Here is a 55,821-nt window from a genome sequence, read left to right on the forward strand (position 1 = left end):
GGGTTGTGACACTGCGATGTCGCGGTTCGCGCCAACCTAACCCTCAGGCGCGGACCGCTTGTTTCGTCGAGCGCCGCGCGCGGCGCTCCATTGTGTTCAGCGCGCGGCCGAAATCCCGAACCCGTGCAACTTGCCCGCGCTGACCTGTTTCGGCAGCCCGACGCTCGTCACGAGCTTGCCCGGCGGCATCGCGATGGTCTGCCCCACACCGCCACCGCGTTATCGAGCGGGCCGCCAGACAAGACGCAGCTCGCGCCGCCGAAGGAGAACGGTTTGCCCGGCGCCGCGCCCGCCGCCGTCAAGGCCTGCGACGAGTAGCTGAACAGCGAGCCGTCGAAGTCGGGACCCTGACCATCGGTATCGGTGCTGCCGTCGCTGCCGATGCAGTGGTTGTTTGTACTGCCCGGCATTGCCTTCGACATAGTTGTCGGTGCTGCTCTGCGTCTGCGCAATTCAGCTTCCGTCCGAGTTGCGCGCGGCGATCAGAGACGGCGGCAGCGACGTGTTGAGCAGGTTCTGCCAACAGGCCGAGCGGCTCAGCAGCATCTTCTGGATCGTTGAATTGCCCAGTTGGCCGGCAAACTGCGAAATGGCGAAATCGCTGCTCGCGTATTCGAGCGTCGACGATGCCTGCCCCCATTCGCCATTCGTGATGTAGCCGAACTGCAGATAACTGGCGCGGCCGCCGTTCGTCGTCACGCCATTGCACGCCGTTCCGGGAACGTTGGCCATCTTGATCATGTGCTTCAGCGCGCCCGAGGTATCGAACGCTCGCGCGCCGAATGCATAGGCGCCCGCCACGATCAGCGAGCCGGCGTCGCCGGGCATCACGCCATCCTCGACGTTGTCGTTGACCCAATACGGAATCGCGCCGCACTGATCCGCATCGTTGACTAGCGACTGCGCCATATCGCTGGTTTCCTGAGGAAACAGCGTGGCTTTGAGCGCAATCAGCGAGCGATAGATGTCCCAGCCCGAAAAGCTGGTGTACTGCGCCGCGTGGCCCGCGCTAACCGTATGGACCTGCTGGTCGAAGCCGATATATTGGCCGTTGGAATCGCTGAATACGCTCGGCGCCCACAGCGCGTGATAGAACGCCGTATAAAACTTGGTCAGCGCAGCGGTGTCCTGATTACTTACCTGAATCGTATTGAGGGCCCGCTCAGCTTCACGGCTTACCCGTGGCCGCTGCCGCTGCCGCCGCCGCTTCAGGCTCGACGATATCGCCACCGAGCAGATGCACCCCCTCTCGCAGCTTCACGAACGCCGCGGCGACGGCTTCCGGTTCACCCTTCACACCCAGATCGATGTGATGCCGCGCATACACGCCGCCGCGCTCCGCATCCCCGACGCTCGGCAGGCTGAACACCCGCACGCCCGGAAAATCGCGCTCGATTTTCTCCATCAGCGGTGTCACGCGCGACTCCGGCAACTCGAACACCAGCAGCGATTTTTCAGCGTGCGGCGTCGTGTGATGCAGATGCGCGTACCGCGTGTCGAGCACCCACTCGATCATCGGCCAGGCCATCACCGGGAAACCCGGCACGAAATGATGTTGGCGGATCGAAAAGCCCGGAATCTTGTTGTAGCCGTTCGGAATGATGTCGGCGCCCTGCGGGTACGTGCCCATATTCAGGCGATGCCGGTTCTCGGGCGAGTTCAGATCGAGCGGCGCCGGCGAGTTCGCCGGATACATGTCGCGGATACGCTCCTGAATCAGCTTCGCGGCTTCCGGATGCAGCTCGAGCGGCACGCCGAGCGCGGCCGCCGCGCACTGGCGCGTGTGGTCGTCCGGTGTCGCGCCGATACCGCCCGTCGAGAACACGATGTCGCCCGACGCGAACGTGCGCCGCAGCGTCGCCGTGATGCGCTCCGGATCGTCGCCGATGTACTCCGCCCAGCCGAGCGACAGCCCGCGCCCGCGGAGCAACTCGATGACCTTCGGCAGATGCTTGTCGACGCGTCTGCCCGAGAGGATTTCATCGCCGATGATGATGACGCCAAATGCCATTGCCGCCTCTTTAGTTTGATCAATAGGGAACCGGCGCGACCTCGCGCGCGCCACCAGGCGCTTCCGCCCGCATGCGCTGCAGCGCGCGCAGGCAGTAGTTGCCGAACCATAGCGCCGAGAACACGAGGATGAACGCGTAAATCCAGATCGTCACCGTCGTGATCACCGGGAACAGCACAATCAGCCATACCGACGACGCCCACAACAGCGTCGGCAGCGAACCTAGCAGGCCGCTCACGATACCGATCAGCAGCAACGGCAGCCGGTGGCGCCGCACCAGTTCGCGCCGCTCGTCGCGCGTCGCATGCAACGAGAGCGCATCGTAGGTCATCACGCGATACGTGAGCCATCCCCACAGCAGCGGCGGAATCAACGCGAAGAACGGCGGCACGAGCCACAGCGGCAACGTGACGATCAGCAGCGCCAGACACAGCAGCGTGGTCCAGAGCGCTTGACCGAGGCTACCGTACCACGTTCCGCCGCGGCGCATCTCCAGCCCGGCGAAGTGGCGGGCCGCGAGAAAGCGGATCACGGCCGGCATCGACAGCATGGCGATCAGCAGCAGCACCGTGACGACGATCAGCGGGATCGCCATCGCAATCACGATGAACGGCGCGATGACCGAGTGCAGCGTCGAAAAACCGAGCACGTCGAACAGATGATAAAGCGTGGCGGTGAAAGACCAGTCGTCGAGCCAGGTGCGGGTCGCGCCGGTCAGCGTCTGCCAGAAGAACCACAGGAGTACGCCCCAGCCGACCGTCGCGACGATAAACGGTTTGAAGGTCAGCCAGAGCATGCGCGGATGCAACGCGCTTGCGAGTGCGCGCCCAAACGAGCGCAACAGATCATTCATGCGAGCCAGTGCCTGCGAACGAAACGATGGACGGGAAAATCGCGCCGCGCCCGGGCCAGGCATGCAGGGGCACTGGAGGGTGCGCTCGAACGTGCACAGCATAAACCAAGGGACGCGCCGCCGGCGGAAGTGAGCAGCGCGGCGGAGTGCGCGCTCGAATGGATCCGCAATGGACTCAGAACGGACTCTGAACCGACTCAAACGGCTGCGGTGTCGTTGCCGGGTGCGCGGCGCTTCGATACGAGGCGATGCGCGATGCGCACGAAGGCGAACCAGTGCTGCGCCCAGAATCCATCGCCATAGCGGCGGCCTTCGAGCTGATCGCTGATACCGGTCGGCTCCATATCGCGGCTCCACGACACGCTGCGGAACAACATGTCCCACCACGGGAACAGCACGCCGAAATTGCAACCGTAATTGAGCCCTTCATGACCGTACCCGATCGCGTGGTGACGGCGGTGGAACGCCGGGCTGACGAGCAGCCGCTCGCCGAGCCAGCCGTAATACAGGCGGATGTTCGCGTGCTGCACGCTTTGCGCGAGATTCGTGATCGCAACCAGCACGACGAACTGCGACGGCGGCACACCGATTGCGAGCGCGATCATCGCGAAGAACGACGCCTGCAGCAGATCGTCGAGCAGATGGTTGCGATCGTCGGACCACAGCGACATCTGCCGCTGACTATGGTGTACCGCATGCAGCTCCCACCACACGCCGAAGCGGTGCTGCCAGCGGTGATACCAGTAGCCGGCGAAATCGAGTACGAGCAGATACATGACGAACGTGACGAGCGGCTGCGTGGTCACGCCGGGCCACAGGTTGTCGAAGTTCAGGTTCGCGATGCCGTGCAGCCGCAGCCAGCCTTGCACGTTGTCGAAGAACGGTTGCAGCGCGAAGAAAAAGAACAGGTTCAGAATGCCGAGCTTGGCGATCCACGTGTACAGCACGTCGACGCGCACGGCCTTGCGGTTCTCCCATTGCTCGACCGGGCGCAGCGCCTCGAGCGGACGCAGGATCGCGTACATCGCGAGCACCTCGAGCACACCGACGATGACCCAGTACAGGCTGTCGTAGGTGTCCTCGTCGTAGTCCATCAGATTGAACCGGAACAGCAGTGGCTGCACCACGTCGACGTACAGCCACGTCTGCGCGGCTGAAACGAAGCTGTCGAGTGAGGAGAAAATCAGATGGAACATGATGCTGGCCTGTTACTTCATCGTTGGTGGCTCGTGGCGTCCTGGCTCTGCCCTGTTGCCCTCAGGCACTGTCGGGCGCCCTCAGGCCCCTCAAGCGCCGTTCGGCGCCGTCACCGGCGCGCGGTCGAAGAAATAGATGCCGTGCGGCGAGCGGCCCACCGAAATGGTCTGGATCAGCTTGCGCGTGCTGAGATCGATGATGCCAACGTGCTTCGCGAAGCGGAAGGTCACCCACAGATAGCGTTTGTCGGCGGACAGTTCCATATCGTCCGGTCCCGGCATCAGGCCGGTGATGTCGCCGACGTTGGTGAGCGTGTCTTCGTCGATGATGCTGATCGTGCTAGCGACGCGGTTCGACACCGCGACATGCTTGCCGTCGGCGAGCGAGCGGAAATTGTGAGCGCCCTTGCCCGTGTGAATCGTCTTGACGATCTTCTGGTTGCGCCAGTCCACCACGGCGACGCAGTCCTCGCCGGTCATGCCGACGAGCAGGTACTTTTCCCCCGGCGTCATCCACAGACCCGCGGGCACCTTGCCGACCTTCATCTTCCATTTGACGGTTTGCGTGGGCAGGTCGATGGCGGCGAGCTCGCCCGAGATCTGCAGCGAGACGAACACCGTCTTGCTGTCATTCGAGAACGCCATGTGGCTCGGCATCACCGCGAGCGGCAGCCGTGAAGCCAGCGTCATCTGGTTTTTCGGGTTGTCGTAGTGATAGATGTCGAGTCGATCGAGCCGCAGTCCCGTAGTGACGAGCCACTTGCGATCAGGCGAAAAACCGATCTGATAGGGATCTTCGATGTTCTCGACCCAGCGCTGTAACTGCCCCGTCTTCGGATCGACGAACATCAGGCTGTTCGACACCGAATTGGCGACGATCAGCGAGGAATTGTCCGGCGTGGCCATCAGGTGATGCGGTTCCTTGCCCGTGGGCACGGTGCCGATGACCTGGTGGCTGTTCTCGTCGATCAGGCTCAGCGTGGCCTCGCCGGAATTGAGCACGATCACGTTATTGGCGTGCGCCGCCGGAGAAAAAAAGCCTGCGGCGGCGACCAGCACCGCGGTCGCGGCGAACGTGGCACTCAAGCCGGGAAGAAAAAATTTACGCATGAAAACTCGCTTCGGAGAACAACGGTCATTGTAGAACGTTTGCCGGTCCGGGCGGTTGACGTAAGTCACTGGCGACGACCGAAAAATGACGGGTGCGATGAAGCGCGGCCGCGAGCGGGAGGTTTCGTCTGCCACGTCCGGTTTGATGCTCGCGCCGCGGGCTTTCGAGTGAGGAATCAATGTGCTCTCCCTGTCAGGGTCAATCATGCATCAGCCACACGTTAAAATCGCGCAAATGATTATCGGGAACAATAAGAATAATCCTCTTTCCTTATCAATAAAAACCTAGCCGTATTAATATATTTTTTAGCCCGATTGAATTTCGGAGTTTGCTGATATCTGGATTGCACGCGGACATCGGAGAATTCTCCATACGCGCCGCCCCGGTAACGCCTCCCCCATGAATCCCGAGCGTACATCGCCGGGCTGACGCGCGCTCGGCCAAATAACGCAAGCCTTACCAATGACCGGCGTTTTTGTATTTTCAATATTTTCAAACCCACCAGGCAATAACTTGACGTCAAAGTCGGAATACGCGCTGCGTGCCACCAACTACAATAATGCGGAGGATTTTTAATTGATGAACAAGAATATTTCGATAATTCGCCATACCACGTCTCAAATAAAAGTCGCAGCACGGCGAACTGCCTGCCTGCAAACACACCGTGCTTCCGCGCGCCAGAAAAGCATCGCCCGGGCGGTTCGAAGTACCGCGGGTGTTGCAATAGCGGCGGCGGCCCTTTACGTCACGGAAGCGACAGGCGCCGGCGTCGATTCCGTCGAGGTAGGCACGGCCAGCGCGCCCGGCGACATCGCGGTCGCGATAGGTGCACAAGCCACCGCAAGCGGCAACTCATCGCTGGCGGTCGGCTCGCAGGCGAACGCGCAAAACGACGGCGCGATCGCGGTAGGGGCGAACGCCACGGCACAGGGCGATAGCGCCGTCGCCATGGGCCTCTCCTCTTCGGCACAAGGCGAAGGCGCGAGCGCCTTCGGGCCTTATGCGAATGCGCAAGCGGAACGCGCGACCGCGGTCGGTCTGAACGCGTCGGCGCTTGGCGTCGACTCGGTCGCAGCGGGCTCCGGTTCAATGGCGGCGGACTCGGCCGCCTCCGCGTTTGGCTCCCTATCCACGGCAACCAGCATCGGATCGACCGCGCTCGGCTATGTCGCGCAGGCCGGAGGCGCCAACTCGCTCGCCGCCGGAGCATGGGCCTCGGCGCTCGCGGACTCGAGCGTCGCGCTTGGCAGTAATGCCGTCGTCAGCGGCGTCGGCGCCATCGCCCTCGGCGTTGCCGCGCAGGCACGCGGCGCCTACGCCAGCGCAATCGGCTTCGGCGCAACGGCCGCGGGAGCCGGCGCGATCGCGCTCGGCAGCAACGCAAACGCGAGCGCCGACAATAGCGTCGCGCTAGGCGCCAACGCCAGCACCACGACGGACCTGTCGCAAAGCGCGTTTGTGCCCGTGGGAACGGGCGCCACCCCGATCGCGGCCTCCAGCGCGACGGGCGAAGTCTCGCTCGGCTCGGCGAACAACGAGCGTCGCCTGACCAACGTCGCCGCGGGCGCCGCGCCCACCGACGCGGTCAACGTGAGCCAGTTGAGCGCGGTCGACAACAAGGTCGATGCACTCGCTCAAAGCAGCGCGCTGCATTACTTCAGCGCTGCTGACCCGGTCGACGGCTCCAACGAGGCGCTCGCAGACGGCACGCACGCGCTTGCCGCGGGCAGCAACGCCAGCGCTATGGGCAGCAACGCAACCGCATTCGGCACCAGCGCCAGCGCCAGCGCAACCGACTCGACCGCGATCGGCGCGGGCGCCGTCGCCGGCACGGCCGACGCGACCTCGCTGGGCGCGTCAGCGTCGGCCTACGGCTCCGGTGCGACGGCGCTCGGCTCCAACGCCACGGCGAGCGGCGCCGGCGCCCTCGCGCTCGGCTCCGGTGCCAGCGCAGCCGCCGACAACGCACTTTCGCTCGGATCTAACTCGAGCGCGCTAGTTGCAAACTCCGTCGCGCTCGGCCAGGGCTCGATCGCCGATCGCGCGGGTACCGTGTCGGTCGGCTCAACGGGCAACGAGCGCCAGATCACCAACGTCGCGGCTGGCACCGCCGACACCGATGCGGTCAACGTCGCCCAGCTGAAAGCGGTGAGCGACCAGAGCAGCGCGACCGCAGCGAAGCTCGACGGCGCGGTCATGTACGACACGAACGCCGACGGCAGCATCAACCGGAACAGCGTTACGCTCGGCGGCGATACCACGGAGGGCACCGTCATCCACAACGTCGCGGACGGCGTACAGGCGTCCGACGCGGTCAACCTCGGTCAGCTGAACGCGGCGCTCGAAGGCGCGATCAATAACGCGACGATCGGCTCGGCCGACGCGTTGTTCAGCGCGGCAGGCGATAGCGCGACTGAGAGCGCGCAGGCGTCCGGCGCGCACGCGATTGCGGCCGGGGCGAACGCGCGGGCGAGCGGCGTCAATACGGTCGCCGAGGGTGCGAACGCAGAGGCGGCCGGCACGAACGCGATTGCCGTCGGAGCGAATGCACAAGCAAGCGGCGCCAACGCGGCAAGCATCGGAGCGAACGCCATCGCCAGCGGCAACAACGCGACGGCGGTCGGTGCCGCAGCCAGCGCGAGCGCCGACAACTCGGTGGCGTTAGGCCAGGGCTCCGTCGCCGACCGAGCGAACACGGTATCGGTTGGCGCGGCGGGCCAGGAACGCCAGATCGCCAACGTCGCGGCCGGCGTACGAGGCACCGACGCGGTCAACGTCAATCAGTTGCAGCAAAGCGTGAGCGGCGCGATCAGCGCGTCGAATCGCTATACCGACGATCAGATCCGCTCCGCCCGTCGGGACAGCTACGGGGGCACGGCATCGGCGCTCGCAATGGCAGCTTTGCCGCAAGCGGTCCTGCCGGGACACGGCATGGTCGCCATGGCGGGTGGCACGTACGGCGGTCAATCTGCGCTCGCAATCAGCGTGTCGCAGTTGTCGGACACCGGCAAATGGATCTACAAGGTCCAAGGCAGCACCGACTCTCGCCGACAGTTCGGTGCATCGATCGGCGCGGGGATGCATTGGTGAAATCAGCTCGAACGAACGTATCGGACCGAGTCCGGCCGCGACGGCGCTCTGAGGACGCTCGGTGTACCCCGCGCGCACCGGTGCGCGGGCCCGCTCATCGGCCGCGGTGCACACCCAGTGTCCAGCGTCCGCGAGCGAGCGCCCTGGCTTTAGCGCTGCATCGACTCCCACACCTTGTGCAGGCGCTTCACCGAAACCGGCATCGGGGTGCGCAACTCCTGCGCAAACAGCGAGATGCGCAATTCTTCGAGCAGCCAGCGGAATTCCGCGAGCCGCGGATCCACGACGCCGCCGCGCTGCGACACCGCGCGCTGATAGTGCTGCAGCAGCGGCTGGAATTCGGCGAACTGGCGCGCGTCGCGTATGGCGTCCGCGCGCAGCTTGTCGATACGCAGCGCCATCCCCTTCAGATAACGCGGGAAATGTGCGAGTTGGGCATACGGCGTATCGACGACAAAACGCTTGCCGATCAGCGCATCGAGCTGATTCTGCAGATCGGTGTACGCGGCCGCGAATGGCTTCGCCTGCAGGAGCTTCTTCGTCAGGCTCGCGTATTCGCCAAGAATCTGACCGACCAGCCGCGAAATTTCCTGCGCGAGCAACGTGAGGCGGCTACGCCCTTCGTCGCGGCGGACATGGAAGCTCGCATCGTCGTCGGGCAGCGGATCCTGCAGACACGCGCGGTCGAGTGCGGTGTCGATCAGCTGATCGCGCAGTTCCTCCTGCGTGCCGCGCGGCATGAACTGCATGGCCATTTCGCGCAGGCCCGGCAGATTCTTCTCCAGATACTTGATCGGCTCCTTCAACTGCAGCGCGAAGAGCCGACGCAAGCCCGCCCGATGAATCCGCGCGGCTTCTTCCGGCGAATCGAACACCTCGACGTCGCAATGGGTGCCACGGTCCACGAGCGCCGGGTAGCCAAACAGCGTCTGACCACCACGGCGAATTTCGAGCAACTCGGGCAACTTGCCGAAATTCCACGTGGTCAGGTTTTCATACAGCGCGGTGGCTGGTGCGCCTTCGGGTGTCGCGGGTTGCGGCGCGGCCGCGCCCTTGCCGCGCGACGCGCCACTCTGAGCCAAATCTGGAGAGCGTGCAGGTGCCGCAACACCGCCGCCGCCCGCGTCGGCCAAGGCGGCGCCCGCCGCGCCCGAAACGAGCTTCTGGAAATGCTGCTGCGCCTGAGCGCCGAGTTCGGCGCGCAGTTGCGACAAATTTCGCCCCATCGCGAGCTGCCGGCCATGTTCGTCGATGACCTTGAAGTTCATGAACAGATGCGCGGGCAGCGTCTCGAGCTTGAAGTCGGACTGCTTCATCGCGACCTGGGTCTGCTCGCGCAGGTCGGCGATCAGCGCCTCGAGCAAGCCTCCTCCTCCGAAGCGCTGTGCGCCGTGCCGTTCGGCGAAGCCCGCCGCGTACTCGGGGAGCGGCACGCAATGCCGACGCAGCTTTTGCGGCAGCGACTTCAGCAGCAACTGCGCCTTTTCTTTCAGCATCCCGGGCACGAGCCACTCACAGCGGCGCGCGTCGACCTGGTTCAGCGCGTACAGCGGCACTGCGAGCGTCACGCCGTCGCGCGGCGTGCCCGGCTCGAAGTGGTAGGTCAGCGCCATCTCGATGCCCGCCATCGTCAGCCGCTTAGGGAACAGATCCGTCGTGACACCCGCCGCCTCGTGCCGCATCAGATCGTCTCGGGACAAATACAACAGCCGCAGCTTGTCCTCCGCCTGGCCGCTCTTTTCGACCTCGTCGCGATACCAGCGCTCGAACGCGGCGCCGGTATGGATGCCGTCCGGCAGCGCCTGATCGTAGAACGCGTAGATCAATTCGTCGTCGACCAGCACGTCCTGGCGGCGCGACTTGTGCTCGAGCTGCTCGATGTCGGCGAGCAGCTTGCGGTTGTGCGCGAAGAACGCAAGCTTCGTGTCGAACTCGCCTTCGACGAGCGCACCGCGAATGAACAGCTCGCGCGCCCGCGCCGGGTCCTGCTTGCCGAATGCGACGCGCCGCCGGTGATAGATCGGCAGGCCGTACAGCATCGCGCGCTCGAACGCGGACACCTGCGCCGCGCGCTTTTCCCAATGCGGCTCGGACAACGACTTCTTGAGCAGATGCGCGCCGACCTTCTCGACCCACTCCGGCTCGATTTTCGCGATACAGCGCGCGTACAGACGGCTCGTTTCGACGAGCTCGGCGGCCATCACCCACTTGCCTGCTTTTTTCACGAGCGCCGAGCCGGGCCACAAATAGAACTTGATGCCGCGCGCGCCGAGGTAGTACGGCTCGTCGTCGGCTTTCAGGCCGATGTTGCCGAGCAGACCGGTCAGCAGCGCCAGATGGATCTGCTCGAATGTTGCCTCCGCTTCGTTCAGCCGCCAGCCGTGCTCGCGCACCACCGTCAGCAGCTGCGAGTGAACGTCGCGCCATTCGCGCAGCCGCAGTTGCGACAGGAAGTTCTTGCGGCACTCGTCCTGCAGTTGCCGGTTCGATTTCTTGTGCGCGATCGCTTCGTCGAACCAGTTCCAGATCTTCAGCCACTGCAGGAATTCGGAGCGCTCGTCGGCGAACCGGCGATGCGCCTGGTCCGCCTGCTCCTGCGCTTCGATCGGGCGATCGCGCGGGTCCTGCACGGACAGCGCACTCGCGATGATCAGCACTTCCTTCAGCGCCTGCTGGTCGCGCGCGGCGAGGATCATGCGGCCAACGCGCGGATCGAGCGGCAGTCGCGCGAGTTCGCGGCCGAGCGGCGTCAGGTGGGTGTCGTCGTCGACGGCGCCGAGCTCGTTGAGCAACTGGTAGCCATCGGAAATCGCACGGCCCGGCGGCGGTTCGATAAACGGGAAGGTTTCGATCGCCGTCAGATGCAGCGACTTCATGCGCAGAATCACCGAAGCAAGCGACGAGCGCAGAATTTCCGGATCGGTGAAGCGCGCGCGGCCCTGGAAGTCGCTGTCCTCATACAGACGAATGCAGATGCCATCGGCGACCCGGCCGCAACGCCCCGCGCGCTGGTTCGCGGCGGCCTGCGAAATCGACTCGACCTGCAACTGCTCGACCTTGTTGCGATACGAGTAGCGCTTCACGCGCGCAAGGCCGGTGTCGACCACGTAGCGGATGCCGGGTACCGTCAGCGAAGTTTCGGCGACGTTGGTCGCGAGCACGATGCGGCGCGCGTTCGACGCGCGGAACACGCGCTCCTGCTCGGCGGCCGAGAGCCGCGCGAACAGCGGCAGGATCTCCGTGTGGGGCGGATGATGTTTGCGCAGCGCCTCGGCGGCGTCGCGAATCTCGCGCTCGCCGGGCAGGAACACCAGTACGTCGCCGGGGCCTTCGCGGCACAGTTCGTCGACGGCGTCGACGATCGCCTCCATCAGATCACGATCAGTCTCGCGCTGCGTCTTCGGGCGCTCGCGGCCAGACGAGGTTGCACCCGAGGTCCCTTGCGCCGCCTTGACCGCCGGGCTGTCCTCGACGACCGGACGGTAACGTACCTCGACCGGATACATCCGGCCGCTCACTTCGATCACCGGCGCGGGTTTGTCGTCGCTGCCGAAATGACGCGCAAAACGGTCGGCGTCGATCGTCGCCGAGGTGACGATCAGCTTCAGGTCGGGACGCTTGGGAAGAATCTCCTTCAGGTAGCCGAGCAGAAAATCGATGTTGAGGCTGCGCTCGTGTGCTTCGTCGATGATCAGCGTGTCGTAGGCATTCAGCAGCGGATCGGTCTGCGTTTCCGCAAGCAGAATGCCGTCGGTCATCAGCTTGACCGATGCGCCCGGCGCGAGGTTGTCGTTGAAGCGCACCTTGTATCCCACCACTTCGCCGAACGGCGTGCCGAGTTCCTCGGCGATACGGCGCCCGGTCGCCGACGCGGCGATCCGGCGCGGCTGCGTATGGCCGATCAGACCATTGCCGCCGGCACCGAGACCACGGCCAAGCGCGAGGCAGATTTTCGGCAACTGCGTGGTCTTGCCCGAGCCGGTTTCGCCCGACACGATCACGACCTGATTCTCCGCGATCGCCCGCGCGATCTCGTCGCGACGACCGGAGACAGGAAGCGCTTCGGGGAACGTGACCGGTGGAATCGGATTCGGCTCGACGACCCTCGACGGCCGCGCTTCGCGCGGCGCGCGAGGTTGTTCCTTGCGCGGCTCGCCCGATTGTTTGTCGCGCGATCCGTGACGTTGCTCGCCACGAGCCCCACCGCCCCGCTTCGCACCAGACGCGTCATCCGATTCATCGCGGGATTCACCGCGCCGTTCGTCACGCGCGCCAGCGTGCTCTTCGCGACCTTTTCGACCTGCACCGCCCCCTTCGGGCGGCACCTTTCGCGCAGACGCGCCCGCCCCCCGACGCGCGTCACGCGCCTGATCGGGTTTCGCATCCTGCGCTGGGCGGCGCATCGTATCGCCGGGGTTGGCCGGCTCGCCGGCCGACGCCGGTTTCTCGTTCGCCCCAGCGGGACTTTTGGGTACATTCGACATGGGGGCGCATTATAATCCCCGGCATGAATTCCCAAACCGACCTCGTCCCCGCGCCCGCGAGCGTCCCGGCCCCCGCCGACTCGCCGGAAACCCTCGCCCAGCACGCGCAATTCGTCGACTGGATGCGTTCCGTCGCCCCGTATATCCACGCGTTCCGAAACAAGACATTCGTCGTGGGTTTCGGCGGCGAAGTGGTGCATCAAGGGCTGCTGAATGCGCTCGTGTCCGACATCGCGCTGCTGCAGGCAATGGGCATCCAGATCGTGCTCGTGCATGGCTCGCGCCCGCAGGTCGAGGAGCAGATGAGCCTGCACGGCGTCGAATCGGAGTTTTCACACGGCATGCGCATCACCGACGCGCGCGCGCTCGAGTCCGCGAAGGAGGCGGCCGGCGAAGTGCGTCTCGACATCGAAGCCGCGATCAGCCAGGGTCTGCCGAACACGCCAATGGCGCACGCGCACATCAGCGTCGTATCGGGCAACTTCGTGACGGCGCGCCCCGTCGGCATTCTGGACGGCGTCGACTTCCAGCACACGGGCCTCGTGCGCAAGATCGACGCGGATTCGATCCGACACTCGCTTGCGAGCCGCAAGCTCGTGCTGCTGTCGCCGCTCGGCTTCTCGCCCACCGGTGAGGCATTCAATCTGTCGATGGAAGACGTGGCCTCGGCCGCGGCGATCGCGCTGCGCGCCGACAAGATCGTGTTCCTGACCGAAACGCCGGGCCTGATGGAAACCGGCGAAAGCGGCACCGAGCTGATCCGCGAACTGTCGCTCGACGACGCCTACAAGCTGCACGAAAGCGGCGAAGTGACCGGCGACGCCGCGTTCTACCTGAAGCATTCGATCCGCGGCTGCCGCGGTGGCGTGCCGCGTGCGCACATCATCCCGTACGCGCTCGACGGCAGCCTGTTGCTCGAACTGTTCCTGCACGATGGCGTCGGCACGATGATTTCGTACGAGAACCTCGAAAGCCTGCGCGAAGCAACGCCGGACGACGTCGGCGGCATTCTCGCGCTGATCGAGCCGCTCGAAACAGACGGCACGCTGGTACGGCGCGGCCGTCACCAGATCGAACGCGATATCGACCATTTCTCGGTGATCGAGCACGACGGCGTGCTGTTCGGCTGCGCGGCGCTGTATCCGTATCCGCAGGAGCGCATCGGCGAAATGGCGTGCCTGACCGTCGCGCCCGAAGCTCAAGGCACCGGCGACGGCGAGCGCCTGCTCAAGCGCATCGAACAGCGCGCGCGGGCACGCGGCCTCACGCGCATTTTCGTGCTCACCACGCGCACCGAACACTGGTTCCTGAAGCGCGGCTTCGTCAAGGTTACGGTCGACGACTTGCCCGAAGACCGCCGCCGACTCTATAACTGGCAGCGCAAATCGCTCGTGCTGATGAAACAGCTTTGAGTACTTCGTGATCGCCCCCATCTGATCCGAACCGGCGTCTGCCCGCCCCACATCGATTACAGGAGAAGCACAGCATGACTCGTATGGTTCAATGCGCGAAGCTCGGCAAGGAAGCCGAAGGCCTCGATTTCCCGCCGCTGCCGGGCGAACTCGGCAAGCGGATCTACGAAAGTATCTCGAAGGAAGCCTGGCAGAGCTGGTTGAAGCAGCAGACCATGTTGATCAACGAAAACCGCCTGAACATGGCCGATCCGCGCGCGCGGCAGTATCTGATGAAGCAGACCGAAAAGTTCTTCTTCGGCGAAGGCGCGGATACCGCGTCGGGCTACGTGCCGCCGTCGGCCTGAGCTTGCCTCGTCGAGGACGACACGAGACAACGCGTCGCCCAAACCACCGAGCCAACACACGCCTGAAAGTCCGCGCCGCAAGCGCGGATTTTTTTCGCACCAACATCGGCCGCGCATCGCGCCCGCCGCTCGCGTCGTCTTCGCCTCAAAAAGCGCTCGCCAATGTTCTAAGCGGTCCGTTTTTCAGGGCCGTTCCGACCCCGCCAGATCTCCCGTCCCGCAACGGATCGAGTCCCATTGGGGGCTCTGCCTCGCACCGCCGATTTGCATGATCCTCTGGCATCGTGCTAACATGTGCCCTCGTTTCAGCCGCAATTCACCTTCATTCGTGTTCTTTCAAGTTGGTTCATCGTGTGTTTTTCCGCGCACGCGCCATCCTGAATTGAACTGTTTTTAAACAAGAAGGCTCGTCGGTCGTTTCCCCGCCTAAAGCGGAAAATTCAAGACCGGCCTTTTTCGTTTCAAGCCTTCAGTGGCGCATGGGTCAGTTTCCCGCCAGCCCCGCGTCCCTCATGCATCTGCCCCCCTTCCACGGCCACGCAGGTGCAACAGTCAGCACAATCTAGTCGAGTGTTTTTTCGCGAACTTACCGCGAGGCACGGGCGTTTGCTTCTTTTCGCCATCCGTTGCGCCGCCCGATAACCGGTGCCGCGAATAGCCTCGCCTTGCTCACGAAATTACACTTCCCAGCAAAACCGTGGCGGAACGCATCACGAGTTTCGTCGCAGTCATTGGAGTTTCAACCTTGACCGCTTCCAGCAACGGCTTCTGGCGACATCACAAACCGGAGCAGCGTCTTTCCCTCGACGACATCACCGTCGTCGATCACTCCCTCCTGAAGCGGGCCGTCGGCGCCATGGCGCTCGGCAACGCGATGGAATGGTTCGATTTCGGCGTGTACAGCTACATCGCGGTCACGCTCGGCAAGGTGTTCTTCCCCTCGTCGAGCCCTTCGGCGCAACTCATTGCGACCTTCGGCACGTTTGCCGCGGCGTTTCTCGTGCGGCCGATCGGCGGCATGGTGTTCGGGCCGCTCGGTGACCGCATCGGCCGTCAGCGCGTGCTGGCAATGACGATGATCATGATGGCCGCGGGCACCTTCGCGATCGGCCTGATCCCCAACTACGCGACGATCGGCATTCTCGCGCCGGCGCTGTTGCTGCTTGCGCGCCTCGTGCAGGGCTTTTCGACCGGCGGCGAATACGGCGGCGCCGCGACCTTCATCGCCGAATTCTCGACCGACAAGCGCCGCGGCTTCATGGGCAGCTTTCTCGAGTTCGGCACGCTGATCGGCTACGTGCTCGGCGCGGGCACGGTCGCGCTGCTGACGGCGACGCTGTCGAACGACGCGCTGCTGTCCTGGGGCTGGCGCGTGCCGTTCCTGATCGCCGGACCGCTCGGCCTGGTGGGTCTCTACATCCGCATGAAGCTCGAGGAAACGCCCGCGTTCAAGAAACAGGCCGAAGAGCGCGAAGCCGAGGACCGCGCGCTGCCCAGCCAGTCGTTGCGCCAGCTGCTCGTGCAGCAGTGGAAGCCCCTGCTGCTGTGTGTCGGCCTCGTGCTGATTTTCAACGTGACCGACTATATGGCGCTGTCGTATCTGCCGAGCTATCTGTCCGCCACGCTGCACTTCAACGAAACGCACGGTCTGTTCCTCGTGCTGCTCGTGATGATCCTGATGATGCCGATGACGCTCGCCGCCGGCCGTCTGTCCGATGCGATCGGCCGCAAGCCCGTGATGCTGCTCGGCTGCGTCGGTCTGTTCGCGCTGTCGATTCCCGCGCTGCTGCTGATTCGGATGGGCACGGTGCTGCCGGTGTTCGGCGGTCTGATGATCCTCGGCGTGCTGCTGTCGTGCTTCACCGGGGTGATGCCGTCGGCGCTGCCGGCGCTGTTCCCGACCCGGATCCGCTACGGCGCGCTCGCGATCGGCTTCAATATCTCGGTATCGCTGTTCGGCGGCACGACGCCGCTCGTGACCGCATGGCTCGTCGACCGGACCGGCAATCTGATGATGCCCGCGTACTACTTGATGGGCGCATCGCTGATCGGCATCGTGTCGGTGCTCGCGCTGCGCGAAACCGCGCGCAAGCCGCTGCTCGGCTCGGGTCCGTGCGTCGCGACGCGCGCTGAAGCGCACGCGGTGCTGCGCGGTGAGCGCGAGGCCGAGGAGATGGATGAACGGTTCGCGGCGGCTGCGACCGCGCGTGCCTGACCTGCGCAGTCATCACGCCAGGCGTAGTTTCTGAAGCGGGCCGGCGACATTCGCCGGCCCGCTTTTTTACGTCAGCAGCGAATCGAACGTCGCGCCAACCTGCGCGCCTTCGACGGTCAGCGTGCCCGCGCACACCGGCAGCCTGAAGCGCCGCGGTCCCGCGCTGCCAGGATTGACGTACAGCACGCCGTCGCGCTCGGCGATCGACGGCTTGTGCGAGTGGCCGCTCACCACGACGCGAATGCCATCGTGCTGAGGCACGCAGCCCAGCTCGGCGATATCGTGCACGACCAGAATCGTCACCTGCTGGATCGTCAGCCGCGCATGCGTCGGTAGAGACGCGGCCCAGTCACCGGTATCGTTGTTGCCGCGCACCGCGATCAGCGGCGAGATCCGCGCGAGCGCGTCGAGCACGTCCGGGTTGCAGATATCGCCCGCGTGAATGATCGCGTCGCAGCCGTCGAGATAGCGCAACGCTTCGGGACGCACGAGGTTGTGCGTATCCGAGATGAGCCCGATGCGGGTAGCGGTCGAAGGTGAGCGATGTGAAGCCATGCGCAGTCTCACTTGGTCTGCGGCTGCGCCAACTCTCGCGCCACCGCCTGAGCACGGCGCTGCCCAGCCAGCATGCGCCGCGTCAACCCCTGCACGACGACCGACACCACCGCCGCGAACGCCGGCCCGCGCTCGACTGCGAGCAGCAGCATGATCGGTCCGGCGACGACCGGCAGTCCCGCGAGCCATCCCGCGACCGACGGCCCCCAGACGCGCGCGGCCGCCGTCAGCGCGGCGAGAAAGGCCGGCACCAGCACGAGCTTCAGCGCGAGCAGCATGCTCAGGCCTCCAGCACGTGTTCGATGCGACGGTCCGGTACGAACCACCACGCGGCGGCGAGCGCGTACAGCACGGCCGACGCCCACGGCACGACGAACGCGAGCCCGATGCCGGTCAGGTAAATGACGACGGAGACCTTGCCCTTGAAGTCGTTGCCGAGCGCTTTGGCCAGCGTCGAGTCGTGTCCATGCTGCGAAATCAGCGTGCGCGTCAGGATGAAATACGCGATCGCCGCCATGAACAGCACGATGCCGTACATCGCGGTCGGCCACGCGGCCAGATGGTTTTCGCCGACCCAGTGCGTCACGGCCGGCAAGAGGGATAGCCAGAACAGCAGATGCAGGTTCGCCCACAACACCTTGCCGTTGACCTTCTGCACCGCATGGAACATGTGATGGTGATTGTTCCAGTAAATGCCGACGTAGACGAAGCTCAGCACGTATGCGCAGAACACCGGTACGACCGGGCGCAGCGCCGCGAGATCGTGGCCATCGGGCACCTTCAGCTCGAGCACCATGATCGTGATGATGATGGCGATTACGCCATCGCTGAAGGCTTCGACGCGTCCCTTGCCCATGCGAGTCCCGAAGATCAATGCGGTGGGGCGCACAGCCCGCCTTCGCCTTGCGCGCGGGCCGCGCCGCTGCCGATTATCGGTGATGGTGTGAGGATTTGTCGATGCGCGAGAGCCGGCCGCGCGGATGGCTCGATCCGCCGCGGCTCACGGGTAATGGACGGCGAGCCACACGCTCGGCTCGGTGTCGCTCGTCCATGCGACGCGGTGCCGGCAATGCGCCTCGATCAGCACGTGATCGCCGGGCTTCATCCGATGCGGCTCGGGGTCGCCGTCGAATTCGAGCATCGCCGCGCCGGTGAGCAGCACGACCCATTCGGCGCGCGGGCTGTCGTACCAGAAACCGGGCGGACTCGCCTGCCCGGTCGAGACGATCCGCTCGATCGTCACGCCGCCCCGCTCGACGAGCGCGTCGACCTGCTCCTCGGGCGTCGTCCCCAACTGCGCGACGAGGTCGAACAGATTGCCGCTGTTACGTGCGGGTTTGAGCGGGCCTGTCATCAGCGTGTCGCGCCAGCGTCAAGGCAGTTCATTGCATCGGCTCGAGCCCATCGAGCAGCGTCGGCACCAGTTCGCTGATGGTCGGATGCACGTGCATCGCGTATTGCAAAGTCGGATACGGCGCGCCTGCCGTCATGATGTCGACGAACGTATGAATCGCCTCGTCGCCCTCGATGCCGTGAATTGCCGCGCCGAGTATCTGTTTGCTGTTCGCATCGACGAGCGCCTTCATGAAGCCGTCGGTCTCGCCACGCTCGCGCGCACGGCCCACGCGCGACATCGGCATCGTCGCGATCAGCGCTTCGCGGCCGCTGTTGCGCACCTCCTGCTCCGACATGCCGACGCGCGCGAGCGGCGGATCGACGAACACCGCATACGTCATGATCCGCGTGTCGACGCTGCGCGCGCCGCCGTCGAGCAGGTTCGCCGCGACGATCTGGTAGTCGTCGTAGGACGTGTGCGTGAACGCGCCGCGACCGTTCACGTCGCCGATCGCCCAAACGCCCGGCACGCTGGTGCGCAACTGGCCGTCGACGATGATCGTGCCGTGCCGGTCGGTCTCGATGCCGGCGACGTCGAGGCCGAGGTCGTCGGTATTCGGCCTGCGGCCGGTGGCCAACAGCAGGTGCGACGCCTCCATGGCCGGGATGTTCTGCTCGAAGCCGATGCACACGTCGTTCGCGTGATGCGCATGCGGCTCGACGCGCGTCGGCTGCACGCCGAAATGAAACTCGACGCCCTCGCGCGCGAGCACCTTCTGCACCGACTCCGCGAAATCGGCATCCTCGCGGTTCAACACGCGCTCGCCGCGCACCAGCACGCTGACGCGGCTCCCGAAGCGGCGAAACACCTGCGCGAATTCGAGCGCGATATAACTGCCGCCGACGATCACCAGATGATCCGGCAACGCGGTCAATTCGAGCAGCGTCGAGTTCGTGTAGTACGGAATCCGCTGGATGCCTTCGAGCGGCGGCACGACGGCGCGCGTGCCGGTGTTGATGAAGATTTCGAACGCGCTGAACTCGTTCAGCAAGTCCCCGTCGCGCCCGCAGATAGCGAGCGTGCGCGCGCCGGTGAAGCGCGCGTGGCCGTTGAACACCGTGATGTTTTCCGTGCCGCGCAGCCATTTTTCGACGCCGCTGCGCGACTCTCCGATGATCCTGTCCTTGCGCGCCTTCACGGCCGCCAGATCGACGCCGACCGAACCCACCTGCACGCCGAGCTCCGCCGCATGGTGCGCAACGTGCGCCGCGCGGGCGCTCGCCACATAGGATTTGGTCGGCGTGCAGCCGACGTTCACGCAAGTGCCGCCGAACTCCGCGCGTTCGATCACCGCGGTGCGGCGCCCGCTTTGAGCGAGGCGCACGGCGAGCGGCGAACCGCCTTGTCCGGTACCGATCACGACTGCGTCGAAGTGCTGTGGCATGGCAACTCTCCCCGGCTGGGTGCAGGTCGTAGCATCTTACGCTTAGCACCACGCGCTGCCATGTCATGTCTGATTGTGCGGGCGCTTTGGCGACGGCCCGTCTTCGCATGCGCCGCGCGCGAGGCGGCGCAAATCAGTTGGGATTACCGCGTATGCTGCGCGGGAAATCTCAGGCGTGGCAATGAACCGCGCAAATCAACTCGCGCGAACGTTGCAGTGCGGCCTGCGCGCCGCGCGCCGCGAACACCCAGCCGACCTGGCCGAGATTGAAGTCCTGCGACACCATCACCTGCATCAGCGCGACCATCGGCAGTACGACCGCTGGCCGGTAAAGCTGGTTTCTGATCAACTCTGACATCACGACCCCCAAACGCGGGGCGCCGCTTCGGCACCGCGCACCAATAATGTTTCGATGGGGGAATTTTAGGGAGTGCGTCGCCGCCGATAAATAGCGGCAACGCGAAGTCACTTGTTCGGCAATCTGAACAATCGCGTCAGGACGCCTTCGCCATGCCGATCAGCTGCGCGTCGTACAGCGTGCGCGCATACGCGCTCGCGCCGACCGGCCGGCTGTACAGGTAGCCCTGCTGCTTGTCGCAATCGATCGCGCGCAGGAACGCCGCCTGCTCGGCGGTCTCGACGCCCTCGGCGGTCACGTTCATGCCGAGCGAGTGCGCCATCGCGACGACCGCCTGGGTGATCGCGACCGAATCGCGATGATCGGGCAGCCCCGCGACGAACGAGCGGTCGATCTTCAGGTTATGCAGCGGAAAGCGCTTCAGGTATGACAGCGACGAATAACCGGTGCCGAAATCGTCGACCGAGACGCGCACGCCCATTGCGTTCAGCGCGCTCAGCATCGGCAGCACGGTATCGCTGTCGCTCATCAGCAATCGCTCGGTGATCTCGAGTTCGAGCGCGGCCGGTTCGAGCCCGGACTGCGCAAGACAACGTTCGATGCGCTCGAGCAGCCCGTCGTTGAACTGCCGCGGCGACAGATTGACCGCGACGATCAGATGCGGCGCGAGCGAGCGCCGCCACTGCGCGACCTGCTGGCAGGCGTGCTCGAGCACCCAGTCGCCGATCTCGACGATCAGCCCGGCATCCTCGGCGACCGGAATGAATTCGCCCGGCGACACGTTGCCGAGCTCGCTGTTGTACCAGCGCAGCAGCGCTTCCGCACCGATCGTGCGGCCGCTCTGGCTATCGACGATCGGCTGGTACACGAGGCTCAGCTCGTTGGCCGCGAGCGCGCGCCGCAGCGACTGTTCGATCGTGAAACGCCGCTGCAGATGCTGGTTCAGCTCGGCGGTGAAGAACTGGAAGTTGTTGCGGCCGCGCTGCTTCGCGTGATACATCGCCGAATCGGCGTTGCGCATCAGCGTCGCGACGTCCTGGCCGTCTTCGGGAAACAGGCTGATGCCGATCGACGCGCCCAGGTAGTACTCGTTGCCCGCCACCGCGAACGGCACCGCGATCATGTCCAGAATGCGGTGCGCGAGGCCGATCAGCTCGCCGGTATTGCCGTACGCACTGGCGACGATCACGAACTCGTCGCCGCCGACGCGCGCCAGCGTGTCGCCGCACCCGACGCAGGCCGACAGCCGTTCGGCGACGCTGCACAGCAAGGCGTCGCCAGCTTCATGACCGGCGGTGTCGTTGACCTTCTTGAAGCTGTCGAGATCGACGAACAGCACGGCGACGCTGGTGAGCTCGCCGTCATGGTCGCCGGCGGCGCACGGCGCGAACAGGTCGCGCATCCGCTCGGTCAGGTAGGCGCGGTTGTAGAGGCCGGTCAGCGAATCGCGCGTGGCGAGGTACTTCAACTGGCGCTGCGCCTCGCGCACCGGCCCGATGTCGGAAAACGAAATCAGCACGGAGTCCGGCTCGCTGTCGCCGGGCCGCAGGATCGGCACGACGTTCTGCGTGATCCACACGACCTCGCCGCCGATCAGTTCGAGGCCGACCGTCACGCCGAGCATCGGCTTGCCGGTCGCAAAGACCTGCGAGACCGGACGGTTGACTTCGCCGATGACCGAGCCGTCCTCGCCGAACGCGCGTGTCATCACGGTCCGCATGCTGCTGCCGACGACCTCCGGTGTCACGTGCAGCATGCGCTGCGCACTCGGATTACAGGCGAGCACGATGCCGGTGCGCGACTGCACGACGATGCCCTCGCTGAGATGATCGACGACCAGCCGGTGACGCTCCTCGCTATGCGCGAGGCGCTGCGCCATCGCGTCCTGATGGACCGCAAGGCCGACGCTGCTGCCGATGTCGCGCAGCATCGCCTCTTCCTCGGGGGTCGGACAGCGGGTGGCGCGGTAGTAGACGGCGAACGCGCCGAGCACGATGCCCGCGTCGTTTTCGAAGGGCACGGACCAGCATGCGCGCAAGCCGTGCGGCAACGCGAAATCGCGGAAGTTTTCCCACAGCGGGTCGGACTCGATGTCGTCGACGATCACCAGACGCCGCTCGAACATCGCCGTGCCGCACGAGCCGACGCGCGGACCGATCGCTGCGCCCTCGATCGCGGCGCTGTACGCGGGCGGCAGCGACGGCGCGCCGCCGACGCGCACATGCACGCCGTCCGGGTCGAGCAGCAGGATCGAGCAGCACGCGCCGTCGCCGAGCAGCGCCTCGGCGCGACGGCAGACTTCGTCGAGCAGCTCGGGCAGCGGCGTGTTGCGGGTGATCAGCCGCAATACGCCGCGCTCGGACGCGAGTACCTCCTCGGCCCGTTCCGGCCGGTAGCGGGCGCCCTCCGGCGCAGCTGTCGTCGTGCCACGTGATGTTGCTTCGCAAAGCATAGTTGCGCCCCCCAAACCCAACATCGGCAAGTTAGTGTACGCGGCACACCGGGGTTTACGCTAAGTCCAGCGTGAAAATCTGCCATGCATCGCGTGCGGACGGCTCCGGTGTGGCGTGCCAGCATCGGTTGATGCCGGTACCACGGGCGACGGCAGTGCGGGCGCCGTCTGTTCGTGGCCCGCAGGCGCCGGCAGCGGCTCGACGCTGGGCCGGCCGCGGCAGACTGCGACGGCCCATTTGGTTCGGCGGCGGATGCCCGGCGCCCGGTCGCGGCGGCGGGGCGGCGCATGACGCGCAATTGCGCGCCGGCGGCAGTTGCGCCGGGACGCTCAGCCGGCGGCCGACGGCTCGCCGCCCTCGCTCGTGCCGAACAGCTCCGCGCAAAGCTGCGCGCCGATTTCGCTCAGCGACGCGGCTCCGGTGCCATCGTCGTGGAACATCGTATCGACGAGACCGCTTCCTGAGAGCGCCGTCAATTGCCGCCGCAAGCTGCTCATCGGCACGCCGGCCTGCTTCGACAGCTTCGCGAGCGACCACGCGCGCCAGGGTGTCTCGCGATGCGCGCGCCATAGCTGCGCGAGTATCGCGGCGAGTTGCGGGTCGATGTCGTCGTCATCCATGTCGGTCTACCTGTCGTGATGTGTCGTTTTGCATCGCCGTGGCGCCTGTCACGCCATCGCCGTAGCCAGCTCACCGAGCGTCTTCAACGCCGCTTCGGCCTGCGCGGTCCACGGATAGCTGTAGTTGAGCCGGATGAAGTGCCGAAAATCGTTGCGCGTCGAAAACATCATCCCCGGCCCGACCGTGATCCCGCGTTCGAGCGCCGCCTGATAAAGCCGCATCGAATCGATCGCAACGGGCAACTCGACCCACAGTACGTAGCCGCCCCGCGGCGTCGACACGCGCGTGCCGACCGGGAAAAAGCGCAGCACCAGCGCGCTCATGATGCTCGCCTGCTGCCGGTACACGCGGCGCAGGTGCCGCAGATGACGGTCGTAGCCGTCCTGACGCAAATAATCGGCGACCGCGATCTGGGGCACCGACGGCGTCGTCAGCGTATTCAGGAACTTGAGCTTCTCGACCTGCGCGCGATAGCGCCCCGGCAGCGCCCAGCCGATCCGGTACGACGCCGTCAGGCTTTTCGAAAACGACGCACAGTGCAGCACGAGCCCCTGGGTGTCGAAGGTCTTCAGCGTCGACGGCCGCGTGTCGCCGAAATACAGCTCCTGGTAGACATCGTTCTCGATCGCCGGAATCTCGTGCGCGGCCAGCAGTTCGACCAGTTGCCGCTTGCGCTCGTCGGACATGCAGAAACCGAGCGGATTCTGGAAATTCGGCATCACCATGCACGCGGCGATCTTCTGCCGCGCGATCGCCTTCGCGAGCGCGTCGATATCGATGCCGTCGACCGGATGCGTCGCCACCTCGATCGCGCGCATGCCGAGGCGCTCGATGGCGTGCAGCATCGCGTAGTAGGTCGGCGACTCGACCGCGACGGTGTCGCCCGGCTTGGCGACCGCCTGCAGGCTCAGGTTGATCGCCTCGGTCGCGCCGAGCGTGATCACGATTTCACCCGGATCGACCGGCAGACCGTTTTCCGCATAGCGCCGCGCGATCTGCCGGATCAGCTCGGGGTTGCCCGGCGGCAGATCGTCGATCAGATTCCAGCTCGCGTGCCGCCGCGCGATCGCGTTGGCGTACTGGTTGATGCGCCGCCACGGGAACAGCGACGGATCGGGATACGGCGAGCCGAACGGCACGGCGTCGTGCGCGCGGATGCTGCGTAGCGTCGACAGCACGAGCCGGCTCACGTCGACCGTCGCGGGCACCGGCGGCGGCGCGGACTTGCGGCCCGCGCGGGCCGCGGCGGGCGCCGGCGCGAGCGCCCGCGCGGCCGCGTCGCGCACGAAATAGCCCGACTGCGGCCGGCTTTCGACGATGCCGCGGCTCTCCAGCAGCGCATACGCGTGCAGCACCGTCTTGATGCTGACGCCGTGCTGCTGGCTCGCCTGCCGCACCGACGCAACCCGCTCGCCGGCCGCGAACACGCCGCGGCGCACGGCTTCGGTGATTTCGTCGGCGAGTTTTTCGTAGAGCTTCATGCGATTCGGGTGGATTCGGGCGGCTTCAGGCATCGTCGCGCAACTGTACTCCTATTCTTTCCGATGTTCTGTACCCGACGCGGTTTGTGGAACACAGTACGCTCCTCGACATTGGTCTGCAAAGCCTGTTGAATCTATCCACTGCCACGTCATGAAGAAGAACGAAACACAAGCCGAAGCCCGCATCGAGCCGTACAAGCACCCCGCCGCTGGCTGGGGCGCGCTGAAGTATGTCGCCATCAACCTGCTCAAGGAAAAGGTCGCGGGCGGCAACTATCGCACGCTGCTCAAGCAGAACCAGCCTGACGGCTTCGACTGCCCCGGCTGCGCGTGGCCGGATCGCGAGCACGCGTCGACATTCGAGTTCTGCGAAAACGGCGTGAAGGCCGTGGCCGCCGAGGCCACCGGCAAGCGCGTGACGCCCGCGTTCTTCGAGCGGCACAGCGTCACGGAGCTGATGATGCAATCCGACTTCGAACTCGAGCAGCACGGCCGCCTGACCGATCCGCTCGTCTACGACGCCGCGCGCGACCGCTATGTGCCGATCGGCTGGGACGAGGCATTCGCGCTGATCGCGAGCCATCTGAAGCGTCTCGACGATCCTGACCGCGCCGCGTTCTATACCTCGGGCCGCGCGAGCAACGAAGCCGCGTTCCTGTACCAGCTGTTCGTGCGCATGTACGGCACCAACAATTTTCCCGATTGCTCGAACATGTGCCACGAGGCGACGAGCCGTGGCCTGCCGCACACGGTCGGCATCGGCAAGGGCACGGTCACGCTCGATGACTTCGAACACGCGGATACGCTGCTGATCTTCGGCCAGAATCCGGCCACCAACCATCCGCGCATGCTCGGCGAGCTGCGCGAATGCGCGAAGCGCGGCGCCACGATCGTGTCGATCAATCCGCTGAAGGAGCGCGGCCTCGAACGCTTCGCGAGCCCGCAGCATCCGGTCGAAATGCTGACGATGGGCAGCACGAAAATCAGCTCGGTATTCATCCGTCCGAAGGTCGGCGGCGATTTCGCGCTGATCAAGGGCGTCGCCAAACGCGTGCTCGAACTGGATGACGAAGCGCTCGTGTCGGGCCTCGAGCGCGTGCTCGACTTCGGCTTCATCGCCCAGCACACAGTCGGCTTCGCTGCCTTCGCCGACGATCTACGCGCCGAGCGCTGGGACACGATCGTCGCCGAGGCAGGCGTGCCGCTCGACGAGGTGCTGAAGCTCGCCGATATCTACGTGAAGGGCCGCGCGGTGATTTCGACCTGGGGCATGGGTCTCACGCAGCACAAGAACTCGGTCGCGACGGTACAGCTGCTGTCGAATCTGATGATGATGCGCGGCAATATCGGCCGGCGCGGCGCGGGGCTGTGCCCGGTGCGCGGCCACTCGAACGTGCAGGGCGACCGCACGGTCGGTATCGAAGAAAAGCCTACTGAAGCGTTTCTCGACAAGCTCGGCGCAGCCTACGACTTCGCGCCGCCGCGCGAGCACGGACTCGACGTCGTCAACACGATTCAGGCGATGCTCGACGGCAAGGTGAAGGTGTTCATCGGGCTGGGCGGCAATTTCTCGATCGCGACGCCGGACACGCCGCGCACGTGGGACGCGATGCGCGCATGCGATCTGACCGTGCACGTGACGACGAAGCTCAATCGCAGCCACCTCGTGCATGGCCGCGACGCGCTGATCCTGCCGACGCTCGGACGCACCGAGATCGATGTTCAGAACGGCGTGGCGCAAGGCGTCAGCGTCGAGGATTCGATGAGCATGGTGCACATCTCGTATGGGATGAACAAGCCGGCGTCGGACAATCTGCTTTCCGAAGTGGCGATCGTCGCGCGCATGGCGCATGCGACTTTGGGCAGCGGCAAGGTGGACTGGCTCGCCCATGCGGCCGACTACGCGCTGATTCGCGACGGCATCGCGAAGGTGATCGACGGTTTCGACGACTACAACGAGCGTCTGAAGAAGCCGGGCGGCTTCCATCTCGGCGTCGCATCGCGCGATCGCATCTGGAAAACGCCGAGCGGCAAGGCACAGTTCATCGTCCACGCGATCGCGCTCGACACGCCGATTCATCAGGCGAAGAAGCAACATGGCGAACGCCTGCTGACGCTGATGACCACCCGCTCACATGATCAGTACAACACGACGATTTACGGTCTCGACGATCGCTATCGCGGCGTGTACGGACAGCGGCGCGTGCTGTTCGCCAACAAGGACGATCTCGCGATGCTCGGGTTCGCGGCTGGTCAGCGCGTCGATATCACGAGCGTGTGGGCCGATGGCATCGAGCGACGCGTGGACGGTTTTCTGCTCGTCGAGTACGACATTCCGCGCGGCTGCCTCGGCGCTTATTATCCGGAGACGAATCCGCTGGTGCCGCTCTCCTCGGTCGCAGATGGCGCGGGTACGCCGACGTCGAAGTCGATTCCGGTGTTGTTGACGGCGTCGATGGTGGAGGATGCCGCGGAACTGGCGGCTTGAAGTCAGCTCCGTTTGTCGCGCCTGCCGCGCCTGCCGCGCCTGTCGCGCGGCGTACCTCACACGGTCTTCTTCGCCAGATCGCGATGCGTCAGATACAGACGTAGATCGAATTCGATCTGGTGGTAACCCGGCTGCATGAACTCGCACAGACGATAGAACGCTTTGTTGTGGTCGCTTTCTTTCAGATGAGCGAGTTCGTGCACGACGATCATCTTCAGAAACTCCGGCGCCGCGGCCTTGAATAACGACGCGATGCGGATTTCCTTCTTCGCTTTCAGCTTGCTGCCCTGCACCCGCGAAATGCTCGTGTGCAGGCCGAGCGCGTGACGCATCACGTCGAGTTTGCCGTCGTAAGTGACCTTGTCGATCTGCTCGGCGTTGCGCAGGTGTTCGCGTTTGAGTTCCGCGCAGTACTCGTAGAGCGCGCGGTCGGTTTGCACCTCGTGCGTGCTCGGGTACTTCTGCGCGACGTAGGAGCCGAGCTGATCGGCGGCGATCAGCTTTCTCACCTTGTCTTGCAACGGTGCGGGGTAGCCGGTGAGGTATTTGAGGGGGGACATGAAGGCGGAGTGAGGTTGGCGGGACCGATCTTACGCATAGTCGCGCTGATGGACAAGGTTGGGCATTTTCCGGATGCCGCTCCGTTCGAAGTACCGAAGATTCGTGAAGCGCTTTTTTCTGTTTCATCGAAAGCCGCGGAGATTTTGGGCTGTCGCCCATGTACGGACTGCCTGTCACAAGGTATTCATCTGACTGCTGTCAACCCCGGCAGCGACTTCAGATAGATCATCGACACACCTATGTCCCAGTCCGTATTTGAGATGCACTCCGTGGAGCTGTTCTGCCAGCGGCCACCGGGTGCCCGTTATGTCATCTGCGACGAATGGCACTACAAGGCGTGCCTCGGCAAGGCCGCAGACCTTCAGAGGGCCAAGGCAGAGACCAGGGAATTTCTTGACATTGCCCAACTGAATGGTAGGACGTGGCAGGAGGACCGGAAGCTGGTCAAGGATCTCATTGGCTGTCACTGGCTGTTTTTTCATGGTGTACGGGACCGGAACCCTGACACCGATGGCTGGTGGGTCATTCTTGCTCTTCTCGAAGAGGTTCGCCGGGGCAACTTGCTTGCCATTAAAGGCCCGCGTAATGGCCTGTTTCCGTCACCCTACAGCAGCACGCCGTTGAGGAATCCCGTAGCGAGGACCGGCAGTCACCCGGACGGCGAACGCATTCTGTCCGTCCAGTATGATCCGGCCACTTCGCAAGCCCGGTTGGCCGCTGCGCGCGCAACCAGGGCTGGCGATGGAGGCGCATCAACGCTGCCTGGCGATGCGCAGCCGTTCGACTATCAGCCGGACATGCCTAATGTGGACGCCATGCAGGTCGCGGGTAGTGAGGGAACACCTCGCAACAATCAGGCGCAAAACAAGCAGTTTAAGGCTGTTGTAAAGGCGCTGGGGCTGAATAAAAATCAGGCTAGGCAACTCCATGACGATATCAGTAAGCACGGCCTCGGGTATCACGAAATGTTGGAGCGGGGGCAGCACATGTTTGGAGGTGGTGATGATTGATACAAGGACAGAAATTGCGGGGCGGCTTGCTGTGCTCGTCGGGATTGATTTGAGCTGGGTTAGCCATGCGGGAGACATGGTCACTATGCAATTTGGCCCACAGCGACGGTACACACTTAGGGGAAGAAGTCGGGAGGATGGAGCGTGGGCGCTTCATGTGCAATGTGCCTGGCAGCTCGAACGAGAGGGCTTCACCGTAGCGACGAGAGAGGATCTGCGGGGCTCGGATGAAAAGGCGCACGCCACGGCCCGGCGCTTGCATGAAATACTCGTAGGGCAAGGGCCTATCAGGGTCGAGGATGCATCGGCAGACGACGCAGGCGGCATCGTCGTTTCGTTCTCGCGAGGGTATCGCCTTGTGGTGGTCCCGGACGGCGTTGAAGATGACGAGGACTGGCGCTTCTTCGCGCCGGGCAACGATGCCGCACATCTGGTAATTGAGGGGGGCGCGGTCGCCTCCGAGTCTTTCGACTGACACGCAAAGGCCGACTCTCGCGAGTCGGCTTTTTTGTGCGGGCCTGTAAGCCACAGCGTGAGTGCTATGGGCCGCACCTCTGAATCAACCCTCCGCCTTTCGCTGACATGCGCCGCCCACGCTTCCGTATCAGATGAATTTATCAATCATTCACCTTTGCAACGAGGCTGCGTCACGCGTCGAATGCCATGCCCTGCGCCGGGCGCCTGCACCTGTACCTGCAATTGCACGATTCCCCATAAAAATCGGCACATTCCTACCGCAACTCAAAATAAAGCCATATAAATAATCCTTTCCGCATTTTGTGTGACCCAGCAATGCAATATCACAATTGCGCGGCGTTCATCACCCACCCAAGAAAGAACATACGTGGCTTATCAAGGAAAGTTTCTAGCGAATAACGCACCCTTGTCGCCGCTGACCATTTTCGGCGTCGGCACTTTTAACGCGTTTTCAGGTAATGGCATTTATCGCGATCGAGGTGGATGCACAGCCATTCCCGATCCCGGCCGGGAAATACTGGATCGTGGACCGCCCTACAGGCGGCGTCCGCTCCCAGCTATTGCTGCCGCGAAAGACGTGTGGAATACGGCTAATGGTCGCCCATCTCATCACAATGAATGGTTCGCGCTCTATCGCGACGATGGAAACATTGATGACTTTGCATGGGTCAACGGCATCAAGCGCGGACAGTTCAGGCCGCATCCGGTCGGCGGTAGTGGACTTTCACTCGGCTGTATTAGCCTGCCGAGCTATAGTGACTTCGAAATAATCCGCCGCGCTCTTCAGCACACCGTCACTGTCCCGGTCCGCACTTCCGGGCTTGGCGCGTATGGAACTATAGAGGTCGTCACGTATGGCAACACTTGCCCGTAGGCTCTGCTAGGTCGCCCTGTTTATCGGCCTCTTCCTCGTTTCAGCTCGCTCTGTCCATACGTATCCGTGGCCTATGCCCGAAAGCCAGGCGCTTGCCTGGCTTTCCATCGCGAACGGGTTTGGTCTGGACGATCCTGACGATATTTATATCCCGGCAACGGTAGTTATCGAACTGCTCGTTACAGTTCTTGCCTATATGGGAATCGTGAGACTATGGCGCAAATATCGGAGGAGAAGTAAGCGCGTAGGTTGATGACGCGACGTAGGCTACGCATATCGTGCCCGAACCTGATGTGTTCGCGCTTCCATAGTGACGCGGATGCCTGATCCAGGGAATCGGCTCGCTCGCACGCGGGCCGCTCATTTGTGTGGAACGTCCACGCCCGTAATCCAATCAGGGCGCCGGCTTTGTGCTCACAAGCTTGTGAACTCTAGTGGTGCCGGGGACCGGACTTGAACCGGCAAGCCCGAAGGCGGCGGATTTTAAGTCCGCTATGTTTACCAATTTCATCACCCCGGCAGAGGTGGCAATCGCGCGTGGTCGCGAATTCTACCATCGCCTCGCGGCAGCCCCAAAAAAGCGCCCGACACCCGCATTCATCCCCAAGTCACAAACGTTGCCGATAATCCGCTCACGAAAACGATTACAGCGGGCCGAAAACCGATGACGCCGACGATCAAGGATGTCGCCGCCCACGCGGGCTTTTCCATCGCCACGGTATCGCGCGCGATCAACGCGCCGCACACCGTGAACCCCGTCACGCTCGACAAGGTACGTCAGTCGATCGACGCGCTGAACTTCCGCCCGAGCCCGCTCGGCCGGCAATTGCGCGGCGAGCGCACGCGCCTCGTGGGTGTCGTCCTGCCGACGCTAGCGAACCCGGTGTTCGCCGAATGCCTGCAAGGCATCGACGATCTCGCGTCAGCGCAAGGCTATCGGCTGATGCTGATGACCACGCAGTACGACGTGGACCGTGAACGTCACGCAATCGAAACGCTGCGCGAGCATCGCGTCGAAGGACTGATCCTGACCGTCGCCGATGCCGACACCCATCCGCTGCTCGACGAACTCGACCGCGACGGCCTGCTATACGTGCTGATGCACAACGACACGGTGCGCCGCCCGTCGGTGTCGGTCGACAATCGCCTCGCCGCCTACGACGGCGTGCGCCGGCTCATCGCGCACGGCCATCGCCGCATTCTGATGCTGGCCGGCTCGTTCGCGGCCTCGGATCGCGCGCGTCAGCGTCATCTCGGCTACACGCAGGCGATGCAGCAGGCCGGCCTCACGGCCGCGCCCGCGCTCGAAGTCGATTTCAACGCCGACGAACTCGCGCCGTCCGTGCTCGCGCATCTGACGCACGGCGCAAACCGTCCGACCGCCCTCTTCTGCAGCAACGATCTGCTCGCGATGGTCGTGATGCGCGGCCTGCGCCGCGCGCGTCTGAGGATTCCGCAGGACATGTCGATTCTCGGCTTCGACGGCCTCGCAATGGGCGAACTGCTGTCGCCGACGCTCGCGAGCATCTGCGCGCCGAATCGCGAAATCGGCTGTGCGGCGTGGCAGCGCTTGCTCGCACGCATCGGCGGCGCGCGCGACGAGCGCGCGTTCTGCGCAACCTCGCGCGCGTTGACGCTGCCGCACAGCTTGCGCGAAGGCGCGACGATCGCGGCGCTCGGCTCGCACGCGAATCTCGACGAAGCGTCGCCGACCCACGTCCCGAGCGCTGCGGCCGCCATCGAAAAGCCGCTCGCATAAGAAGCCCAATGAAGGCACGCGCATACGCGCGCCCTGGCTGTTATCCCCAACCCGCGCAACCCATCCGACACAGGGAGACCCGCAGTGCCCCGCTCAACCTCACGCTTCGCATCCTCGCTCATACCGCTGTGGCAGAAACTCGCGCGCGCCGCCGCGACCGCACTGCCGGCGAGCCTGCTCGTCGCCGGCGCGGCGCTCGTCGCGCTCGCGCCGCAAGCCGCGCGCGCCGACGAAACCGCGATCTGCTACAACTGCCCGCCCGAATGGGCCGACTGGGCGAGCCAGATCAAGGCGATCCAGCAAAAGACCGGCATTCGCGTGCCGTTCGACAACAAGAACTCGGGACAATCGATCGCGCAGCTGATGGCCGAGCAGAAAAGCCCGGTCGCCGACGTCGTGTATCTCGGCGTATCGTCGGCGTTCCAGGCCAAGGACAAGGGCGTGATCCAGCCGTACAAGCCCGCGCACTGGGACGACATTCCCGCCGGCCTGAAAGACCCGCAAGGCTACTGGTTCACGATCCACTCGGGCACGCTCGGCTTCTTCGTCAACAAGGACGCGCTCGAAGGCAAGCCGGTGCCGCGCTCGTGGGCCGATCTGCTGAAGCCCGAATACAAAGGCATGATCGGTTATCTCGATCCGTCGAGCGCGTTCGTCGGCTATGCGGGCGCGGTCGCGGTGAACCAGGCGCTCGGCGGCACGCTCGACAACTTCGAGCCGGGTCTCGACTGGTTCAGAAAGCTCAAGGCGAACGCGCCGATCGTGCCGAAGCAAACCGCGTACGCGCGCGTGCTGTCCGGCGAAATTCCGATCCTGCTCGACTACGACTTCGACGCGTACCGCGCGAAGTACAAGGATCACGCGAACGTCGAGTTCGTGATTCCGAAGGAAGGCACGATCTCGGTGCCGTACGTGATGAGCCTCGTGAAAGGCGCGCCGCACGAAGCGAACGGCAAGAAGGTGCTCGATTTCGTACTGTCCGACGAAGGCCAGAAGCTGTGGGCGCAGGCGTATCTGCGGCCGGTGCGCGCGAGCGCGATGAGCGCCGAGACGGCTGCGCAGTTCCTGCCCGCGAGCGAATACGCGCGCGCGAAGCCGGTCGACTTCGCGAAGATGGCCGACAAGCAGTCGAGCTTCGGCGAGCGCTATCTACAGGTGATGCATTGAACGAAGTCACGTTCCCGCTGCGCTGGCGCATCGCGTTGCTCGCGCCCGCGCTCGCGGTCTTCATCGCGTTCTGGCTGCTGCCGATGGTCGCGCTCGCGCAGCTCTCCGGCGGCGGCCATGCGTTCGCGACCTATCGCGCAATGCTGACGAATGCGCGTTACATGTCGAGCCTTGGCGCGACCGTCGTGCTGTCGGCGGCGGTCACGGCGGCCACGCTGGTGCTGTCGGTGATCGCTGGGCTGCTGCTCGCGCGTCGAGAGTTCGCCGGCAAGCGCCCACTGCTCGCGCTACTGACGTTTCCGCTCGCGTTTCCGGGTGTCGTCGTGGGCTTCATGGTGATCATGCTCGCGGGACGTCAAGGGTTGATCGGCGCGCTGTCGCTGAAACTCGCGGGCGATCGCTGGGTGTTCGCGTATTCGATGAGCGGCCTGTTTCTCGGCTATCTGTACTTCTCGATTCCGCGCGTGATCGTCACCGTGATGGCTTCGGCGACCAAGCTCGATGCATCGCTCGAAGAGGCCGCGCGCTCGCTCGGCGCATCGCCGTGGCGCATCATGCGCGACATCGTGTTGCCGGCGCTCTCGCCCGGACTGATCGCGGCGGGCGCCGTGTGCTTCGCGACCGCGATGGGCGCGTTCGGCACGGCGTTCACGCTCGCCACCGACATCGACGTGCTGCCGATGACGATCTATACCGAGTTCACGCTGAACGCGAACATGGTGACGGCCGCGGGCCTGTCGATCGTGCTGGGCATCGTCACGTGGGCGGTGCTGGCGATCGCGCGCAGCGCGAGCGGTTCGGGCGTGGCGGCGAGCGCGTGAACGGCGCGTCGCCGGAGCCGCGCGTTCGCGAACGCAACGACTACCTACCTATGAACTCAATCACCGCCCCTTCGCCGTCTTCGCAACCGGCAGCGGGACCGCGCGCGCGACGCGCGTGGCCTTCCACGCGAACATGGCTCGCCGCGGGTCAATGGTTCGTCACACTGCTGCTGTGCGCGTTCCTGATCGTGCCGGTCGTCATGTCGATCGTCGCCGGGCTGACGGTCAACTACTTCAAGGGCGTGTCGAGCGGACTCACGCTGCGCTGGCTCGTCGAAGTGTGGACCCAGTATCACGACTCGGTGTGGCTGTCGCTCGAAGTGGCCGCGGCGACGCTCGTCGTCACGCTGCTGACCGGCGTGCCCGCGGGCTATGTGCTCGCGCGCAGCAAGACGCGCTTCGCACGCATCGTCGAAGAGTTTCTGGTGCTGCCGATCGCGCTGCCCGGCCTCGCATCGGCACTCGCGCTGCTGGTGATCTACGGCGGCTTCACGGCGTTTCGGATGAGCGCGGCGTTCATCGTCGTCGGGCATGTGGTGTTCACGCTGCCGTTCATGGTGCGCGCGGTCGCGGCGGTCTGCGCGAGCAGCGATCTGCGCACGCTCGAAGAAGGCGCGGCGAGCCTCGGCGCGAGCTTCTTCACGCGCTTCGTCACCATCGTGCTGCCGAACGCGCGGCCAGGCATCGTCGCGGGCGCGCTCGCGGTGCTCACGCTGTCGATCGGCGAATTCAACCTCACGTGGATGCTGCACACGCCCGACACGAAGACGCTGCCGGTCGGCCTCGCCGACACCTACGCGTCGATGCGCATCGAGATCGGCAGCGCGTACACGATCCTGTTCTTCATCATGACGATGCCGCTGCTCGTCGCGATGCAATGGCTCGGCGTCGATGCGACCGGCCAGCGCAGCGCGTCGAAGAAGCGCGGCGCCGCCTCTTCCTCGAAGCCCATCGACACGCCATGAAACTGACCTCGGTTCCCATCACGCTCACGCAGTGCGCCAAAACGTTTCGCGGCACGCGCGTGCTCGAACCGCTCGACCTGACGATCGGCGCGGGCGAAACCCTCGTGCTGCTCGGACCGTCGGGCTGCGGCAAGACGACGACGCTGCGCCTGATCGCGGGCCTCGAAACACCTGACGCGGGCGGCCGGATCGCATTCGGCGACGACGACGTGACCACGCTGCCGATCGAAAAACGCGCGGTCGGCATGGTGTTCCAGAGCTACGCGCTGTTTCCGAATCTGACCGTGCGCGGCAACATCGGCTACGGCCTGAAGATCAAGCGCGTGCCGGCCGCAGTCGCGCGACGACGCGTCGACGAACTGCTCGGCATGATGCGGCTCAACGCGCACGCCGACAAACCGATCGATCAACTGTCGGGCGGCCAGCGTCAACGTGTGGCGCTCGCGCGCGCACTCGCGGTGCAGCCGCGCGTGCTGCTGCTCGACGAACCGCTGACCGCGCTCGACGCGCGTCTGCGCGACGCATTGCGCAGCGAGATGAACGCGCTGTTGCGCGAACTCGGCATCACGACCGTCTACGTGACGCACGATCAGGCCGAAGCGATGGAGCTCGGCGATCGCATCGTCGTGATGAGCGCGGGACGCATCGAGCAGATCGGTTCGCCGCGCGACATCTACTATCGTCCGGCCAATCGCACGGTCGCGCAGTTCGTCGGCACGATCAACCGTGTCGCGGGCGAGCCCCGCGACGGCATGCTGGCGACGAGCGGCGGCGCCGTGCCGTTGCCCGCGCATGCGTCGAACGCACGCGGCGCGCACGAAATCTTCTTTCGCCCCGAGGATGCCCGGCTCACCGACCCCGCGCTCGCGCAGCTGCGCGGCCAGATCGAAAGCACCGCGTTCCTCGGCGAACGCACGCGTCTGACGATTGGCGGTGCCGCGCCCGAGCCGCTCTTCGTCGACGTCGCGGGCCGCATCGAGCTTGCGCGCGGCACGCCGGTCGGCATCTCGATCGAGCCGGACGCACTGATTGCGCTATCGTAGGTAAAAACAGCGCCGCATCCTGGCGCCCGACACGAAGCAACCCGAAGGACCTCTGTCATGCTGCTGGCTCAAATTAGCGACCTGCATATCAAGCAACCCGGCGCACTCGCATATCGCCGCGTCGATACCGCCCACTACCTCGCGCGCTGCGTCGACGCGCTCAACGCGCTCACCCCGCGTCCCGACGCGGTGCTGATCACCGGCGACCTCGTCGATCAGGGCGACCCGCAGCAGTACGCACACCTGAAAACACTGCTCGCGCCGCTCGCGATTCCCTACTTCCTGATGGTCGGCAATCACGACGAACGCAACGCGCTGCGCGCGGCGTTTGCCGAGCGCGAGGAATTGCTGAGCGGCGGCGAGTTCGTGCAGTACGCGCTCGACGTCGGCCCGCTGCGCGTGATCGCGCTCGATTCGCTGGTGCCCGGTTCGAGCGCCGGCATGCTGTGCGACACGCGGCTCGCGTGGCTCGAGCGGCAGCTCGATGCGGCGCGCGGCAAGCCGGTCGTGGTCGCGCTGCATCACCCGCCGTTCGCGTGCGGCATCGGGCATATGGACGAGATCCGGCTCGACCGGGCGGCGTCGCACAAGCTCGCGGCGTTGATCGCACAGCATCCCAACGTCGAGCGCGTGCTCTGCGGGCACGTGCATCGGTCGATGTTCGTGCGCTTCGGCGGCACGATCGCGAGCGCGATTCCAGCGCCCGCGCACCAGGTGGCGCTCGATTTTCGCGAGGACGGACCGTCGGCGTTCGTGATGGAGCCGCCCGCGTATGCGCTCCATTACTACGATCCGGCGACGGGCATCGTCACGCATCATGCGTATGTCGACGCGGCCGACGGTCCGTATCCGTTCTACGACGCTGGCGCGTTGATCGACTGAACCGCCGGACACACTTCGCAACCGCCTGATACCGGCTGCGCGGGCGAGCCTCGCGCGGCCGTCAGCACGAACCCCGCCGCTCCGGTATGATCGGCACGCTTGAGGACCGCGCATGGGCCGGTCCGTCGATCCGCCCCTGTCATGTCCACTTCCGACGCTTCCACTTCCGCTTCCTCCGCCCGGTCGTTGCGCGGCGTGTTGCTGCTGCTCGCGACGATCGCCGGTGTCTCGGTCGCAAACATCTATTTCAACCAGCCGCTGCTCGATAACTTCCGCCAGTCGTTTCCGGACAGCGCGTCATGGGTCGGCGCGGTGCCGGCCGTCACGCAGCTCGGCTACGCCGCCGGCATGCTGTTGCTCGCGCCGCTCGGCGATCGCTTCGACCGGCGTCTGTTGATCCTGCTGCAGATCGCCGGCATGTGCGTCGCGCTCGTCATTGCGGCGTCGGCGCCGACGCTCGCGGTGCTGATCGTCACGAGTCTCGCGATCGGCGTGCTCGCGACGATCGCGCAACAGGCGGTGCCGTTTGCGGCCGAACTCGCGCCGCCGTCCGAGCGCGGCCACGCGGTCGGCACCGTGATGAGCGGCCTGCTGCTCGGCATCCTGCTCGCCCGGACCGCGGCGGGCATCGTCGCCGAATACTTCGGCTGGCGCGCGGTGTTTGGCGCATCCGTCGTCGCGCTGCTCGCACTCGCGGTCGTCATCGTTTTGCGTTTGCCGAAGAGTCAGCCCACCTCGACGTTGCCGTACGGCAAGCTGCTCGTGTCGATGTGGCACCTGGTAACCGAGCATCGCGCGCTGCGCGAGGCATCGCTGACCGGTGCGGCGTTGTTCGGCGCGTTCAGCATTTTCTGGTCGGTGCTCGCGCTGCTGCTCGCGGGCGCGCCGTTTCATCTCGGGCCGCAGGCGGCAGGGCTGTTCGGTATCGTCGGCGCGGCCGGCGCGCTGGCCGCGCCGCTCGCCGGCAAGTTCGCCGACCGGCGTGGACCGCGCGCGATCATCACCGTGTCGCTCGTGCTGGTCGTGATCGCGTTCGTGATTTTCGGTGCGTCGGCGAAGAGCATCGCGGGCCTCGTGGTCGGCGTGATCATTCTCGACATCGGCGTGCAGGCCGCGCAGATTTCGAATCAGTCGCGCATCTACGCATTGAAGCCCGATGCGCGCAGCCGCGTGAATACCGTGTACATGGTCGCGTATTTCATCGGCGGGGCGCTGGGCTCGGGTGTCGGCGCGATCGTGTGGCCGGTGTTCGGGTGGGTCGGCGTGACTATCGCGGGGATCGCGTTTGCCGGGCTCGGCGCGTGGAATCATTTGCGGTTGCCGGCGCGGGCTGGGCATTGATATCAGCCGGAGGATCGTCTGTAATGAACGACACGTGGCTCGATCTCGCTCGGTTCATCCGCGAAATGCGCACTCCCGCCGGGCTGCCTCTCGACGACAAGCTGACCCGTGACATGGATCTGTATCACGATCTGGATTGGGAGCCGGCGAAAATCGTCGAGGTGATGCAGGCATGGGCTGACCGCTTCCACGTGGACCTGCGCGATTTCGACGTCGCTTACCACGTTCCATCCGCCAACATGCGCAAGCGCGACATCGTCGTGGCCGCGTTGAAGTCCCCCTTCAGTGCCAGCGCGCGAGAATTGCTCGGCGGACGTTCGCTTACCCTCGGGATGCTCGAAGAAGCGATGACGCGCGGAGTGTGGAAACAGGACTAGAAACGCCAACTACGGTCGAGTCGTTACACCCCGCCACCCCGCCCCAACGCATACTCATGCAGCGCATCGAGCACGCGATCGAACTCGAACGATTTGTCGTAAAAGTGCCGCACGCCATACTGTTCGCAGCGCTCGCGGTACGCGGGCAACGCGTGATTGGTCAGCACCGCCGCGAACATCGAATCGATCAGCCCCTCGCGCTGCAGATACGCGAGCACCGGCACGCCCGAGCCCAGCTTCAGCTGCAAATCGACGATCACCGCGTCGAACGCTTCGTCGCCGAGCAGCGCGATCGCCTGATCGGCGGAATCGGCATAAGCGGCCACGCGCAGCAGGCCCGACGCATCGATCGCCTCCACGAGGCTGCGGCGGATCAGCGGCGAATCCTCGATCAGCAGCACGCGCAACGGCGCGCGGCTGGCTGACTCGGTAGCGGGGTTCGGTTCGCTGTTCATCGGGATATCTCGATCGTCCGTCAGTCGATCAGGCCATTCTTGATCGCGTAATACGTGAGGTCCGCGTTGTTCGCGAGACGCATCTTCTCGAGCACCCGCGCGCGATACGTGCTCACCGTTTTGACCGACAGATGCAGCTCTTCGGCAATCTCGGTCGGCAACTGGCCGGCCGCGAGCTTGCAGAAGATCTGGAATTCGCGCTCCGACAGCGCTTCATGCGGACGCCCGGCGGCAGGCTTGTCGAGATTGTCGGCGAGCGTATCGGCGACCGCCTCCGACAGATAGCGATGCCCGCGCGCGACCGAGCGGATCGCGCGCACGATTTCTTCCGGCTCGCAGTCCTTGTTCAGATAGCCGCTCGCGCCCGCGCGCAGCAGATTGATCGCGTACTGGCTCTCGGGATAGCCCGATAGAATCAGCACGCCCTGCTCGGGACGCACCTGCTTGATCACACGCAACGTATCGATGCCGTTCTTGTCAGGCATCGCGATGTCGAGCAGCACGACGTCGAATGCCTGCTCGCGCACGAGGCCGATCGCTTCCTCGCCGGTGGCCGCCTCGGCGGCGACGCACATGTCCGGCTCGTCGGCGACGAACTGTCTGAATCCACCTCGAACGATCGCATGATCGTCAGCTATCAGCACTCGAATCATCGGTTGGGTTCCGTGCAATGGGAGTCGCTCCGATGCGGACATGGTAATGATCCGGGGCCACGGCCGGACGCGCAATGCGAGGGCGGCTTCGCACCGCAGTTGCCGGCATTCCCGAGTTCGCCCGCGACCCGGTCCTTCGACGCCTCCCTGTCGCCTGGCGCGCTACTCGCGCCCCGCGAGCAGATCCGCCATATCGTCGGCATGCTCTTCTTCGACCGCGAGAATCTCCTCGAACAGCCGGCGCGTGGTCACGTCCTTCTCGCCGAGATACCGTGCGATCTCGCGGTACGTGTCGATCGCGATGCGCTCCGCGATCAGGTTCTCGCGAATCATGTCGGTCAGATCGGTGCCTTCCTTGTATTCCGAATGCGCGCGTGCCTTGATGCCGTCCGGTGCGAAATCCGGTTCGCCGCCAAGCTGCACGATGCGCTCGGCGATGCGATCGGCGTGCTCCTGCTCCTCGGTTGCGTGCTCGGCAAATTCCCTCGCGACCGCTTCGGAATTGATGCCCTTCGCCATGAAGTAATGGCGCTTGTAGCGCAGCGTGCAGACGATCTCGGTGGCGAGCGCGTCGTTGAGCAGCTTGAGCACCGTCTCGCGATTCGCGCCATAGCTCTGCGTGACCGGACCATCCGACATATGCTTGCGCGCGTCCTCGCGGATCTTCGTGATGTCCATCACGAACGTGTCGCCAGATTGCTTCGTCATCGAACTTCTCCTTTATCCGGTATTGGGTGAATCGCGCATCAGCACGAATCGCGCCTGATGCGCCCAGGGTGGAATGACGGCGCGCTTCGAACGCGGGCGCCTCATCGGGGATTCAAACGCCGCGCGTTCACGCGCCTTGTTGACTACCTGTTCCTACATTGCGTACTTCGCTGCCTACCTCATGTTGCGTTCATCCGGCTCGCGCGGCTAGGTTCGAAACACGCCGAGCAGCAACGTGACCACGAACACGACGAGGAAGATGTAGAACAGGATCTTCGCGATTTCGGCCGCGCCGGCCGCGATGCCGGTGAAGCCGAACACGGCTGCGATGATCGCAATCACGAAGAAGACGATGGCATAGTGAAGCATGGCATTTCTCCCTTTTGTTGGCCTTCCAATCGACTACCAGCAAATCGCTCGCCTGCTGTGAGGGCGCGGCTTGCCGCCACCGCGATGGCCGCGCTAATCGATCATTTTCTTCGTCACGACGAAGCCCAGCACGAGGAACACCACGCACAGCACGACAAAGACGAAGAACAGGAACTTCGCGATCGCCGCCGCGCCGGCCGCGATGCCGGTGAAGCCGAGAAGACCGGCGATCACCGCGACGATCGCGAAGAACAGTGCCCACTTCAACATGATGGATTCCTCCCGAAACATTGCATGAACGATCGGGTCCATGCTATCGATGCGCGGCGCCGCGCGCATTCCGACGCTCGCCGTTTTTCGTGTGAGAATCCGCTTACATTGGGTTACGACGACATTACGCGCGCGGCTTCGCGCGATGCCGGGGTCGATGCCGGTGTCGATGCCCTCTTTCTGGAGCCGAAAGTGTCGAATCTGCAGAACCCGCCGGAACAAGCTGGCGCGCGCGCCACGGCGCGGCTCGCCGAGTGGATGCGCAATCGCAGCTGGGCGATCGCGATGACGGTGGCGATCGTGATCACGGTGGGAGGCCTCGTGATTCTGGAGACCGCGCGTCAGCGCATCACCGCCGAGTATGAGACCGCGCTTGAAGCGCGCGACGTCACCGTGCGACTGAGCACACTCGCGAGCGAGCTGTCGCGCCTCACCGCGCAACAAAACCAGTTTCTTCTGACGAAGGACGACGCATCCGCCCACGCGTTCTGCGCGAGCGCCGCGCGCATCCGCGACACCACCCAGCAGTTGGACCACTTCTATCGCGGCGGCCGCGCGGACAGCGCGGAACTCGCGAGCTTCACGCAGATTCTCGCCCTGATCGACGCGCGCATCGGCGCGGGCGCCGCCGCCATGCAGCACGCCGCGCCGCATCCGCTCGATCTCGGCGCATGCGGGAGCGCGAGCGACATCAACCCGGCGGACGCGTCGTTGATCGACAGTACGCTCGCGCTGCTGCGCGACAACGAGGAGCGCCGCGCTCAGCACGCGCTGGCCGCGAGCCGCGCCGACCAGCGGCTGTCGACGCTGTGCGCGGCGGGTCTGTCGGCGCTGAACATCGTGCTGTTCATCCTGCTGTTTCGCAATCTCGGCATCCAGATCGACCGGCAGGCGCGCGCGCAGCGTCAGTTGATCACGCAGCAGGAGGAACTCGACCAGCTCGTCAACGAGCGCACGCGGCAGCTCGAAGCGCTCGGCTGGCATCTGCAGGCGGTCAGCGAAAACGAAAAGACCCAGCTCGCGCGCGAGTTGCACGACGAACTCGGCGCGATTCTGACCGCATGCCGGATGGACGTCGCATGGGCGCGCCGCAAGCTGAAGGACAGCGAGCCGGACATCGCCGACAAGCTGCAGCGCGCGCTCGCCAATCTCGACCAGGGCATCGCGTTGAAGCGGCGCATCATCGAGGACATGCGGCCGACCGTGCTGGCCAATTTCGGGCTCGTTACCGCGCTGCGCACGCTCGCCGACGAAGCCGCGCAGCGCAACAACTGGACGCTCGAGCTGCACCTTCCCGCCGACGATATCCAGCTCGACGAGCAGACCGAAATCGCGCTGTTTCGGGTCGCGCAGGAATCGCTGACGAACGCCGCCAAGTACGCGCGGGCCTCGAAGGTCGGAATCGCATTGCGGGTCGGCGACGGCGAGGTCGCGCTGCATATCGCGGACAACGGCGTCGGCATCATGCCGGCCGATCTGAAGCGCACACATACGCACGGCCTGCTCGGCATGCGTCAGCGCGTGGCCGCGCATGGCGGGCGCTTCGAGATCCGCCGTGGCGCGCAAAACGGCACCGACATCGACGTCGTGATGCCGAGCGCGAGCGCCGCGACGCCTTCGGTCGATCAGCCGCTGACGTCGCCGGCCACGCCGCCCACTTCGTCGCAAAGCCCCGTCTGACAGATGCTCGCCGCAGCGCCCCCAAGCCGTTGTAGGAGTGCGCCGACGCAAACACCGGAGCACGCCTACGACAAAATCGCGGCACGGCCGACAGCGCCGCCCCCGCCCTTTTTTTACCATGCAATCAGACCGGTTCGAAACCGGATCGAGATCTGATCGACTGGCATGGCCCCGGTCGGACGACATCAACCGATGCATTCTCGACAAGGAGAAGTTTCATGACTCGACTGATCGCTTTGCTTGTGCTCGCAGGAACTGCCATGCTTGTCACCGGCTGCAACACGATGGCGGGCGCTGGCGAAGATATTTCGAAGGGCGGCCACGCCATCACGAACGAGGCGGATAAGGCGAAATAAGCCGGCACATGGCAGCAGGATTTGCAAAGCCCGTCGCGGGATGCCGCTGCGGGCTTTTTTTTCGTGAATGATTGGGTGCTGGCTGGCAATCGACGCGACGCGTTTTCAGAACGCGATGAAACGGCACGGCGATCCGCGAGGGCGCGGAGCTGGCGGCAAGGCTTTGACAGCGGGCGCGCGGTTCGACGAGAACCGCGCCGCTATCAGGCGCTGCGCTTGTTCCGGTAATCGAACCAGAAAGACAGGCCGACGCTGATCAGAATCACGATCGTCGCGATTACCGTCGAGCGGGTGACCGGCTCGCCGAGCAGCAGCGCGCCCAGCGCGACCGCGACGACCGGATTCACGTACATGCAGCTGCTCGCGATGATCGGGCTCGTGTGGCGAATCAGATAACCGTAGGCGACGTACGCCGCCATCGTCCCAATCAACATCAGATACAGGAACGCGACGAGAGGCAGAATATGCAGCTCGAGCATCCGCTCGCCCGACGCCCACGCGACCAGCGTCGACATCGCGCCGCCGAGGCCGATCTGCAGCGAGGTCGACAGAAACAGGTCCGACGGCAGCTTCAGCTGCCCGGCCAGATGCGCGCCGCCGGCCCAGAACAGCGCGCCGCACAGAATCGCGAGACTGCCGCCCGTCGAGCCCGGCGTGCTGTCGCCGTGACTCAGAATCACGATGCCGGCGAGCCCCAGCCCGACCGCGAACCATTCGCCGCGGCCGATCTTGCGTCCGGCGACGGCCGCGATCACGGTCGCGAACAGCGGCACGGTCGCGACCATCACGGCCGCGGTGCCGGTGCCGACCGTGCGCATGCCGTAGGCGAGCATGCCGCTCGACAGACCTACCAGCATGGTGCCGACGAGGCCGGCGTTGCGGATTTCGGCGAAGCTCGGCCAGATCGGCTTGCGGCGCGCGGCGAACACGAACAGACCGATGCCGGCGAACAGGTTGCGCAAGCCCGACATCAGCAGCGGCGGGAACGAGCCGAGCGCGACGTGCACGCCGAGGTACGTCGAGCCCCACACCAGATAAACGACGGCAAGCGCGAGCGCGATCCGCCCGTTGCGCGACTGCGGCAGACGCAGCGGCCAGCCGCGCGGAGAAAAAGCTGAACGTTGCAGCGACATGCTTCAGTCCGCCGTCGCCACTCGACCCGCGCGATGCGCTCGATGCCCGCGAGGCGCCGAGCCTGCGTCGATACTTTTCGGGCGGGATGGCGGGCACCGCATCGGCGATGCGGTCGGACGGGCGAGGCTGGCGGACATGTCGGTGGAACGGGAAGACGATGGGCGGCGCCGGAAGCGCCAGAAACGGCGGTGGCGGCCGCGTCGGTCAAAACGACACGATGCAACGCGGCCGCGCTGCGCGGCGGCAAGGTTGGCAAAGCCGCGGCGCGCACCGCATTATGCAGTAAGCGCCGAGAACACCACGCGAGAGAATCGTAACTTTTGGGTTTCCTGCAACAGAAAAGCCGGGGACGCATCCCCGGCTTGCGGTGTCGGATCCGTTCGATGCGCGGCCGTGCATCGGCAGGATCGCTAAGCGCCCTCGGCGCCGACTCAGTTGCCCATCGCGCCCGACGCCTCGTGTTTCATCGCGTCGCCGCCCTTTTTCATCGAGTCGTGCTTCATCGTGTCCTTTTTCATGCCGTCCTTCGACATGCTGTCTTTGGACATCGAATCTTTCGACATCGCATTCTTCGACATCTCACCGTTCGACATCGCGCCGCTCGCCTGCGCGAAGGCCGCGCCGCCGCTTGCCAGCATCAACAATGCGATCGTGGTAACTGCAATCTTCTTCATGGGATGACTCCTTGGTGGTGGATGAATCGAAGCCGGCGAGAGCCGGCGTGCTTCCGAAGCCGCTGCCGCAAGCGCGCGTGCGCCCGCATGCGTCAGGAGCCTCCGAACCAGTTGTAGCCCTGGTCGACCCAATAGCCGCCGGGATACGTGTTGGTGACGAATATTTCGACGATGTGCTTCGGATTCTTGTAGCCGAGCTTGGTCGGCATGCGCAGCTTCATCGGGTAGCCGTATTTCGCGGGCAGCCGTTCGCCGTCGTAGGAAAACGTCAGCAGCGTTTGCGGATGCAAAGCGGTCGGCATGTCGATGCTTTCGTAGTAGTCGTCCGCGCATTTGAAGCCGACGTACTTCGCCGTCGTGTCCGCGCCGACGCGCCGCAGAAAATCGCCGAATGGCGTGCCGCCCCAGCGGCCGATCGCGCTCCAGCCTTCGACGCAGATATGTCGCGTGATCTGCTCCGCGTGAGGCAGCGCGTACAGCTCGGGCAGCGTCCACACGCGCTGGCCGGTCACGAGGCCGCTCAGCTTCAATTGATAATCTGAGCCGTCGACGTGCGGCACGTCGTCGATGCCGTAGTACGCGTTGAATGGAAACGGCCGCGTGATCTGCGCTTCGGTGTAGGTCGGCGCGAGCTGCTTCGGATCGAACAGCGCGGCCTGCGCGCGATCGTTCAGCCGCGACACGGCGGTGAGAAAACGGTTCACGGAAGCGTCGTCGGTCAGCGAGCAGCCGGTCAGCATCGACAGGCCGCCGAGCGTCAAGAGCTGCTTGCCGAACAGGCGTCGCGACGGCATCGCCAGTTCGCGCTTCGCATCGAGCAGGATCGATGCGCGGTCGAGCTTGTGGCTCACACGATGTGTGGATGGGTCCGCTGGTTTCTCTATCGGCTTGTTCATGATTCGGTATCCGTTTGGAATTCGCGTTGCGTTTTCATGAGCGTGAGCATGCGCGTGGGTAGCCGCGGGCTCAACGTCCGCGCAACATCACGAGCAACGAGCGCGGCACGAGCGCGACCATCGCCAGATGCACGGCGAGAAACGCGGCCAGCAGCGACATCGCGCTGAAGTGCACGATGCGCGCGTTGTCGTAGCCGCCCATCAGTTCGCGCAGCAGCGGAAACTGCACCGACTTCCAGATCGCGAGCCCCGATAGCACGAGCACGATCAGATCGGCGATCGCGAACAGGTAGGCGAATTTCTGCACCGCGTTGTAGACGCGCAGATCGCCATGCGAAAGCTTCCCGCGCAACGCGGCGACGAAATCGCGCAGTACCGCGCGCGGCGTCAGCGGCAGGAACTTGCGCACGAAACGCCCGCTCGCGAGATTCAGCGCGATATACATGAGACCGTTGAACACCAGCAGCCACATCGCCGCGAAGTGCCATTGCAGCGCCCCGCCGAGCCAGCCGCCCAGCGTGATCGCGGTCGGGAAGCTGAACGCCGGGAAGATCGGCGACGCGTCGTAGATGCGCCAGCCCGACAGCATCATCACGATCGCGGCGAGCGCGTTCAGCCAATGCGTGATGCGCAGCCACAGCGGATGAATGGCGCCGCGCTTCGGCGCGGTGGGCGCGGCGGGTGCGCTGGGGCGCAAGGCGTGGGGTGTGGACATTGGGCTCTCCTCGAGCAGCGGTAGTGAATGCGGCGCGCGCGAGGTCGATCAACGGCACGCGGGAAGGTCGGTCGCTTGCAGCACGTCGCCGCTCGCGTCGCTTTCGACGAACGCGACCACGCCGAAGCGGCCGGCGGCGTTGGCGCTCGGATCGGCTTGCGCATCGACGCTCGCAGCGTGTACATCGATGTCCTGATGAATCCGCGCGTGACCGGAGACGAGCGGCACGGGCCCGAACCAGGCGCGCACGACGCGCTCGTGATGCAGCGTCGCGCCGCGGTTTTCGCCCGCGCCGACCTGCGTCGTCAGCGCGTTCTCATAGATCGCGAGATAGGCGCTCAACGCACCCGTGGCGGCGGCTGCCGTCGTGCTGAACTGCGCATCGACATCGAACGCGCCGGGCGCACGCGGGCGCAGCGCAAGTGCTACGCTCGCCTGGGCGGGTTCGGCGACGAGCGCGTCGATGCGGCGCTCGAAACTGTCGCGTTGCGACCAGTCGCGCAGCTCGCGGCCCGCGACGAACACTTCCGGCGTATAGACCGTGTGCGCGCCCGCGAGACGCGTCAGCGTCTGCTGACGTTCCGTGAAGCGATGCTGGGAAAAGCGGTCGGTCCAGCCGAGGCTGTTCCAGTAGTCGACGTGCAGCGCGAGCGGCACGATGCCGTGCGCGGCGCCGTCGCTTTTCCATTGACTGAGCCAGCGGTCGGCGGGCGGGCAGCTATCGCAGCCCTCGCTGCTGTACAGCTCGACGAGCGCGACGCGGTGCGCGGGGCTGTGCGTGACGCATAGGGGCCCGGCCGCGTCGGCCGCACTGATGCCAGAACCGCTCAGCAGAAAAAGCGCAAGGCCAACGGCGGGCGTCGAAAAAGTCGTAAAGCGCTGAAGTATCGAGCGATTGTGCGCGGTCGACATGACGTGCTCCGATCGTAATCTGCACGTTTGTCGAGCCGCGCGGCCGGTTATGACAAGCCTCTTTTAATTTTTTTCCGGCGCGGGATGAGCCAGCCAAAGCTCGCCCGCGACTCAGTCGTAACTGACCACCACCGTCACGCGCGTGTCCGTATCGGTGCGCTTCGCGTTCAGCGACAGCACGCCGCCCGCGCGATCGACCGCGTAGTGGCCGTCGCGGGCCGTCGCGACGCGCCCGGTGCCATCGACGAACCGCGCCGCCACCAGATCGCGCGACTGCGTGCCGCCGTTCACTTCGAGCGCGACATCGGCCCCGCTGACGACGCCCGGCGGCGCGCTGAACGTCACCGTGCGCGAAAAGCGCTGACCCGCCACGCTCGCGCTACCGACGGCGACGCCAATGGGCGCCGTATCCCCGCTGATCTGCATCGGCGGTGCAACGATCATCCCCACGAACCGGATCACGCCGCCCGTCACCGTCGATGCCGCCGGCGCCGCCAGCGGCGCGGCAAGCAATGCCACCACCGCGACTGTGCGACCGAACGTTCGCCACCGCCTGCTTTCCGCTTTCATGTGCACCTCTTTGTCAATCGGCGCGAGTCGCCTCGCGCCATTCACGCGCCATCCCGCGAATCGCTTCGCCGGAGTGCGGCCTTCGCTGCACTTTGTTTAACGGCAATCCTCTGACTGGCTTGAACGCAATGCGGACCACACCGCTTTCTTCTCGCACCGCACAAAAACGGTCAATCGACGGGCGCGACGTCGCAAACGGAGCTGCGTGAGACAGCGTGCTAACATCAAACTTTCGTCTCGCTGCTGCCGCGCGGCCTCACGCTTTGTCGCCCGGCACCTCTCGATCGCTTTTCCCCAATACCTGGTCGTTTTGCCCGTGACTTCTCTGCGTCGTCCGACTTTCCGTGCTCTCGCCCGCTTGCGCCCATGCCGCGCAGGCGAGTGCGCGCGCGCGGACGTCGCGTCGCACGGCCCCGGCGAGACGTCCCGAACGGTCCCGCTTCACGCCGCCCGGCGCCCTCGCTGACGCAGCCCGCCAATACCCAGGGCCGCGTCGCCGGGCACCGGGCTCTCCCATTCGTCCACTCATCCGCCGACCACCCCATGGGTCGTTGCACGCGGCCATCCATGACCGCCTTATCCGGAGTCCTGATGATGAAGAAGATCAAAACCTGCTACCTGACCGAACTCGACGTGACCCGCCTAGAGAAATACGCGGCCACCGACGCCAAGTTGCAGCACATGCTCGACGATGTGCTCGAACGCGCGGTAATCGTCGACTCGCACGACATCCCCGCCGACGTCGTCACGATGAACTCGCAAGCGACGCTGATCGACGCAGCGAGCGGCGAACAGATGACGTGGACCGTCGTCTATCCGCCCAACGCCGATTTCGCGCAAGGGCGCCTGAATGTGTTCTCGCCGGCTGGCCTCGCGCTGCTCGGCGCGCGCCGCGGCGAGAGCGTCCGCTTCACGCCACCCAGCGGCGATCAGAAAGTGCTCAAGCTCGACAAAATCCTGTATCAGCCTGAAGCCGCCGACGATTTTTCACTGTAAGGCGGCCGTTCCCTCGCTGTAAGTTGCCCTGTCTGATGCGGTCTCGAATCAAGCATAGGAGATGTCTGGTTTCATCCGGACCAGTTTTTTTGAGTCATTCAGACAGGTTGCCAAACCGCGGGCGGGCGGTGTATCGTGTGCGCTGCTAACGCGGGGGTCCTGCGTAGCGCGGAGCTGGAGGTCCGTGTTGCGTGGGTGAGAAATACCCTTTGAACCTGATCTGGATAATGCCAGCGCAGGGAAGCGTACGGATTTCGCTCCAGCCCCAAGTGCCTCACCTCTCCGCGATTTCCGACTACTTCCATCTCGGTCTCCTGCTTAGCCGCCCCACTTTGTACGGAGACTTACATGAACGCCAACCCGAAGTTTATTTCCGCCGAAGCCCACGTGGACGAGGCCGCCGTCGCGCCGTTGCCGAATTCGCGCAAGGTCTACGTGACCGGCTCGCGCCCCGACATCCGCGTGCCGATGCGCGAAATCTCGCAGGCTGACACGCCCGACAGCTTCGGCGGCGAAAAGAATCCGCCGATCTACGTGTACGACACGTCGGGCCCCTACTCCGACCCGGACGCGGAGATCGACATCCGCGCGGGTCTGCCCGCACTGCGCGAGGCGTGGATCGAGGAGCGCGGCGACACCGAGCCGCTGACCGGTCTGTCGAGCAGCTTCAGCCGCGAGCGCGCCGCCGATCCGGCCACCGCGCAGCTGCGCTTTCCGGGACTGCATCGCACGCCGCGCCGCGCGATCGCCGGCAGGAACGTGACGCAGATGCACTACGCGAAGCAAGGCATCATTACGCCGGAAATGGAATACATCGCGATTCGCGAAAACCAGCGCCGTGCCGAGTACCTCGAGACCCTGAAGACGAGCGGCCCGAATGGCGCGAAGCTCGCCGCGATGATGGGCCGTCAGCACCCCGGCCAGGCATTCGGCGCGAGCGCGTTCGGTCCGAACGGCCTCACCGAAATCACCGCGGAATTCGTGCGCGAGGAAATCGCGCGCGGCCGGGCGATCATCCCGAACAACATCAATCACCCGGAAAGCGAGCCGATGATCATTGGCCGCAACTTCCTCGTGAAGGTCAATGCGAACATCGGCAACTCGGCGGTGACATCGTCGATCGGCGAGGAAGTCGACAAGATGACGTGGGCGATCCGCTGGGGCGGCGACACGGTGATGGATCTGTCGACCGGCAAGCACATTCATGAAACGCGCGAATGGATCATCCGCAACAGCCCGGTGCCGATCGGCACGGTGCCCATCTATCAGGCGCTCGAAAAGGTCAACGGCAAGGCTGAAGACCTCACCTGGGAAATCTTCCGCGACACGCTGATCGAGCAGGCTGAGCAAGGCGTCGACTACTTCACGATCCACGCGGGCGTGCGTCTGCAATATGTGCCGCTCACGGCGAACCGGATGACCGGCATCGTGTCGCGCGGCGGCTCGATCATGGCGAAGTGGTGTCTCGCGCATCACAAGGAAAGCTTCCTGTACGAGCATTTCGAAGAGATCTGCGAAATCATGAAGGCCTACGACGTGGCCTTCTCGCTCGGCGACGGCCTGCGTCCCGGCTCGATCTACGACGCGAACGACGAAGCGCAACTGGGCGAGCTGAAGACGCTCGGCGAACTCACGCAGATCGCGTGGAAGCACGACGTGCAGGTGATGATCGAAGGTCCGGGCCATGTGCCGATGCAGCTGATCAAGGAAAACATGGACCTGCAGCTCGACTGGTGCGACGAGGCGCCGTTCTACACGCTCGGGCCGCTGACCACCGACATCGCGCCGGGCTACGACCACATCACGTCGGGCATTGGCGCCGCGATGATCGGCTGGTTCGGCACCGCGATGCTGTGCTACGTGACGCCGAAGGAACACCTCGGTCTGCCGAACAAGGACGACGTGAAGACCGGCATCATCACGTACAAGCTCGCCGCGCATGCCGCCGATCTCGCGAAGGGTCATCCGGGTGCGCAGGTGCGCGACAACGCGCTGTCGAAGGCGCGCTTCGAATTCCGCTGGGAAGACCAGTTCAATCTCGGTCTCGACCCGGACAAGGCGCGCGAATTCCACGACGAAACGCTGCCGAAGGATTCGGCCAAGGTCGCGCATTTCTGCTCGATGTGCGGCCCGCACTTCTGCTCGATGAAGATCACCCAGGACGTACGCGAGTTCGCCGCGCAACAAGGCGTCACCGACGACGAAGCGCTGAAGAAAGGCATGGAAGTAAAGTCGATCGAGTTCATGAAGCAAGGCGCGGAGATTTATCAGCGGCAATGAGCGGGTTGCGCGATTTGCGCGAACCAGCACTGCAGTATCGAAGCCCGCCGGCATGGCGGGCTTTTTTATTCCACCGCATCGAGCAGGCACGTTGCGTGCTGAGAGAAGGAAACATCTGTTTCCAATAACGAGCGGAGTCAGCATCATGAAATCGATCCGTCATCTCGGTACTCGTCTTGGTACGGTCGCAGCCGCCCTTTCACTTGTCGCGGGTCTCGCGGCATGCGGCGACATGTCCCCACGCACACGCGATACCGCGATCGGCGCGGGTGTCGGCGGCGCCGCTGGCGCGGCAATCGGCGGCAATGGCTTGTCGACCTTGGGCGGCGCGGCGGTAGGCGGCGTCATCGGTAACCAGGTCGGCAAGTGAGCGGCAAGTGAGCGTTGCGTCAGATGAGCGTCTAACGGTTCATACAGGACAGCAAACGATTTTTTCGGACCACGATCCGGACTGCCAAGGGCGCCGGATGCGGTGCGCCCTCGTCCCGACAACGCGCGTGGAAATAGGCTGAAATATGCGGTTGCGGTTTTGCCACAGCGCTGCCGCGGCAAGAGCGTAAGCTCCTCATAACGACGTCGCGCAAGGCGGCATCGGTTCATCGAGGAGCGCGCCATGAAGTCCCGCGTCGTCACCCATCTTTGCGTGGTGCGCCTCTCGACGCCACGCGATTCGTCCAGTTTTTCCGCGAGGTTCGCGCGGCCCGCCACCGCGATTTGCTTGCTCGCCTCGAGTCTCTTTTTGGCAGGCTGCTATTACCCCGCCGGCTACTATCCCGCCGGCTATTACCCGTCGTACTATTCGACCGCGCCCGCGACCACAGCCGACCAAACCGCGCCGGCGACCGATCAACAGCAGCCGCCTCAAGCCCAGGCGCAAATGCAGGTCGCACCGCAAGACATGCCGCCCGGTTATGCGGTCCCCGCGCCCGTGTATGCGGCGCCGCCGGTTTATCCCGCCTACTATCCGCCGCCGCCTTATCCCGCTTATTACGGCTACCCCGCCTACTACGGACCGTCGATTGCGATCGGCATTGGCGGTTATTGGGGCGGCCATTGGGGCGGTCATGGGGGCGGTCATGGGGGCGGCCACTCGCATTGACCTGTCCTCTTTCGTCGCGGAGCGTGCACGCGCCGGCACTTCAACTGCCGGCGCGCGCGCTTCTTCATGAGTCGTTTTTCCGCGCGTATCGCCCTCCACCGCGCATATCCCGCTCGTACTTTCCCGGCTTGACGCGCCGGTAAGGCGCTCTATCCTTGGAAGGTTTCATGCAGCACCCGCTTAAATCGGGCGACGCCGCTTTGTCGAGGCCACTTGCGAGCGTCCGCCGAATCAGAGCGACGCGCCGTCATGCGCAATCCCCCGCGTCGAAATACACAACAAAGAAGGAGACGTGATGTTTCATCAACTACTCACTCCGGTTGGCAATTCGCTTTTTCCGTCGTTCATCGTCGCCGCGCTGCCGATCATCGCCGTGCTCGCGCTGCTCGGCTGGGCGCGCAGGCCCGCGTGGCAAGCGTCGCTCGCGGGACTGATCATCGGTTTGATCGTGGCGATTTTCGTCTGGCAGTTTCCGGTCGGGCTCGCGTTCAACTCGGTCGCGGCTGGCGTCGTGTTCGCGATCTGGCCAGTGATGTGGATCGTGTTCACCGCGATCCTGCTGTACAACATCGCGCAGCGCTCGGGACGCTTCGAGGCCTTCCGCCTGTGGATGATCGACAACCTGCCGAACGACCGGCGCGTCGTGCTCGTCGTGGTCGGGTTTTCGTTCGGCGCGCTGCTCGAGGGCATTTCGGGTTTCGGCACGCCGGTCGCGATCACGAGCTCGCTGCTGATCATGCTCGGCTTTCCGACGCTCGAAGCGCTGACCTTCACGCTGATCTTCAACACCGCGCCGGTCGCGTTCGGCGCGCTCGGCGTGCCGATCACGGTGCTCGGCGCGGTCACGCATCTGCCGTCCGATGTGCTCGGCAAGATGGTCGGGCGGCAATTGCCTTTCTTCGCGGTCCTGCTGCCCTTCTATGTGATCGCCGTGTACGCGGGCTTTCGCAACATGCTGCGGATCTGGCCGGTGCTGCTGGTCTCGGGCCTGAGCTTCGCGCTGACCCAGTTCGTCGTCTCGAACTTCATCAACTACAGCCTGACCGACGTGCTGTCCTCGCTGGTTTCGCTGATCCTCACCGTTGCGTTCCTGCGCGTCTGGAAGCCCGCCGGCGATCCGAAATTCGCGGTCAACGTCGACCGCATCAGCGAGGTGCGCGGCAAGATCCGCGGCGCACAGGGCTGGTATCCGTGGATCATCGTGTCGGTCGTCGTGATCATCTGGACGATCGCGAGGATCTTCACGATCGGCGACATCAAGGTGTCGTGGCCCGGTCTCGACAAGGCCGTGTTCATCACGCTCTACAACACGCCGTACGGCGCGATCTGGGACTTCCAGCCGCTCGCGACCGGTACCGCGATCCTCGTCGCCGCGCTCATCACCGCGTTCGTCGTACGTCTCTCGCCCGCCGAGTTCGGCAAGGCGATCTCCGATACGTGGGTGCAAACGCGCATCGCGATCCTGACCGTGGCAACGATCGTCGGCCTCGCTTACCTGATGAACTACTCGGGACTCACCTACACGCTCGGTCTCGGCGTTGCGTCGGTCGGGCCGCTGTTTCCGCTCGTGTCGGCGTTCCTCGGCTGGGTGGCGGTGTTCCTGTCCGGTAGCGATACGTCGGGCAATGCGCTGTTCGGCAATCTGCAGGTGGTCGCGGCCAAACAGCTCAATCTGAATCCGGTGCTGATGGCGGCGACCAACTCGTCGGGCGGCGTGATGGGCAAGATGATCTCGCCGCAGAACATCGCGACCGGCGTCGCGACCACCGAGTTGAAGGGCAAGGAAGGCGTCGTGTTCGCCAAGACCTTCAAACATTCGATTCTGCTGACAGTGCTGCTCGGCGTGCTCGTCTGGGCGCAGCAGAACGTCCTGCAATGGATGATTCCGCATTGAGGTCGCGCCAGTAACGGCGCAATGCAATTCACCTCTTTTCGGACGGCCGCCCGCGCATCGCGGGCGCCGTTTCCGATCCCATCCCCACTGCCGTTCCGCCGATCGCAATTTTTCTCACATATCGGCGAGAATTGCTCGTTTGGCGCGCGCCCTCGCAGCGCTTACCATCGACCTCATCGGACGCGGCTGTCTCCCGGATCTTGCCGTTTCATCCTGTACTGAAACGATTCGCGCGATCGCACTGTTACGATGAGCTGGCGTCCCGACTCAACTGCGCGCGGCGCCATTCCAATGAAAACCAGAAACCTGCTGCAACTGCTGATCCTCGCTGCCCTGTGGGGCGCATCGTTCCTGTTCATCCGCGTCGGCGTGACCGACTTCGGCGTCGCGCCGCTGATGGCGCTGCGCGTCGGCATCGGCGCGCTCTTTCTCGCGATCGTGCTGATCGCGCGACGGCCGCTGCAACATTCCGCCACCGTGTTGCGCACGCACGCAGTGCCGCTGCTCGTGGTCGGTATCGTCAATTCGGCGGCACCATTCTGCCTGTTCGCGTATGCCGAGCTGACACTGTCGGCGGGCGTCACGTCGGTGATCAATGCGTGCGCGCCGCTGTGGGGCGCGCTGGTCGGCTTCCTGTGGCTGCGCGACCGGCTCAGCGCGCTGCGCACGCTCGGCCTCGTGGTCGGCTTTCTCGGCGTGCTGATGCTCGTGTGGGATCAGATCGCGGCGCCGGCCGGCTCGGCCGCCTCGCCGCTGAGCGTCGCGCTCGCGGCCGGCGCCGCGCTCGGCGCCACCCTGCTCTACGGCATCGCCGCCAACTACACGAAGCGTCACCTGACTGGTGTCGACGCGCTGACCGTCGCGACCGGCACGATGATCGGCGCGACGATCGTGCTGCTGCCGCTCGCGGTCATCTACTGGCCCGCCGCGCCGATCTCGCTGCGCGCGTGGGGCGCGGTGATCGCGCTCGGCGTCGCCTGTACCGGCATCGCGTACATGCTTTTCTTCCATCTGATCGCGGTCGCCGGGCCGACGCGCGCGATCACCGTGACCTTCGTGATTCCGATCTTCGGCATTCTGTGGGGCGCGTTGTTTCTCGGCGAGACGGTGTCGCCCGGCATGCTCGAAGGGTGCGCGGTGATTCTGGTCGGCACCGCGTTGGCGACCGGCGTAGTCAAGCGCTTGCCGTGGATGGGGACGCGGCGCGCGGATACCTGAGCGCACGCAGTCAATCGGCAACCGCGCCGGGTCGCGGCTTGCCGATCCGGTCACGTTAGATCGGCTCACGCGCGCGCCCTTCGCGCGTCAAATGCATAGTATCGGGTAGGAGGCGGGGTTGCCCCCGCCGTCCTCCCACAACACCGGACGTACGGATCACGTATCCGGCGTTTCCTGACGACTGGATTGCTCCAGCGAGCTTCGTTTCGT

The 55,821-nt window shown here is 64.8% G+C and carries 51 protein-coding genes, 1 tRNA gene, 1 pseudogene and 1 riboswitch; of the genes and pseudogenes, 24 read left to right on the forward strand and 29 right to left on the reverse strand.

Annotated elements, in window-relative coordinates:
- Positions 1–167: 167 nt before the first annotated feature.
- The 6 genes and pseudogenes from HWY30_RS42980 to HWY30_RS14835 all read right to left on the reverse strand — a co-directional run bounded on the left by HWY30_RS42980 (position 168) and on the right by HWY30_RS14835 (position 5,170).
- Positions 168–422 (reverse strand): hypothetical protein, encoded by a 255-nt coding sequence (locus HWY30_RS42980; protein ID WP_425199381.1) that lies wholly within the window; start codon positions 420–422, stop codon positions 168–170.
- A gap of 34 nt (positions 423–456) precedes the next feature.
- A pseudogene (locus HWY30_RS14815) lies at positions 457–1,155 on the reverse strand (glycoside hydrolase domain-containing protein); the annotation flags it as partial.
- 13 nt (positions 1,156–1,168) lie between these two features.
- A complete protein-coding gene (locus tag HWY30_RS14820) occupies positions 1,169–2,011 on the reverse strand; it encodes a competence/damage-inducible protein A (protein ID WP_090800866.1) in 843 nt (280 codons plus the stop codon).
- A gap of 19 nt (positions 2,012–2,030) precedes the next feature.
- On the reverse strand, positions 2,031–2,864 hold the full coding sequence (locus HWY30_RS14825; protein WP_090800867.1) for an EI24 domain-containing protein: 834 nt from the start codon (positions 2,862–2,864) through the stop codon (positions 2,031–2,033).
- Positions 2,865–3,061: 197 nt separating this feature from the next.
- Positions 3,062–4,060, reverse strand: a complete 999-nt coding sequence (locus HWY30_RS14830; protein WP_090800869.1) for a sterol desaturase family protein — start codon at positions 4,058–4,060, stop codon at positions 3,062–3,064.
- 90 nt (positions 4,061–4,150) lie between these two features.
- Positions 4,151–5,170, reverse strand: coding sequence for a YVTN family beta-propeller repeat protein (locus HWY30_RS14835; protein WP_090800871.1), 1,020 nt, complete (start codon positions 5,168–5,170; stop codon positions 4,151–4,153).
- A gap of 580 nt (positions 5,171–5,750) precedes the next feature.
- Between HWY30_RS14835 and HWY30_RS14840 the strand changes: the two genes are divergently transcribed.
- Positions 5,751–8,261 carry a YadA family autotransporter adhesin gene (locus tag HWY30_RS14840; RefSeq protein WP_090800873.1) on the forward strand — a complete coding sequence of 837 codons (2,511 nt, stop codon included), beginning with the start codon at positions 5,751–5,753 and terminating at the stop codon, positions 8,259–8,261.
- Positions 8,262–8,410: 149 nt separating this feature from the next.
- On the opposite strand, the gene hrpA is transcribed toward HWY30_RS14840, so the two are convergent.
- Positions 8,411–12,745, reverse strand: a complete 4,335-nt coding sequence (gene hrpA, locus HWY30_RS14845; protein WP_090800875.1) for an ATP-dependent RNA helicase HrpA — start codon at positions 12,743–12,745, stop codon at positions 8,411–8,413.
- 23 nt (positions 12,746–12,768) lie between these two features.
- On the opposite strand from hrpA, the gene argA reads away from it, so the two are divergent.
- From argA to proP, 3 genes are all read left to right on the forward strand, one after another.
- Positions 12,769–14,157 carry an amino-acid N-acetyltransferase gene (gene argA / locus HWY30_RS14850; RefSeq protein WP_090800877.1) on the forward strand — a complete coding sequence of 463 codons (1,389 nt, stop codon included), beginning with the start codon at positions 12,769–12,771 and terminating at the stop codon, positions 14,155–14,157.
- Positions 14,158–14,231: 74 nt separating this feature from the next.
- Entirely contained in the window at positions 14,232–14,504 is a 273-nt protein-coding gene (locus tag HWY30_RS14855) for an oxidative damage protection protein (RefSeq protein WP_026225286.1), read from the forward strand.
- Between the two features lie 745 nt (positions 14,505–15,249).
- The gene (proP, locus tag HWY30_RS14860; RefSeq protein WP_090800879.1) at positions 15,250–16,719 is read left to right on the forward strand and encodes a glycine betaine/L-proline transporter ProP; all 1,470 of its coding nucleotides are present in this window, start codon (positions 15,250–15,252) and stop codon (positions 16,717–16,719) included.
- A 66-nt stretch (positions 16,720–16,785) separates the two neighbouring features.
- On the opposite strand, the gene HWY30_RS14865 is transcribed toward proP, so the two are convergent.
- The 9 genes from HWY30_RS14865 to HWY30_RS14905 form a co-directional block, all read right to left on the reverse strand.
- The gene (locus HWY30_RS14865; RefSeq protein ID WP_090800881.1) at positions 16,786–17,274 is read right to left on the reverse strand and encodes a metallophosphoesterase family protein; all 489 of its coding nucleotides are present in this window, start codon (positions 17,272–17,274) and stop codon (positions 16,786–16,788) included.
- An 8-nt stretch (positions 17,275–17,282) separates the two neighbouring features.
- Entirely contained in the window at positions 17,283–17,552 is a 270-nt protein-coding gene (locus HWY30_RS14870) for a hypothetical protein (protein ID WP_143037108.1), read from the reverse strand.
- Positions 17,553–17,554: 2 nt separating this feature from the next.
- Positions 17,555–18,130 (reverse strand): TMEM175 family protein, encoded by a 576-nt coding sequence (locus tag HWY30_RS14875; RefSeq protein ID WP_090800882.1) that lies wholly within the window; start codon positions 18,128–18,130, stop codon positions 17,555–17,557.
- A 144-nt stretch (positions 18,131–18,274) separates the two neighbouring features.
- The gene (locus HWY30_RS14880) at positions 18,275–18,628 is read right to left on the reverse strand and encodes a cupin domain-containing protein (RefSeq protein WP_090800884.1); all 354 of its coding nucleotides are present in this window, start codon (positions 18,626–18,628) and stop codon (positions 18,275–18,277) included.
- Between the two features lie 28 nt (positions 18,629–18,656).
- Positions 18,657–20,054 carry an FAD-containing oxidoreductase gene (locus HWY30_RS14885; RefSeq protein ID WP_090800886.1) on the reverse strand — a complete coding sequence of 466 codons (1,398 nt, stop codon included), beginning with the start codon at positions 20,052–20,054 and terminating at the stop codon, positions 18,657–18,659.
- A gap of 169 nt (positions 20,055–20,223) precedes the next feature.
- Positions 20,224–20,412 (reverse strand): hypothetical protein, encoded by a 189-nt coding sequence (locus tag HWY30_RS14890; RefSeq protein ID WP_062129896.1) that lies wholly within the window; start codon positions 20,410–20,412, stop codon positions 20,224–20,226.
- Positions 20,413–20,548: 136 nt separating this feature from the next.
- Complete coding sequence (locus HWY30_RS14895; protein WP_090800888.1) at positions 20,549–22,864, reverse strand: putative bifunctional diguanylate cyclase/phosphodiesterase; 2,316 nt, start codon at positions 22,862–22,864, stop codon at positions 20,549–20,551.
- A gap of 330 nt (positions 22,865–23,194) precedes the next feature.
- Complete coding sequence (locus HWY30_RS14900) at positions 23,195–23,485, reverse strand: helix-turn-helix domain-containing protein (protein ID WP_090800890.1); 291 nt, start codon at positions 23,483–23,485, stop codon at positions 23,195–23,197.
- Between the two features lie 48 nt (positions 23,486–23,533).
- Positions 23,534–24,967 (reverse strand): aminotransferase-like domain-containing protein, encoded by a 1,434-nt coding sequence (locus tag HWY30_RS14905; RefSeq protein WP_090800892.1) that lies wholly within the window; start codon positions 24,965–24,967, stop codon positions 23,534–23,536.
- A 151-nt stretch (positions 24,968–25,118) separates the two neighbouring features.
- Here HWY30_RS14905 and HWY30_RS14910 point away from each other — a divergent pair, with 151 nt between their 5' ends.
- A complete protein-coding gene (locus HWY30_RS14910; protein ID WP_090800894.1) occupies positions 25,119–27,455 on the forward strand; it encodes an FdhF/YdeP family oxidoreductase in 2,337 nt (778 codons plus the stop codon).
- 56 nt (positions 27,456–27,511) lie between these two features.
- Here the strand turns inward: HWY30_RS14910 and HWY30_RS14915 are convergent, their stop codons facing one another.
- Positions 27,512–28,015: a M48 metallopeptidase family protein gene (locus HWY30_RS14915; RefSeq protein WP_090800896.1), complete on the reverse strand. Its 504-nt coding sequence runs from the start codon at positions 28,013–28,015 to the stop codon at positions 27,512–27,514.
- Positions 28,016–28,255: 240 nt separating this feature from the next.
- On the opposite strand from HWY30_RS14915, the gene HWY30_RS14920 reads away from it, so the two are divergent.
- The 3 genes from HWY30_RS14920 (at position 28,256) to HWY30_RS14930 (ending at position 30,377) form a co-directional block, all read left to right on the forward strand.
- Positions 28,256–29,026, forward strand: a complete 771-nt coding sequence (locus HWY30_RS14920) for a hypothetical protein (protein ID WP_090800898.1) — start codon at positions 28,256–28,258, stop codon at positions 29,024–29,026.
- Positions 29,019–29,501: a hypothetical protein gene (locus tag HWY30_RS14925; RefSeq protein ID WP_090805377.1), complete on the forward strand. Its 483-nt coding sequence runs from the start codon at positions 29,019–29,021 to the stop codon at positions 29,499–29,501. Before HWY30_RS14920 ends, HWY30_RS14925 begins: the two co-directional genes overlap by 8 nt.
- A gap of 369 nt (positions 29,502–29,870) precedes the next feature.
- A complete protein-coding gene (locus tag HWY30_RS14930) occupies positions 29,871–30,377 on the forward strand; it encodes a DUF2778 domain-containing protein (RefSeq protein ID WP_167368599.1) in 507 nt (168 codons plus the stop codon).
- A 435-nt stretch (positions 30,378–30,812) separates the two neighbouring features.
- On the opposite strand, the gene HWY30_RS14935 is transcribed toward HWY30_RS14930, so the two are convergent.
- Positions 30,813–30,897, reverse strand: a tRNA-Leu gene (locus tag HWY30_RS14935).
- Between the two features lie 144 nt (positions 30,898–31,041).
- On the opposite strand from HWY30_RS14935, the gene HWY30_RS14940 reads away from it, so the two are divergent.
- The 8 genes from HWY30_RS14940 to HWY30_RS14975 all read left to right on the forward strand — a co-directional run bounded on the left by HWY30_RS14940 (position 31,042) and on the right by HWY30_RS14975 (position 38,732).
- Positions 31,042–32,136, forward strand: a complete 1,095-nt coding sequence (locus HWY30_RS14940; protein ID WP_090800904.1) for a LacI family DNA-binding transcriptional regulator — start codon at positions 31,042–31,044, stop codon at positions 32,134–32,136.
- Positions 32,137–32,220: 84 nt separating this feature from the next.
- Positions 32,221–33,303, forward strand: coding sequence for an ABC transporter substrate-binding protein (locus HWY30_RS14945; RefSeq protein WP_090800906.1), 1,083 nt, complete (start codon positions 32,221–32,223; stop codon positions 33,301–33,303).
- The gene (locus HWY30_RS14950) at positions 33,300–34,124 is read left to right on the forward strand and encodes an ABC transporter permease (protein ID WP_090800908.1); all 825 of its coding nucleotides are present in this window, start codon (positions 33,300–33,302) and stop codon (positions 34,122–34,124) included. The genes HWY30_RS14945 and HWY30_RS14950 overlap by 4 nt, the downstream gene beginning before the upstream one ends.
- 50 nt (positions 34,125–34,174) lie before the next feature.
- Positions 34,175–35,089 carry an ABC transporter permease gene (locus HWY30_RS14955; RefSeq protein WP_090805379.1) on the forward strand — a complete coding sequence of 305 codons (915 nt, stop codon included), beginning with the start codon at positions 34,175–34,177 and terminating at the stop codon, positions 35,087–35,089.
- Positions 35,086–36,132, forward strand: coding sequence for an ABC transporter ATP-binding protein (locus HWY30_RS14960; protein WP_090800910.1), 1,047 nt, complete (start codon positions 35,086–35,088; stop codon positions 36,130–36,132). The genes HWY30_RS14955 and HWY30_RS14960 overlap by 4 nt, the downstream gene beginning before the upstream one ends.
- A gap of 57 nt (positions 36,133–36,189) precedes the next feature.
- Positions 36,190–37,014, forward strand: coding sequence for a phosphodiesterase (locus HWY30_RS14965; protein WP_090800912.1), 825 nt, complete (start codon positions 36,190–36,192; stop codon positions 37,012–37,014).
- A gap of 141 nt (positions 37,015–37,155) precedes the next feature.
- Positions 37,156–38,355 carry an MFS transporter gene (locus HWY30_RS14970; RefSeq protein WP_090800914.1) on the forward strand — a complete coding sequence of 400 codons (1,200 nt, stop codon included), beginning with the start codon at positions 37,156–37,158 and terminating at the stop codon, positions 38,353–38,355.
- 23 nt (positions 38,356–38,378) lie between these two features.
- Positions 38,379–38,732: a DUF1493 family protein gene (locus HWY30_RS14975; protein WP_090800915.1), complete on the forward strand. Its 354-nt coding sequence runs from the start codon at positions 38,379–38,381 to the stop codon at positions 38,730–38,732.
- Positions 38,733–38,755: 23 nt separating this feature from the next.
- Here the strand turns inward: HWY30_RS14975 and HWY30_RS14980 are convergent, their stop codons facing one another.
- The 5 genes from HWY30_RS14980 to HWY30_RS15000 all read right to left on the reverse strand — a co-directional run bounded on the left by HWY30_RS14980 (position 38,756) and on the right by HWY30_RS15000 (position 41,187).
- The gene (locus HWY30_RS14980) at positions 38,756–39,187 is read right to left on the reverse strand and encodes a response regulator (protein WP_090800917.1); all 432 of its coding nucleotides are present in this window, start codon (positions 39,185–39,187) and stop codon (positions 38,756–38,758) included.
- A 20-nt stretch (positions 39,188–39,207) separates the two neighbouring features.
- Positions 39,208–39,840 carry a response regulator gene (locus HWY30_RS14985; RefSeq protein ID WP_090800919.1) on the reverse strand — a complete coding sequence of 211 codons (633 nt, stop codon included), beginning with the start codon at positions 39,838–39,840 and terminating at the stop codon, positions 39,208–39,210.
- A 162-nt stretch (positions 39,841–40,002) separates the two neighbouring features.
- Positions 40,003–40,548 carry a ferritin-like domain-containing protein gene (locus tag HWY30_RS14990; RefSeq protein WP_090800921.1) on the reverse strand — a complete coding sequence of 182 codons (546 nt, stop codon included), beginning with the start codon at positions 40,546–40,548 and terminating at the stop codon, positions 40,003–40,005.
- 207 nt (positions 40,549–40,755) lie between these two features.
- Positions 40,756–40,917: a DUF1328 domain-containing protein gene (locus HWY30_RS14995; RefSeq protein WP_006052455.1), complete on the reverse strand. Its 162-nt coding sequence runs from the start codon at positions 40,915–40,917 to the stop codon at positions 40,756–40,758.
- A 93-nt stretch (positions 40,918–41,010) separates the two neighbouring features.
- Positions 41,011–41,187 carry a DUF1328 family protein gene (locus HWY30_RS15000; RefSeq protein WP_090805380.1) on the reverse strand — a complete coding sequence of 59 codons (177 nt, stop codon included), beginning with the start codon at positions 41,185–41,187 and terminating at the stop codon, positions 41,011–41,013.
- A gap of 24 nt (positions 41,188–41,211) precedes the next feature.
- Here HWY30_RS15000 and HWY30_RS15005 point away from each other — a divergent pair, with 24 nt between their 5' ends.
- Complete coding sequence (locus HWY30_RS15005; protein ID WP_244144914.1) at positions 41,212–42,867, forward strand: sensor histidine kinase; 1,656 nt, start codon at positions 41,212–41,214, stop codon at positions 42,865–42,867.
- Positions 42,868–43,085: 218 nt separating this feature from the next.
- Entirely contained in the window at positions 43,086–43,223 is a 138-nt protein-coding gene (locus tag HWY30_RS15010; RefSeq protein WP_018421109.1) for an entericidin A/B family lipoprotein, read from the forward strand.
- Between the two features lie 203 nt (positions 43,224–43,426).
- On the opposite strand, the gene HWY30_RS15015 is transcribed toward HWY30_RS15010, so the two are convergent.
- The 6 genes from HWY30_RS15015 to HWY30_RS15040 all read right to left on the reverse strand — a co-directional run bounded on the left by HWY30_RS15015 (position 43,427) and on the right by HWY30_RS15040 (position 48,124).
- Positions 43,427–44,356, reverse strand: a complete 930-nt coding sequence (locus HWY30_RS15015; RefSeq protein WP_090800922.1) for an EamA family transporter — start codon at positions 44,354–44,356, stop codon at positions 43,427–43,429.
- A 432-nt stretch (positions 44,357–44,788) separates the two neighbouring features.
- Positions 44,789–45,031, reverse strand: coding sequence for a pentapeptide MXKDX repeat protein (locus HWY30_RS15020; RefSeq protein ID WP_090800926.1), 243 nt, complete (start codon positions 45,029–45,031; stop codon positions 44,789–44,791).
- Between the two features lie 92 nt (positions 45,032–45,123).
- Entirely contained in the window at positions 45,124–45,927 is an 804-nt protein-coding gene (locus HWY30_RS15025; RefSeq protein WP_090800928.1) for a molybdopterin-dependent oxidoreductase, read from the reverse strand.
- Between the two features lie 70 nt (positions 45,928–45,997).
- Positions 45,998–46,642 carry a cytochrome b/b6 domain-containing protein gene (locus HWY30_RS15030; RefSeq protein WP_090800930.1) on the reverse strand — a complete coding sequence of 215 codons (645 nt, stop codon included), beginning with the start codon at positions 46,640–46,642 and terminating at the stop codon, positions 45,998–46,000.
- A gap of 48 nt (positions 46,643–46,690) precedes the next feature.
- A complete protein-coding gene (locus HWY30_RS15035) occupies positions 46,691–47,554 on the reverse strand; it encodes a DUF1223 domain-containing protein (RefSeq protein ID WP_090800932.1) in 864 nt (287 codons plus the stop codon).
- 111 nt (positions 47,555–47,665) lie between these two features.
- Positions 47,666–48,124 (reverse strand): hypothetical protein, encoded by a 459-nt coding sequence (locus HWY30_RS15040; RefSeq protein WP_090805382.1) that lies wholly within the window; start codon positions 48,122–48,124, stop codon positions 47,666–47,668.
- A gap of 594 nt (positions 48,125–48,718) precedes the next feature.
- Here HWY30_RS15040 and HWY30_RS15045 point away from each other — a divergent pair.
- The 6 genes from HWY30_RS15045 to HWY30_RS15070 all read left to right on the forward strand — a co-directional run bounded on the left by HWY30_RS15045 (position 48,719) and on the right by HWY30_RS15070 (position 55,611).
- Entirely contained in the window at positions 48,719–49,120 is a 402-nt protein-coding gene (locus HWY30_RS15045) for a GreA/GreB family elongation factor (protein ID WP_176078894.1), read from the forward strand.
- Between the two features lie 142 nt (positions 49,121–49,262).
- Positions 49,263–49,380: riboswitch (TPP riboswitch) on the forward strand.
- 88 nt (positions 49,381–49,468) lie between these two features.
- On the forward strand, positions 49,469–51,400 hold the full coding sequence (gene thiC / locus HWY30_RS15050; RefSeq protein ID WP_090800936.1) for a phosphomethylpyrimidine synthase ThiC: 1,932 nt from the start codon (positions 49,469–49,471) through the stop codon (positions 51,398–51,400).
- Between the two features lie 145 nt (positions 51,401–51,545).
- Positions 51,546–51,770, forward strand: a complete 225-nt coding sequence (locus HWY30_RS15055; RefSeq protein WP_090800937.1) for a glycine zipper 2TM domain-containing protein — start codon at positions 51,546–51,548, stop codon at positions 51,768–51,770.
- Between the two features lie 243 nt (positions 51,771–52,013).
- A complete protein-coding gene (locus HWY30_RS15060; RefSeq protein ID WP_090800939.1) occupies positions 52,014–52,499 on the forward strand; it encodes a hypothetical protein in 486 nt (161 codons plus the stop codon).
- A 295-nt stretch (positions 52,500–52,794) separates the two neighbouring features.
- Entirely contained in the window at positions 52,795–54,393 is a 1,599-nt protein-coding gene (locus tag HWY30_RS15065) for an L-lactate permease (protein WP_090800941.1), read from the forward strand.
- A 291-nt stretch (positions 54,394–54,684) separates the two neighbouring features.
- Entirely contained in the window at positions 54,685–55,611 is a 927-nt protein-coding gene (locus tag HWY30_RS15070) for a DMT family transporter (protein WP_090805384.1), read from the forward strand.
- Positions 55,612–55,821: the final 210 nt, after the last annotated feature.

This window comes from Paraburkholderia tuberum STM678 (assembly GCF_902833905.1).
GTDB classification, from domain to species: domain Bacteria; phylum Pseudomonadota; class Gammaproteobacteria; order Burkholderiales; family Burkholderiaceae; genus Paraburkholderia; species Paraburkholderia tuberum.

Bases quoted from the DNA above. Each gene is read 5' to 3' on its own strand.
- HWY30_RS14915 (WP_090800896.1), bottom strand. From the start codon at position 28,015: ATGTCCCCCCTCAAATACCTCACCGGCTACCCCGCACCGTTGCAAGAC.
- HWY30_RS15070 (WP_090805384.1), top strand. From the start codon at position 54,685: ATGAAAACCAGAAACCTGCTGCAACTGCTGATCCTCGCTGCCCTGTGG.
- HWY30_RS14910 (WP_090800894.1), top strand. From the start codon at position 25,119: ATGAAGAAGAACGAAACACAAGCCGAAGCCCGCATCGAGCCGTACAAG.
- HWY30_RS15040 (WP_090805382.1), bottom strand. From the start codon at position 48,124: ATGAAAGCGGAAAGCAGGCGGTGGCGAACGTTCGGTCGCACAGTCGCG.
- HWY30_RS14880 (WP_090800884.1), bottom strand. From the start codon at position 18,628: ATGACAGGCCCGCTCAAACCCGCACGTAACAGCGGCAATCTGTTCGAC.
- HWY30_RS14925 (WP_090805377.1), top strand. From the start codon at position 29,019: ATGATTGATACAAGGACAGAAATTGCGGGGCGGCTTGCTGTGCTCGTC.
- HWY30_RS15000 (WP_090805380.1), bottom strand. From the start codon at position 41,187: ATGTTGAAGTGGGCACTGTTCTTCGCGATCGTCGCGGTGATCGCCGGT.
- HWY30_RS14820 (WP_090800866.1), bottom strand. From the start codon at position 2,011: ATGGCATTTGGCGTCATCATCATCGGCGATGAAATCCTCTCGGGCAGA.
- HWY30_RS15065 (WP_090800941.1), top strand. From the start codon at position 52,795: ATGTTTCATCAACTACTCACTCCGGTTGGCAATTCGCTTTTTCCGTCG.
- HWY30_RS14920 (WP_090800898.1), top strand. From the start codon at position 28,256: ATGTCCCAGTCCGTATTTGAGATGCACTCCGTGGAGCTGTTCTGCCAG.
- HWY30_RS14940 (WP_090800904.1), top strand. From the start codon at position 31,042: ATGACGCCGACGATCAAGGATGTCGCCGCCCACGCGGGCTTTTCCATC.
- HWY30_RS15005 (WP_244144914.1), top strand. From the start codon at position 41,212: ATGAACGATCGGGTCCATGCTATCGATGCGCGGCGCCGCGCGCATTCC.
- HWY30_RS15015 (WP_090800922.1), bottom strand. From the start codon at position 44,356: ATGTCGCTGCAACGTTCAGCTTTTTCTCCGCGCGGCTGGCCGCTGCGT.
- HWY30_RS14955 (WP_090805379.1), top strand. From the start codon at position 34,175: ATGAACTCAATCACCGCCCCTTCGCCGTCTTCGCAACCGGCAGCGGGA.
- HWY30_RS42980 (WP_425199381.1), bottom strand. From the start codon at position 422: ATGTCGAAGGCAATGCCGGGCAGTACAAACAACCACTGCATCGGCAGC.
- HWY30_RS14840 (WP_090800873.1), top strand. From the start codon at position 5,751: ATGAACAAGAATATTTCGATAATTCGCCATACCACGTCTCAAATAAAA.
- argA (WP_090800877.1), top strand. From the start codon at position 12,769: ATGAATTCCCAAACCGACCTCGTCCCCGCGCCCGCGAGCGTCCCGGCC.
- HWY30_RS14875 (WP_090800882.1), bottom strand. From the start codon at position 18,130: ATGGGCAAGGGACGCGTCGAAGCCTTCAGCGATGGCGTAATCGCCATC.
- HWY30_RS15030 (WP_090800930.1), bottom strand. From the start codon at position 46,642: ATGTCCACACCCCACGCCTTGCGCCCCAGCGCACCCGCCGCGCCCACC.
- HWY30_RS14825 (WP_090800867.1), bottom strand. From the start codon at position 2,864: ATGAATGATCTGTTGCGCTCGTTTGGGCGCGCACTCGCAAGCGCGTTG.
- HWY30_RS14835 (WP_090800871.1), bottom strand. From the start codon at position 5,170: ATGCGTAAATTTTTTCTTCCCGGCTTGAGTGCCACGTTCGCCGCGACC.
- HWY30_RS14855 (WP_026225286.1), top strand. From the start codon at position 14,232: ATGACTCGTATGGTTCAATGCGCGAAGCTCGGCAAGGAAGCCGAAGGC.
- HWY30_RS15060 (WP_090800939.1), top strand. From the start codon at position 52,014: ATGAAGTCCCGCGTCGTCACCCATCTTTGCGTGGTGCGCCTCTCGACG.
- HWY30_RS15035 (WP_090800932.1), bottom strand. From the start codon at position 47,554: ATGTCGACCGCGCACAATCGCTCGATACTTCAGCGCTTTACGACTTTT.
- HWY30_RS14960 (WP_090800910.1), top strand. From the start codon at position 35,086: ATGAAACTGACCTCGGTTCCCATCACGCTCACGCAGTGCGCCAAAACG.
- HWY30_RS14975 (WP_090800915.1), top strand. From the start codon at position 38,379: ATGAACGACACGTGGCTCGATCTCGCTCGGTTCATCCGCGAAATGCGC.
- HWY30_RS14980 (WP_090800917.1), bottom strand. From the start codon at position 39,187: ATGAACAGCGAACCGAACCCCGCTACCGAGTCAGCCAGCCGCGCGCCG.
- HWY30_RS14865 (WP_090800881.1), bottom strand. From the start codon at position 17,274: ATGGCTTCACATCGCTCACCTTCGACCGCTACCCGCATCGGGCTCATC.
- hrpA (WP_090800875.1), bottom strand. From the start codon at position 12,745: ATGTCGAATGTACCCAAAAGTCCCGCTGGGGCGAACGAGAAACCGGCG.
- HWY30_RS14890 (WP_062129896.1), bottom strand. From the start codon at position 20,412: ATGTCAGAGTTGATCAGAAACCAGCTTTACCGGCCAGCGGTCGTACTG.
- HWY30_RS15010 (WP_018421109.1), top strand. From the start codon at position 43,086: ATGACTCGACTGATCGCTTTGCTTGTGCTCGCAGGAACTGCCATGCTT.
- HWY30_RS14905 (WP_090800892.1), bottom strand. From the start codon at position 24,967: ATGAAGCTCTACGAAAAACTCGCCGACGAAATCACCGAAGCCGTGCGC.
- HWY30_RS15025 (WP_090800928.1), bottom strand. From the start codon at position 45,927: ATGAACAAGCCGATAGAGAAACCAGCGGACCCATCCACACATCGTGTG.
- HWY30_RS15045 (WP_176078894.1), top strand. From the start codon at position 48,719: ATGAAGAAGATCAAAACCTGCTACCTGACCGAACTCGACGTGACCCGC.
- HWY30_RS14895 (WP_090800888.1), bottom strand. From the start codon at position 22,864: ATGCTTTGCGAAGCAACATCACGTGGCACGACGACAGCTGCGCCGGAG.
- HWY30_RS14970 (WP_090800914.1), top strand. From the start codon at position 37,156: ATGTCCACTTCCGACGCTTCCACTTCCGCTTCCTCCGCCCGGTCGTTG.
- HWY30_RS14985 (WP_090800919.1), bottom strand. From the start codon at position 39,840: ATGATTCGAGTGCTGATAGCTGACGATCATGCGATCGTTCGAGGTGGA.
- HWY30_RS14885 (WP_090800886.1), bottom strand. From the start codon at position 20,054: ATGCCACAGCACTTCGACGCAGTCGTGATCGGTACCGGACAAGGCGGT.
- HWY30_RS14830 (WP_090800869.1), bottom strand. From the start codon at position 4,060: ATGTTCCATCTGATTTTCTCCTCACTCGACAGCTTCGTTTCAGCCGCG.
- HWY30_RS14965 (WP_090800912.1), top strand. From the start codon at position 36,190: ATGCTGCTGGCTCAAATTAGCGACCTGCATATCAAGCAACCCGGCGCA.
- HWY30_RS14870 (WP_143037108.1), bottom strand. From the start codon at position 17,552: ATGCTGCTCGCGCTGAAGCTCGTGCTGGTGCCGGCCTTTCTCGCCGCG.
- thiC (WP_090800936.1), top strand. From the start codon at position 49,469: ATGAACGCCAACCCGAAGTTTATTTCCGCCGAAGCCCACGTGGACGAG.
- HWY30_RS14990 (WP_090800921.1), bottom strand. From the start codon at position 40,548: ATGACGAAGCAATCTGGCGACACGTTCGTGATGGACATCACGAAGATC.
- HWY30_RS14900 (WP_090800890.1), bottom strand. From the start codon at position 23,485: ATGGATGACGACGACATCGACCCGCAACTCGCCGCGATACTCGCGCAG.
- HWY30_RS14995 (WP_006052455.1), bottom strand. From the start codon at position 40,917: ATGCTTCACTATGCCATCGTCTTCTTCGTGATTGCGATCATCGCAGCC.
- HWY30_RS15020 (WP_090800926.1), bottom strand. From the start codon at position 45,031: ATGAAGAAGATTGCAGTTACCACGATCGCATTGTTGATGCTGGCAAGC.
- HWY30_RS15055 (WP_090800937.1), top strand. From the start codon at position 51,546: ATGAAATCGATCCGTCATCTCGGTACTCGTCTTGGTACGGTCGCAGCC.